43 protein-coding genes and 2 tRNA genes (2 of these 45 running past the window's edge) are annotated in these 57,671 nt (G+C 70.1%); 15 read left to right on the forward strand and 30 right to left on the reverse strand.

From position 1 onward, the window contains the following. Together ACFZAM_RS19600 and galE are read right to left on the reverse strand one after the other, a co-directional pair. Positions 1 to 1,327: the 5' portion of a PIG-L family deacetylase gene (locus ACFZAM_RS19600; RefSeq protein WP_391047566.1), read on the reverse strand. 836 nt of this gene lie to the left of the window's left edge; the window shows 1,327 of its 2,163 coding nt (coding positions 1–1,327); the start codon lies at positions 1,325 to 1,327; its stop codon lies beyond the left edge, outside the window. 313 nt (positions 1,328 to 1,640) lie between these two features. Continuing rightward, a complete protein-coding gene (galE, locus tag ACFZAM_RS19605; RefSeq protein ID WP_391047568.1) occupies positions 1,641 to 2,612 on the reverse strand; it encodes a UDP-glucose 4-epimerase GalE in 972 nt (323 codons plus the stop codon). A gap of 334 nt (positions 2,613 to 2,946) precedes the next feature. Here galE and ACFZAM_RS19610 point away from each other — a divergent pair, with 334 nt between their 5' ends. Beyond that, positions 2,947 to 3,939 carry a hypothetical protein gene (locus ACFZAM_RS19610; protein ID WP_391047569.1) on the forward strand — a complete coding sequence of 331 codons (993 nt, stop codon included), beginning with the start codon at positions 2,947 to 2,949 and terminating at the stop codon, positions 3,937 to 3,939. Continuing rightward, entirely contained in the window at positions 3,936 to 6,758 is a 2,823-nt protein-coding gene (locus ACFZAM_RS19615) for a stealth conserved region 3 domain-containing protein (protein ID WP_391047571.1), read from the forward strand. The genes ACFZAM_RS19610 and ACFZAM_RS19615 overlap by 4 nt, the downstream gene beginning before the upstream one ends. 38 nt (positions 6,759 to 6,796) lie before the next feature. On the opposite strand, the gene ACFZAM_RS19620 is transcribed toward ACFZAM_RS19615, so the two are convergent. Further along, on the reverse strand, positions 6,797 to 8,542 hold the full coding sequence (locus ACFZAM_RS19620; protein WP_355348962.1) for a stealth family protein: 1,746 nt from the start codon (positions 8,540 to 8,542) through the stop codon (positions 6,797 to 6,799). A gap of 449 nt (positions 8,543 to 8,991) precedes the next feature. On the opposite strand from ACFZAM_RS19620, the gene ACFZAM_RS19625 reads away from it, so the two are divergent. Both ACFZAM_RS19625 and ACFZAM_RS19630 read left to right on the forward strand, forming a co-directional pair. Beyond that, positions 8,992 to 9,987: a glycosyltransferase family 2 protein gene (locus ACFZAM_RS19625; RefSeq protein ID WP_355348965.1), complete on the forward strand. Its 996-nt coding sequence runs from the start codon at positions 8,992 to 8,994 to the stop codon at positions 9,985 to 9,987. Then, positions 9,984 to 10,427 (forward strand): GtrA family protein, encoded by a 444-nt coding sequence (locus ACFZAM_RS19630; RefSeq protein WP_391047575.1) that lies wholly within the window; start codon positions 9,984 to 9,986, stop codon positions 10,425 to 10,427. The genes ACFZAM_RS19625 and ACFZAM_RS19630 overlap by 4 nt, the downstream gene beginning before the upstream one ends. Before the next feature lie 42 nt (positions 10,428 to 10,469). Here ACFZAM_RS19630 and obgE read toward each other — a convergent pair whose 3' ends face one another. The 6 genes from obgE to ACFZAM_RS19660 all read right to left on the reverse strand — a co-directional run bounded on the left by obgE (position 10,470) and on the right by ACFZAM_RS19660 (position 19,621). Continuing rightward, the gene (gene obgE, locus ACFZAM_RS19635; RefSeq protein WP_355348971.1) at positions 10,470 to 11,912 is read right to left on the reverse strand and encodes a GTPase ObgE; all 1,443 of its coding nucleotides are present in this window, start codon (positions 11,910 to 11,912) and stop codon (positions 10,470 to 10,472) included. A gap of 168 nt (positions 11,913 to 12,080) precedes the next feature. Further along, the gene (gene rpmA, locus ACFZAM_RS19640) at positions 12,081 to 12,335 is read right to left on the reverse strand and encodes a 50S ribosomal protein L27 (protein WP_031514533.1); all 255 of its coding nucleotides are present in this window, start codon (positions 12,333 to 12,335) and stop codon (positions 12,081 to 12,083) included. A gap of 14 nt (positions 12,336 to 12,349) precedes the next feature. Then, the gene (gene rplU / locus ACFZAM_RS19645; protein WP_355348975.1) at positions 12,350 to 12,670 is read right to left on the reverse strand and encodes a 50S ribosomal protein L21; all 321 of its coding nucleotides are present in this window, start codon (positions 12,668 to 12,670) and stop codon (positions 12,350 to 12,352) included. Between the two features lie 270 nt (positions 12,671 to 12,940). Further along, complete coding sequence (locus ACFZAM_RS19650; protein WP_391047580.1) at positions 12,941 to 17,134, reverse strand: Rne/Rng family ribonuclease; 4,194 nt, start codon at positions 17,132 to 17,134, stop codon at positions 12,941 to 12,943. Between the two features lie 216 nt (positions 17,135 to 17,350). Then, a complete protein-coding gene (locus ACFZAM_RS19655) occupies positions 17,351 to 18,133 on the reverse strand; it encodes a TIGR03936 family radical SAM-associated protein (RefSeq protein ID WP_355349564.1) in 783 nt (260 codons plus the stop codon). A gap of 216 nt (positions 18,134 to 18,349) precedes the next feature. Continuing rightward, on the reverse strand, positions 18,350 to 19,621 hold the full coding sequence (locus tag ACFZAM_RS19660; protein ID WP_391047583.1) for a hypothetical protein: 1,272 nt from the start codon (positions 19,619 to 19,621) through the stop codon (positions 18,350 to 18,352). A 531-nt stretch (positions 19,622 to 20,152) separates the two neighbouring features. Here ACFZAM_RS19660 and ACFZAM_RS19665 point away from each other — a divergent pair. Beyond that, a complete protein-coding gene (locus tag ACFZAM_RS19665; RefSeq protein WP_391047585.1) occupies positions 20,153 to 23,560 on the forward strand; it encodes a CARDB domain-containing protein in 3,408 nt (1,135 codons plus the stop codon). Positions 23,561 to 23,767: 207 nt separating this feature from the next. Next, entirely contained in the window at positions 23,768 to 25,387 is a 1,620-nt protein-coding gene (locus ACFZAM_RS19670) for a recombinase family protein (protein WP_391047588.1), read from the forward strand. 130 nt (positions 25,388 to 25,517) lie between these two features. On the opposite strand, the gene ACFZAM_RS19675 is transcribed toward ACFZAM_RS19670, so the two are convergent. Then, positions 25,518 to 26,873 (reverse strand): hypothetical protein, encoded by a 1,356-nt coding sequence (locus tag ACFZAM_RS19675; protein WP_391047590.1) that lies wholly within the window; start codon positions 26,871 to 26,873, stop codon positions 25,518 to 25,520. A gap of 163 nt (positions 26,874 to 27,036) precedes the next feature. On the opposite strand from ACFZAM_RS19675, the gene ACFZAM_RS19680 reads away from it, so the two are divergent. The 5 genes from ACFZAM_RS19680 to ACFZAM_RS19700 all read left to right on the forward strand — a co-directional run bounded on the left by ACFZAM_RS19680 (position 27,037) and on the right by ACFZAM_RS19700 (position 30,294). Continuing rightward, the gene (locus ACFZAM_RS19680; RefSeq protein ID WP_391047593.1) at positions 27,037 to 27,576 is read left to right on the forward strand and encodes an ATP-binding protein; all 540 of its coding nucleotides are present in this window, start codon (positions 27,037 to 27,039) and stop codon (positions 27,574 to 27,576) included. A gap of 65 nt (positions 27,577 to 27,641) precedes the next feature. Continuing rightward, positions 27,642 to 28,028, forward strand: a complete 387-nt coding sequence (locus ACFZAM_RS19685) for a hypothetical protein (RefSeq protein ID WP_391047595.1) — start codon at positions 27,642 to 27,644, stop codon at positions 28,026 to 28,028. Between the two features lie 15 nt (positions 28,029 to 28,043). Continuing rightward, a complete protein-coding gene (locus ACFZAM_RS19690; protein WP_391047598.1) occupies positions 28,044 to 29,174 on the forward strand; it encodes a radical SAM protein in 1,131 nt (376 codons plus the stop codon). Then, complete coding sequence (locus ACFZAM_RS19695; RefSeq protein WP_391047600.1) at positions 29,171 to 29,335, forward strand: hypothetical protein; 165 nt, start codon at positions 29,171 to 29,173, stop codon at positions 29,333 to 29,335. The genes ACFZAM_RS19690 and ACFZAM_RS19695 overlap by 4 nt, the downstream gene beginning before the upstream one ends. Before the next feature lie 83 nt (positions 29,336 to 29,418). After that, positions 29,419 to 30,294, forward strand: a complete 876-nt coding sequence (locus tag ACFZAM_RS19700) for a GNAT family N-acetyltransferase (RefSeq protein WP_391047602.1) — start codon at positions 29,419 to 29,421, stop codon at positions 30,292 to 30,294. 283 nt (positions 30,295 to 30,577) lie between these two features. On the opposite strand, the gene ACFZAM_RS19705 is transcribed toward ACFZAM_RS19700, so the two are convergent. From ACFZAM_RS19705 to ACFZAM_RS19755, 11 genes are all read right to left on the reverse strand, one after another. Then, on the reverse strand, positions 30,578 to 32,539 hold the full coding sequence (locus tag ACFZAM_RS19705; protein WP_391047603.1) for a TIGR03960 family B12-binding radical SAM protein: 1,962 nt from the start codon (positions 32,537 to 32,539) through the stop codon (positions 30,578 to 30,580). Positions 32,540 to 32,736: 197 nt separating this feature from the next. Next, entirely contained in the window at positions 32,737 to 34,335 is a 1,599-nt protein-coding gene (locus ACFZAM_RS19710) for a CHAD domain-containing protein (protein WP_391047605.1), read from the reverse strand. Between the two features lie 93 nt (positions 34,336 to 34,428). Beyond that, complete coding sequence (rodA, locus tag ACFZAM_RS19715; RefSeq protein WP_355349549.1) at positions 34,429 to 35,628, reverse strand: rod shape-determining protein RodA; 1,200 nt, start codon at positions 35,626 to 35,628, stop codon at positions 34,429 to 34,431. Then, positions 35,625 to 37,835 carry a penicillin-binding protein 2 gene (gene mrdA / locus ACFZAM_RS19720; protein ID WP_355349546.1) on the reverse strand — a complete coding sequence of 737 codons (2,211 nt, stop codon included), beginning with the start codon at positions 37,833 to 37,835 and terminating at the stop codon, positions 35,625 to 35,627. The genes rodA and mrdA overlap by 4 nt, the downstream gene beginning before the upstream one ends. Continuing rightward, positions 37,832 to 38,488, reverse strand: a complete 657-nt coding sequence (mreD, locus tag ACFZAM_RS19725) for a rod shape-determining protein MreD (protein WP_391047608.1) — start codon at positions 38,486 to 38,488, stop codon at positions 37,832 to 37,834. The genes mrdA and mreD overlap by 4 nt, the downstream gene beginning before the upstream one ends. A gap of 6 nt (positions 38,489 to 38,494) precedes the next feature. Then, positions 38,495 to 39,481, reverse strand: a complete 987-nt coding sequence (mreC, locus tag ACFZAM_RS19730) for a rod shape-determining protein MreC (RefSeq protein ID WP_355349540.1) — start codon at positions 39,479 to 39,481, stop codon at positions 38,495 to 38,497. A 124-nt stretch (positions 39,482 to 39,605) separates the two neighbouring features. After that, complete coding sequence (locus ACFZAM_RS19735; protein ID WP_355349577.1) at positions 39,606 to 40,628, reverse strand: rod shape-determining protein; 1,023 nt, start codon at positions 40,626 to 40,628, stop codon at positions 39,606 to 39,608. Positions 40,629 to 40,892: 264 nt separating this feature from the next. Continuing rightward, positions 40,893 to 41,306: a nucleoside-diphosphate kinase gene (ndk, locus tag ACFZAM_RS19740; protein WP_188282321.1), complete on the reverse strand. Its 414-nt coding sequence runs from the start codon at positions 41,304 to 41,306 to the stop codon at positions 40,893 to 40,895. 193 nt (positions 41,307 to 41,499) lie between these two features. Further along, positions 41,500 to 41,871, reverse strand: coding sequence for a DUF4233 domain-containing protein (locus ACFZAM_RS19745; protein ID WP_355349537.1), 372 nt, complete (start codon positions 41,869 to 41,871; stop codon positions 41,500 to 41,502). Between the two features lie 13 nt (positions 41,872 to 41,884). Further along, on the reverse strand, positions 41,885 to 43,447 hold the full coding sequence (locus ACFZAM_RS19750) for a glutamate ligase domain-containing protein (protein WP_391047612.1): 1,563 nt from the start codon (positions 43,445 to 43,447) through the stop codon (positions 41,885 to 41,887). A 114-nt stretch (positions 43,448 to 43,561) separates the two neighbouring features. Continuing rightward, a complete protein-coding gene (locus tag ACFZAM_RS19755; RefSeq protein WP_391047614.1) occupies positions 43,562 to 46,195 on the reverse strand; it encodes a valine--tRNA ligase in 2,634 nt (877 codons plus the stop codon). A 118-nt stretch (positions 46,196 to 46,313) separates the two neighbouring features. On the opposite strand from ACFZAM_RS19755, the gene ACFZAM_RS19760 reads away from it, so the two are divergent. After that, positions 46,314 to 47,312, forward strand: a complete 999-nt coding sequence (locus tag ACFZAM_RS19760; RefSeq protein ID WP_391047615.1) for a hypothetical protein — start codon at positions 46,314 to 46,316, stop codon at positions 47,310 to 47,312. Positions 47,313 to 47,439: 127 nt separating this feature from the next. On the opposite strand, the gene clpX is transcribed toward ACFZAM_RS19760, so the two are convergent. The 5 genes from clpX to ACFZAM_RS19785 all read right to left on the reverse strand — a co-directional run bounded on the left by clpX (position 47,440) and on the right by ACFZAM_RS19785 (position 52,315). Next, positions 47,440 to 48,723 (reverse strand): ATP-dependent Clp protease ATP-binding subunit ClpX, encoded by a 1,284-nt coding sequence (gene clpX / locus ACFZAM_RS19765; RefSeq protein WP_188282316.1) that lies wholly within the window; start codon positions 48,721 to 48,723, stop codon positions 47,440 to 47,442. A gap of 165 nt (positions 48,724 to 48,888) precedes the next feature. After that, positions 48,889 to 49,563 (reverse strand): ATP-dependent Clp protease proteolytic subunit, encoded by a 675-nt coding sequence (locus tag ACFZAM_RS19770; protein WP_223187111.1) that lies wholly within the window; start codon positions 49,561 to 49,563, stop codon positions 48,889 to 48,891. Positions 49,564 to 49,632: 69 nt separating this feature from the next. Beyond that, positions 49,633 to 50,235 carry an ATP-dependent Clp protease proteolytic subunit gene (locus ACFZAM_RS19775; protein ID WP_355349570.1) on the reverse strand — a complete coding sequence of 201 codons (603 nt, stop codon included), beginning with the start codon at positions 50,233 to 50,235 and terminating at the stop codon, positions 49,633 to 49,635. A 400-nt stretch (positions 50,236 to 50,635) separates the two neighbouring features. Then, complete coding sequence (tig, locus tag ACFZAM_RS19780; protein WP_391047618.1) at positions 50,636 to 52,030, reverse strand: trigger factor; 1,395 nt, start codon at positions 52,028 to 52,030, stop codon at positions 50,636 to 50,638. A gap of 208 nt (positions 52,031 to 52,238) precedes the next feature. Then, positions 52,239 to 52,315 (reverse strand) — tRNA-Pro (locus tag ACFZAM_RS19785). A gap of 120 nt (positions 52,316 to 52,435) precedes the next feature. Between ACFZAM_RS19785 and ACFZAM_RS19790 the strand changes: the two genes are divergently transcribed. After that, positions 52,436 to 52,509: transfer RNA gene (locus ACFZAM_RS19790), tRNA-Gly, on the forward strand. A 129-nt stretch (positions 52,510 to 52,638) separates the two neighbouring features. On the opposite strand, the gene ACFZAM_RS19795 is transcribed toward ACFZAM_RS19790, so the two are convergent. Continuing rightward, on the reverse strand, positions 52,639 to 53,091 hold the full coding sequence (locus ACFZAM_RS19795; RefSeq protein ID WP_355349524.1) for an Lrp/AsnC family transcriptional regulator: 453 nt from the start codon (positions 53,089 to 53,091) through the stop codon (positions 52,639 to 52,641). A 193-nt stretch (positions 53,092 to 53,284) separates the two neighbouring features. On the opposite strand from ACFZAM_RS19795, the gene ACFZAM_RS19800 reads away from it, so the two are divergent. Continuing rightward, positions 53,285 to 54,367 (forward strand): asparaginase, encoded by a 1,083-nt coding sequence (locus ACFZAM_RS19800; RefSeq protein WP_355349521.1) that lies wholly within the window; start codon positions 53,285 to 53,287, stop codon positions 54,365 to 54,367. On the opposite strand, the gene ACFZAM_RS19805 is transcribed toward ACFZAM_RS19800, so the two are convergent. Both ACFZAM_RS19805 and ACFZAM_RS19810 read right to left on the reverse strand, forming a co-directional pair. Continuing rightward, entirely contained in the window at positions 54,332 to 54,526 is a 195-nt protein-coding gene (locus ACFZAM_RS19805) for a hypothetical protein (protein ID WP_093715861.1), read from the reverse strand. The two genes, ACFZAM_RS19800 and ACFZAM_RS19805, sit on opposite strands and share 36 nt — an antisense overlap. 134 nt (positions 54,527 to 54,660) lie before the next feature. Next, on the reverse strand, positions 54,661 to 55,806 hold the full coding sequence (locus tag ACFZAM_RS19810) for a PP2C family protein-serine/threonine phosphatase (protein WP_355349518.1): 1,146 nt from the start codon (positions 55,804 to 55,806) through the stop codon (positions 54,661 to 54,663). A 117-nt stretch (positions 55,807 to 55,923) separates the two neighbouring features. On the opposite strand from ACFZAM_RS19810, the gene ACFZAM_RS19815 reads away from it, so the two are divergent. Further along, on the forward strand, positions 55,924 to 57,153 hold the full coding sequence (locus ACFZAM_RS19815) for a GNAT family N-acetyltransferase (protein WP_391047622.1): 1,230 nt from the start codon (positions 55,924 to 55,926) through the stop codon (positions 57,151 to 57,153). 6 nt (positions 57,154 to 57,159) lie between these two features. On the opposite strand, the gene ACFZAM_RS19820 is transcribed toward ACFZAM_RS19815, so the two are convergent. After that, positions 57,160 to 57,671: the 3' portion of a DNA-formamidopyrimidine glycosylase family protein gene (locus tag ACFZAM_RS19820; protein ID WP_391047624.1), read on the reverse strand. Its footprint extends 313 nt past the window's final position; the window shows 512 of its 825 coding nt (coding positions 314–825); its start codon lies off the right edge, out of view; it ends in the stop codon at positions 57,160 to 57,162.

Raw genomic sequence — 57,671 nt, forward strand, 5'->3', positions numbered from 1 at the left:
CCCGGGTGTTGTCGCCCGGCGCGGCCGACAGACCGGAGAAGCGCAGGCCGAACAGCAGATGGTGGCCGTGCTTGTCGGTGACGACGCTGAGCGCGGGGGTCAGCGGGCCCCCGCCGAGGTCCTCAGGCGCATTCCAGTGTCCGCTTGCCGGCGCGGTCTCGGTCCAGCGGGCGGCCCGGGTGCCGAGCACGCCGTACACGGTGAGCCTGCCGTCCTTGGCGGCCACCGCCTGCGGACCAGAGGTCGGGTAGCGGTAGTGGGTGCTGCGGACCCAGCCGCGCGGGGACTTCAGCGCGTCGCCCTGGCCGACGCTGTAGTCACCGCAACCGCCGGTGTCGCCGCACTTCCAGCCCGGAGCGCCGCCGTACACATCGAGCACGTCCGCCTTGAAGCGGACGGTGGCCTGCGGGAGATTGTGCGGCCAGCGCTGGTTGTAGTAGCCGCGGTAGGCCTCGGTGAGGAAGGTCGGGACCGGGCCGCCGCTCGCCGCGGCCTTCTCGGTCCACTGCGCCATGGCCCGCCAGGTGAACAGCGCGGTGGCGGTGTGGTCACGGTGGTCGGAGTAGCCGACCTGGTCGCTGTCGCGCGGGTACCGCGCGTTGTGGACCTGGATGTCCGGGTCGGGGTCCATGGTGCGGATCAGCGTCGGCCGGAAGGTGGCGAAGAGGAAGGCGAGCGCGTCGATCAGCGTCTGCCGGTCGAAGGTGTGGGCGGCGCGTACCGGGCCGTCGGGCAGCGGTACGGTCCGTACCGTCCCGTCCACGGCCCAGAGCTTGTCGATGCCGAAGGTGCCGCCGCCGCGCACCGGAGTGTGCATGTCGATCCGCAGGAAGACCAACTCGGCCCGCCTGCCGTCGTGTTCGAGGGTGTTGACCTCGGCGGCGCCGCCGTGAGGCAGGGCGAGCGCGGTACGCGTCCACGGCGTGAAGATCTCCGCGCCGAGCATCCGCGCGTACGCCTGCCGCAGCCCCTGCTGCCGCGCGGAGACGTACGCGGGTACGTTCGGCAGCGGGCGCGGGTGGCCGGGGGCGCGGTTCACGCCGAAGGAGTCGCCGCTGGTCACGTAGACCGTGACGACCGGCACATGACGGTCGAGGGTGGCGGCGGTGTCCGGATTCATGAAGTACAGGTCGTCGTCGGGGTGCGCGACCACTTGCATCACGATCGGCGCGGCGGGGGCGCCGAAGGTGACCCGCGCGGAGGCGGGCAGTACACCGCCGGTCGGGGGCGGCCCGAAGACGACCGGCGCTCCCGTCATCCTCGGCTTGGCCGCGGTGCTCCGACCCGTACAACCCGCGACCGTGGCCGCCGCGAGTGCGCCCGCCATCGAACCCACCACGACCCGGCGTCCGGGACCCCTGCTTCCTTGTTCCAGCATTCGGTCCAACGTTCCGGCTCCGTTCACCTCTCGTGTGATCATTTCGACCACCCGCTGCACAAGAGGGACAATTTCGAGCCGGGGTTTCTTCGCTTTGATGTGACCGTCATCACATGTCCGGGTCAGGCAAGTACCGGAAGCAAAAGCCGAAAAGGCCGGAATGCATTGACCTGCGGAACCGGCTGGTCAGCCAGATGAAAAAGGGGGAGCCGGACTCACCGTGAGTGAGTCCGGCTCCCCGAATCGGAATGGCGCGCCCCGGTTACTCCGGGTGTCGCAACTGCCAGCCCGCCCAGGCCGAGGCCACCATCTCGCGCACGTCGTAGACGGCCTTCCAGCCCAGCTCCCTGCCGATCGCGTCGGCGGACGCCACGACCCTGGCCGGGTCGCCGGGCCGACGCGCGGTGACCTCCGGGGCGATCCCGGTGTGACCCGAGATCTCCTGGATGATGCCGACCATCTCCGCCACGGAGACGCCCTCGCCCCGGCCGATGTTCAGCACCAGGGCCGCCTTCGAGTCCTCGGTGAGCCGGCGGGCGGCGGCGACGTGCGCGGACGCGATGTCCTCGACGTGGATGTAGTCGCGGATGCAGGTGCCGTCCGGCGTCGGGTAGTCGTCGCCGAAGATCAGCGGAGTCCGGCCGCGGGAGAGCCGGTCGAAGACCATCGGCACCAGGTTGAAGATCCCCGGGTCACCCAGCTCGGGCGCGGCCGCGCCCGCGACGTTGAAGTAGCGCAACGACGCGGTGGCCATCCCGTGCGCCCGCCCGACCGCGGTGACCAGCCACTCGCCGGCCAACTTGGTCTCGCCGTACGGGCTCATCGGCTCGCACGGGGTCTGCTCGGTGACCAGGTCCACGTCGGGCATTCCGTATACGGCCGCGGAAGACGACAGGACGAACCGCTGCACCCGCGCCTCGACGGCGGCCTCGAGTACGGTCCGCAGACCCTCGACGTTCTCCCGGTAGTACCACAGCGGGCGCTCGACGGACTCTCCGACCTGCTTCTTCGCCGCGATGTGCACGATGCCCCGGACGTCGTGTTCGCTCAGCGTCCGGTCGAGCAGCGCCCGGTCCAGGACGGTGCCGCGCACCAACGGCACACCGGCCGGCAGGCGTTCGGGATCTCCGGTGCTCAGATCGTCGACGACGACCACCTGCTGTCCATCGGCAACGAGCGCCCTGACAACGTGCGAACCGATATAACCAGCGCCGCCGGTAATCATCCAGGTCATGGCCGAACCCTACCAACGGCGACCACGGGGAAGACCTGCCGGACCGAGCCGCCGCTCAGGGCGCGCACGGCAAGCGGGGCCGCACGGACGACTCCGGGAATCGACTCGGCGTTCCCGCCGCGTTCACCCGCTGTGCGATCATTTCCACCGCCTCGACTCACAGCGGGTGGCAGTGACACGGCTCCGGCGGAACCAGTGATCCACTTCACACATTCGATTGGCCCGCAGGTGAACAGCCATGGTCAGGAATTGCAACATTCGGCCAACTTGCTGATGTTTGGCATCCTTGACAGGATGCGTTGGCTGACCAATGAGAATGGGAGACACGTGCGCCGTGAGTGATTCGCTCCTGCCCTACGCGGTGGGCGCGGTAAAGCGCGCCCGCACCCTGGCGGTACGAGCCCGCCGCAAGGTCGAGCGGATGAACACTGTGCCCGCGCTCGGTACAGGCATCAGACCGCGACCGATGATCACCCCGGTCCACCTCTCAGTGCTCGGCGGCCGCACGCTGAACCTCGCGGTGCCCTTCTCCCGGCACACCGCCGACCCCTCCGCGGCCCGCCTCGAACTGATCCACGGCAACCATCGGGTCAGTGTCGACCTCGCCCTGGAGCCGGAGTCCGACACGTCCCTGCTGCTCACCGCGACGGTACCGCTGCGGTACACCGAAGGTGAGAACGACACGGGGCGCGGGCTGCTGCTCAGTGCGGGGCTCTGGCGGTTCTGTGTCGTCGTCACGGACGAGGGCGGTCGTGAGACCAGATCCGACCTGACCGCCCTGGCGTTCGCCGCGGTGCACGGCCCGATGCTCCCGACCTCGCCGTCCGAGTCCAGCGGCGCGGTCTTCCGGCCGGTGCGCTCGGTGGACGGCCGCGCCATGCTCAAGGTCACAGCCCCCGCCCACCAGGCCGAACTCGTCAGATTCGACCTGCTCTGGGACCGGGTGACCGTACACGGCCGACTGCTGGCCGCACGGCACCCGGTGACCGAGTACACCGCCGAGGTCGTACGCCGGGGAGCCAACAAATCCGTCTCGGCGGCGCTCGATTGGGACGGCGACAACTTCACCTTCGACCTGCCGTTGCGAGCCATGACCGACGGTCCGGGCGTCCAGCGCACCTGGGACGTCCAACTGCGCGGGGGGCGCGCCAAGCTGAAGGTCGCCAAGCGGCTCACCCAGGTGCGTCATCCCAAGCAGGTCTTCCGGACTCCCTTTCGCATCATCGCCCTGGACGACGGTTCCTTGACCCGTGCGCACGTCTATCTCACGCCTGCCGGTGCCCTTGCGGTGGCCTGCGCGGCCATCGGAACCAACGAGGACGCATGAAGATCACATTTCTGCTCACCTGGGGCGACGAGATGGGCGGCACGGAAATGGCCGCCTACACCCAGGCGATCCATCTCTCCGCCCGGCACGAAGTCGAAGTGCTGAGTGTCTTCAAGACCCGCCTGGAGCCGTTCTTCGCGGAGGCGAAGCAGATCAAGCGGCGCTACCTGGTGGACAGGACCGGCGCCTACGGGCGTCCGGTACGCCGCAGCACGCTGGACGAGGAAGCGTGCAGGACGCTGCAGTCGCTGCCCAGCGAACTGATCAAGCCGGTCTGGGAGAACACCTTCGACCAGCTCTCCGACATCGAGATGACCGCCGCGCTGCCCGCGCTCGACTGCGATGTGCTGATCACCACCTCCCCGGCCCTGATGGCCGCCGCCGCGGAACTGGCTCCGGCCCGTGTGGTGACCGTGCACGAAGAGCACCGCGCTTCCCAACTGCGCGGCGTAGCCGGTGAACCGCTGCTGGTGTACGGCCCGCGGATCGACGCCCTGGTGTCGCTGACCGAGCGCACGAACGACTGGTTCGCCGACTCGCTCGGCGACGCGGCGCCCGAGCTCGTCACCATTCCCAACGCGGTGTCCGACGGCTACCGCCCGCGCTCCGACCTCCAGAACAAGGTCATCGTGCTGGCCGCCCGCATGACCCCGGAGAAACAGCTCAACCACGCCATCCAGGCGTTCCACCAGATCTCTGGCGACTTCCCCGACTGGAAGCTCCGGATATTCGGCGACGGCCCCCAGGAAGTGCGGCTGCGCCAGCTCGTCGAAGGATTCGGCCTGCAACTGCGGGTCGAACTGGTGGGCCGCTCGCAGCAGATGGACGAGGAGTGGGCCAAGGCCGGGCTCTGTGTCCTGCCCTCGCGCAACGAAGCCTTCCCGCTGGTGCTGCTGGAGATGTTCGCCGCCGGTGTGCCGGTAGTGGCCTACGACATCGTCACCGGCCCGGCCGAGATCATCAGGCACGACGTGGACGGGCTGCTGGTGCCGCCCGGTGAGATCGACCTGCTGGCCGAGGCGATGGCCCGGCTGATCGGTGACGAGCAGACTCGGCACGCCTTCGGCAAGGCGGCGCGCGAGGGCGTCTACGAGCGCTTCAGCGGTGAGGACATCACCGCCCGCTGGGAGGAGTTGTTCACCCGGCTGGTGGCCGAGCGCGACAACCCGCAGCGCCTGGGACGACGTGCCGACCGGGCGGCGCTGCGGGTGGTGGCGGGCGGCACGCGCAACTTCACCGTGGCCGCGCCCGTCTCGCCGCTGGCGAATTCCACCGACGAGCAGAAGGCCCGGGAGGTGATGATCCAGGCGCAGGACCGCAAGCTGGTGCGCTCCGCGGGGCGGCTCGCCGAGGTCCGCGACGACGTCAACGGGCCCCAAATGCTCGCGACCAACCTGGAGATCAGCGCCACCGTCCTTGAGGACGTCGGCATTCCGTACGTCCTGCTGCGGGCCGACGGCGTCCAGCACCGGCTCGCGGTACCGGTCGAGGAACGGCCCCGGGTGCTTGAGGCGCTGGCCACCGCCCTGCACGGCAAGGCGGTCTACGCCGAGCTGATCTCCCCGCGTGGCGCCGCGCCCGGAGCGGTGCTGGCGGAACGGCTGCGGGACGTCGGCGAGGTGGCCGGGCTGCGGATCTTCAAGCCGGTGGTCACCGGCAGCCGTACCCTGCGCTACGGGCCCGCGTACGGCTGCAGCGTGGAGTTCTGGTCCGTCGACGAGGAAGACGGCTGGCGTTCCACCCCCCGGGCCACGACGCTGCTTGGGCGCCGGTTGCCGTCCCTCGAACCCACCGCGAAGCTGCGGGTGGGCGAGCGGGACTACCCGACGCTCTCGCAGTTCACCAAGCAGTTGATGTGGGATGTCGACCAGCCCATCGACGTCGTCTACACCTGGGTGGACGGCGACGACACCGCATGGCAGGACCGCCGCAACGAGGCGCGCCGCCGACGCGGACTGCCGGTCTCGGAGAACACGGATGTCGACAACGGCGACGTGAGGTTCCGCAACCGCGACGAACTGCGCTACTCACTGCGGTCGCTGGAGATGTACGCGCCCTGGGTGCGCAACATCTATCTGGTGACCGACGACCAGGTGCCGCCCTGGCTCGACACGTCGTGCCCCGATGTGAAGGTGGTGAGCCACCGGGACATCTTCGCCGACCCGAGTTGCCTGCCCACCTTCAACTCGCACGCCATCGAGAGCCAGATCCACCGGATCGACGGCCTGTCCGAGCACTTCCTTTATCTCAACGACGACGTCTTCATGGGCCGCCCGGTCACACCCGAGCTGTTCTTCCTCAGCAACGGCATGGCGAATTTCTTCCGGTCGCCGACCGCCGTACCGCCGACCGAGCCGTCGGACGAGGACGAGGGCTACTTCGCAGCGGCCAAGAACAACCGCAAGCTGCTGGAGGACGCCTTCGGACGGACCGCCACGCAGAGCTTCCTGCACACGCCGCACGCGCTGCGCCGCAGCGTGCTCGCGGAGATCGGCGAGAGGTTCCCGGAGGAGGTGGCCAGGACCGCGGCCAACCCCTTCCGCGGCAACAGCGACCTGTCGATCACGTCGTCGCTGCACCACCACTACGGCTACCTGACCGGCCGCTGCGCGCCCGGCAGGATCTCGTGCAGCTACGTCAACGTCGGCAACTACGACCACCACTCGGTGCTCGGCCGACTGCTGGCGTCCCGAAACTACGATGTCTTCTGCATCGGCGAGTCGCCCGACGCCGAGGTGCCCGCCGAGGAGCAGGCGCGCGTGATGTACGCCTTCCTCAACGCCTACTACCCCGTGAAGTCCCGCTTCGAGCGGGACTGAACGGGGCAGGCGCCGGCGACAGCCCGCCCGGTGTCGGGCTACTCCTTCTCGAAGGGGCTCGGCACCGGGAAGTACGCGTCGAGGAACGGGGTGATCAGGTCCTTCTGGCCGGTCGCGTCGTTCTCCGTGGAGACCGTGTCGTTGATGCAGAAGACGGTCTTGTCGCGGTTGGCGAGCAGCCGGCCGAGCCGGGTCTCGGTCCAGGGGTGGGTCAGGTCCAGGTAGGTGTACGGCAGGTCGTTGGACGGGATCGCGCGCCTGGTGTGGAAGGCGTAGTAGTGGTGCAGCGACGAGGCGACGGAGATGTCGTCCATGCTGCGGAAGTGGCTGGACTCGGTGTGCCGGTACTCGGCGGCGAACTCGTCCTCGATCTCGTCCAGGACGCTGCGCCGCAGGGCGTGCGGCATGTGCTTCATCTTCTGCACGAGGACGGCGCCGTAGCGCTCCTCGATCAGCCGCCGGTTGTTCTTCCCGGCCGCCGCGACCGGCGGGTCGGCCTCCGTCTTCTCGCCCAGCGGCACCAGCGCGGGTGAGGGGAAGAACTTCGTCAGGCCGTTGGCGAGGAAGAAGTCCTGCGGCGTCACCTCGTTGCCGAGCAGCACGTCGTCGTTGAAGTACAGGAAGTGCTCCGACAGGCCCTCGATGTGGTGCAGTTGGCTCTCGATGGCGTGCGAGTTGAAGGTCGGCAGCGAGCCGGGCGAGCGGAAGATCTGCCGGTGGCTGACCACCTCGATGCCGGGGTGCTCGGTCTTCAGCCAGGACGGCGTCTGGTCGTCGGTGACCAGGAAGATCTTCCGGACCCACGGCGCGTACATGTGCAACGAGCGCAGTGAGTACCGCAGTTCGTCACGGCTGAGGTAGCGCGCCGCGTTGGCCGCCTCGTCGTGGTACGCCGCGCCGGTGAAGTCCGCGCGGCGGCGCAGCCACGCCGGGTCCGCGCCGTCCACCCAGGTGTAGACGACGTCGACCGGGAAGCGGATCTCGTCGGTGGTGTGGATCGCGAAGTGCTCGCGGGTACGGACCTCGAAGCGCGGGCCCGCGCCGGTGTCGCGCGGCGCGAGGTCGGTGAAGAACGCCTCGGGCGCCTGCACGGTCTTGGCGTCGGCGGGGACGGCCTCGGCGAATTTGCCGGGGCGCGGCGCCACGAGCGCGCCGTCCTCCTCGCGCCAGAACTCGATGTCGCAGCCGTAGCGGGTGCCGAGCGCCAGGCCCTTGCTCTCGTCGGTGCGGTACCAGGTGAGGCGGAAGACCCCGGCGCCCGCCAGACGGCGCCAGGACGGCTGCTCGTAGCCCGGCAGCGACTCCTCGGGCACCGGGGAGTTCCCCTTGACCGCGGTCACGTAGCCGGGCTCCTCGGCGCACAGCGCGGTCAGCGCGGCGAGCACCGCCTCCCGGTCGCTCTCGTGGACGGCCACGGCCGAGGCGGTGTGCGAGCGGCCCCGTACGCAGAAGTGGTCGAGACCGGCGGCGGACAGGCAGCCGAGGACCGCGTCGAGGTTGGCCCTGCGGGCCGCCAGCGGGGTCACGCCGGGGACGATCAGCGCGACCTTCGCCTCGCGGTTGACCGTGATCACCGTGCGGTCCGGACGGTCCACCAGCGCCTGGTGGCGCTTGCCGACCCTGGCCGCCCTGGCCCGCTCGGCGGCGGCGGTCGCGCCCGCGATGCGCAGCTTCACCTGCTTGCGCAAGTCCGAGTCGACGCGGGAGGCGATCTTCCGTCGGGCGCTCTCCGGTACTGCTCGTCGGTAGACCCCCAGCAGTCGGGGTGCCTCGGGATTACGCACGGCGGGCGGCTCCTCATCGATTGCGGGGCCCGCCGCGACGCGGGCCGTTGACGTACGACGACGGCCCGTACGGTGGTCCGGGCCGATACCTCAAGTATGCCTTGCGTTCTCCAAGGGGCCGCGTGCGGTATACCTGTCCGGAACTCCGGCCGCGCGCGACGTTACACGTAATGCGGAATCAGGAATTCGGTTGCCCATCGTTGGGTGAATTCTTCATTGAGCCGCAAGGGCGCTTCGCGTAACTTTCCCCGACGCCTTGTTCGGCGCCCAAAGCAGGGCCACGGGCCGTCCTACGCTGACGCAGAGCGTGCGGGATCACGTGCGGATCCGTCCGCCGGGACCGCACTCGCCCAGCACTCACTCAGCACTCACTCAGCACTTACCCAGCACTCGCCCTGAATCCGCACCGCATCCGCCCTGCATCCGCGTACGGCGCCGAAAGTGATCTCATGCGACTGTCGATCGTAGTTCCCTGCTACAACGAAGAAGCCGTGATCGAGCTCTTCGACGTACGCATCCGGGAGACCCTCACGGCGCTCTCCGTCGATTACGAGCTGTGCTACGTCGACGACGGCAGCTCCGACCGCACCCTGGAGCGGCTGCGGGCCCTGGCCGAGAACCGCGAGGCGAGCACGCGATACGTGTCCTTCAGCCGGAACTTCGGCAAGGAGGCGGGCATCCTGGCCGGGCTCAAGGAGACGACCGGGGACGCGGTGGTCGTGATGGACGCCGACCTCCAGCACCCGCCGGAGCTGATCGCGCGCATGCTGGAGCTGCACCGCGCCGGGCACGACCAGGTGATCGCGCGGCGCACCCGCGAGGGCGACAAGAAGCTGCGCACGGCCGCCAGTCGGCTCTACTACCGGATGATCAACAAGTGGGTGGACGTCGAACTGACCGACGGCGTCGGGGACTTCCGGCTGCTGTCGCGGCGCGCGGTCGACGCGCTGCTCGCGATGCCGGAGTACAACCGCTTCTCCAAGGGCCTTTTCTCCTGGATCGGCTTCGACACCGTCACCTTCGACTACCGCAATGCCGCGCGGGAGGCGGGCGAGACGAAGTGGCACTTCGGCGCGCTCATCAATTACGGCATGGACGGGCTGATCTCGTTCAACAACCGGCCGCTGCGGCTGGCCATCTATCTGGGAATGGCGCTCAGTGCCGTCGCGGCGGCGTATGCCGTGGTCGTCACCGTCATGGCGATGATCAAGGGGCCCGACGCGCCCGGTTATGTGACGCTGCTCGTCGCCGTCGTGGGTCTGGGCGGGCTCCAGATGCTGATGCTGGGGTTGATAGGCGAGTACATTGGGCGCATCTACTACGAGACCAAGCGACGGCCGCACTTCCTGGTCAAGGAGACGAACGCGCCGCGGGCCTTCGGGGTGGCACGGCAGGCCGGCGCCGCACCGACGAGCGCGTCGCTGCCCCGGATGGAGATCCGTTGAGCGTGGCCGGCATCCGCTCACCGCAACTGCTCCAGATCGTGCGGTTCGCCCTCGTGGGCGGGGTCAACACCGCCACCTTCTACGGCTTCTACCTGGCCCTGCACCCGTGGATGCCGTACTTCGCCGCGTACACCCTGGCGTTCGTGCTCAGCATGATCGGGTCGTTCTTCCTGAACACGTACTTCACGTACCGGACGCGGCCCACCTGGCGGAAGTTCCTGCTCTTCCCGCTGACCAACCTGACCAATTACGTGGTCACGAGCGTCGGCGTCTACGCCCTCGTGGAGTGGGCGGGCATGAACGACAAGATCGCCCCGCTGGCCGCCGCGGCAGCCGCCATCCCCTTCACCTACCTGCTGAGCCGCCGCATCCTCACCCCGCCGTCCGCGCTCGCCGAGCCCGACCCGAACCGCCCCTCCCCGGCCCACGCGGACGCCTGACCCACTCCGACCGGCCCCCTTCCCAGGGGGCCGGTCGCGCGTTTACTTGAACGGGTCGAAGCCGTGGTACTCCTCTTCGGCGTCGTCGCGCTCGGCCTGCTTGTCGCGGCGGCGGGTGACGGCGGCGCGGGGGGCGTCGAAACGGTGGTCCTCGCCGCGGCGGCCGAGCATTTCGGCGCCTGCGGCCATGCTGGGCTCCCAGTCGAAGACGACGGCGTCCTCGTCGGGGCCGATGGCGACGGCGTCGCCGGCGTTGGCGCCGGCCTTGAGGAGGGCGTCCTCGACGCCGAGGCGGTTGAGGCGGTCGGCGAGGTAGCCGACGGCCTCGTCGTTGGAGAAGTCGGTCTGGCGGACCCAGCGTTCGGGCTTCTCGCCGTGCACGCGGTACAGGCTCTCGCCGTCGTGGGTGACGGTGAACCCGGCGTCGTCGACGGCCTGCGGGCGGATGACGACGCGGGTGGACTCCTCCACCGGCTTGGCGGCCCGCGTCTCGGCGACGATCTTCGCCAGGGCGAACGACAGCTCGCGCAGCCCCTCGTGGGAGACGGCCGACACCTCGAAGACCTGGTAGCCGCGGCTCTCCAGCTCCGGCCTGATGATCTCGGCGAGGTCGCGCCCGTCGGGCACGTCGATCTTGTTGAGCACGATCAGCCGCGGCCGGTCCTCCAACCCGCCGCCGTACGCCCGCAGTTCCTCCTCGATGATGTCGAGGTCGCTGGCGGGGTCGCGGTCGGACTCCAGCGTCGCGGTGTCCAGCACGTGCACGAGCACCGAGCAGCGCTCGACGTGCCGCAGGAACTCCAGGCCGAGGCCCTTGCCCTGGCTGGCGCCGGGGATCAGCCCCGGTACGTCCGCGATCGTGTAGACGGTCGAACCGGCCGTCACCACACCGAGGTTGGGCACCAGCGTGGTGAACGGGTAGTCGGCGATCTTCGGCTTGGCGGCCGACAGCACCGAGATCAGCGAGGACTTGCCCGCGCTCGGGTAGCCGACCAGCGCCACGTCCGCGACCGTCTTCAGTTCAAGGACGATGTCCCGCGCCACACCGGGCTCGCCGAGCAGCGCGAAGCCGGGCGCCTTGCGGCGGGCCGAGGCCAGCGCCGCGTTGCCGAGGCCGCCGCGACCGCCCTGGCCCGCGATGAAGGTGGTGCCCTGGCCGACGAGGTCGGCCAGCACATTGCCGTCCTTGTCCTGCACCACCGTGCCGTCGGGCACCGGCAGCACCAGGTCCGTACCCTCCTTGCCCGACCGGTTGCCGCCCTCGCCGGGCTTGCCGTTGGTCGCCTTGCGGTGCGGGCTGTGGTGGTAGTCGAGCAGCGTCGTGACGTCCTGGTCGACGACGAGGATCACGTCGCCGCCCCGGCCGCCGTTCCCGCCGTCGGGGCCGCCCAGCGGCTTGAACTTCTCCCGGTGAACGGAGGCGCAGCCGTGGCCTCCGTTACCCGCGGCGACATGCAGCTCGACGCGGTCCACGAAGGTGGTCATGGCATTCCTCCAGATACGTACGGGGTGGTGCGGATGTGCACGGGGTGGTGCGGTACGCGCGCTTTCACGCGTTCCAAGACGTAACACGCCGAGGGCGGCCCCGCTTCCCTGGTCGGGAAGCGAGGTCCGCCCTCGGAGGTGAAACTGTGTCGCTCTACGGTGCCTGGATCAGGCGGCCGGAACGATGTTCACTACACGACGCCCACGCTTGGTGCCGAACTCGACCGCACCGGCGGAGAGGGCGAACAGCGTGTCGTCCTTGCCGATGCCGACGCCGGAGCCGGGGTGGAAGTGCGTGCCGCGCTGGCGGACGATGATCTCACCGGCGTTGACGACCTGGCCGCCGAAGCGCTTGACGCCGAGCCGCTGAGCGTTGGAGTCGCGACCGTTCCGAGTGGACGATGCGCCCTTCTTGTGTGCCATCTCTCCTCAGTCCCTTACTTCGCAGCCGTGGGGATGCCGGTGATCTTCAGCGCCGTGTACTGCTGGCGGTGACCCTGGCGACGGCGGTAGCCGGTCTTGTTCTTGTAGCGCAGGATGTCGATCTTCTGGCCCTTGTGGTGGTCCACGATTTCGGCCTCGACCTTGACACCGGCCAGCACCCACGGGTCGCTGGTGACGGCGTCGCCGTCGACGACGAGCAGCGTCGAGAGCTCGATCGCGTCGCCCACCTTGCCCGTGGGAATCTTGTCAACCTCAACGATGTCGCCGACAGCCACCTTGTGCTGACGACCACCGCTACGCACGATTGCGTACACGCGGATCTCACTCTCTCGCTCTTGAAATCGGACCCCTGATGCCAGCCGTCCCGATGGTGCGCGGGGGGCCTCTCCCGGCGGACCGGGAGGGATTTGCTCAGAAGTGGGCGCACAAACGCCGAAGGTCAAGACTACGGAGGGCCTCCGGCCCGGTCAAATCCGCTACGGTGCCCCGCCGCGAGACCTGTGCCCCGAAAGGGCGCGGCCCACCCGCAGGGTGGACGCGCGTGGCCCGCGCCCGGGGCAGGGCGCGGGCCACGCGGGGCCGGACTACTCGGAGGGCGCGGCCGACTTCTTGGCGGCAGCCTTCTTCGTGGTCGTCTTCTTGGCCGCGACCTTCTTCGTCGCCGTCTTCTTGGCGGCAGCCTTCTTCGTGGCGGCCTTGCGCGGCGCCCGCTTCTTGGGCTCCGCGTCAGCGGCATCGGCGGCCGGCGCCTCGGCCGGGACGACCACGACGGCCGCGTCGTCGGCGCCCGAAGGCGACCCGGCGGGAGCCGTCACCTTGCGCGTGGCACGACGACGGGCGCGCGCCGGGGGCTCCGTGGAGACCTCGGGCTCGGGCGCGGCCTCGACCGGGGCCGTCGGGGCCTCGGCGGGGACGACCACGACGGCGGCGTCCTCGGAGACCGCGGGGGACCCGGCGGGAGCCGTCACCTTGCGGGTGGCGCGACGACGGGCGCGGGCCGGGGGCTCCGTGGAGACCTCGGGCTCGGCGGCCGGCGCCTGCTCGATGGCGGGCTCGCTGACCGGGACGACCACGACGGCCGGTTCCGGCTCGTGGTCGGCCGCGGGCGGCGCGCCCGCGGGCGAGGTGGCCTTACGGGCGCCGCGCCGCCGGGAGCGGCCACGGCTGCCGTGGGCGGCGGCCTCGGCCTCGGCCGCGGTGCCGAACCACTCCTCCTCGGGGTCGCCGACGGTCGGCACCAACTCGGCCTCGCCGACCTCGATCGGCTCCAGCTCGGGCAGTTCGTCGGCCGAGTCGACCGAGTCGGCGTCGTCCGCGTCCGCCTCCAGCACGTGCTCGTTCTCGTGCTCGTGGTCGTGACCGTCGCCCGCCGCGCCGCCGTTGCCGGACTTGCCGCGCCGCTTGCGCTTGCCGCCGCCACCGCCGGTGGTGGTCGCCTGGTCCATGTGGACGATGACGCCGCGCCCGTTGCAGTGCACGCAGGTCTCGGAGAAGGACTCCAGCAGGCCCTGGCCGACCCGCTTGCGGGTCATCTGCACCAGGCCGAGCGAGGTGACCTCGGCCACCTGGTGCTTGGTCCGGTCCCGGCCCAGGCACTCCAGCAGCCGCCGCATGACCAGGTCGCGGTTGGACTCCAGGACCATGTCGATGAAGTCGATGACGACGATGCCGCCGAGGTCCCGCAGCCTGAGCTGGCGGACGATCTCCTCGGCCGCCTCCAGGTTGTTGCGGGTGACGGTCTCCTCAAGGTTGCCGCCCTGCCCGGTGAACTTGCCGGTGTTGACGTCGACCACGACCATCGCCTCGGTCTTGTCGATCACCAGCGAACCGCCGGACGGCAGCCACACCTTGCGGTCCAGCGCCTTCAGAAGCTGCTCGTCGATGCGGTACGTCGCGAAGACGTCGATCTCCGAGGTCCAGCGCGACAGCCGGTCCGCCAGGTCGGGCGCGACGTGGGTGACGTACTCGTGGATCGTGCTCCACGCCTCGTCACCGCTGACGATGACCTTCGAGAAGTCCTCGTTGAAGATGTCGCGGACGACGCGGACGGTCATGTCCGGCTCGCCGTAGAGCAGCGTCGGCGCGTTGCCGCTCTTGGCCTTCTTCTGGATGTCCTCCCACTGCGCCTGGAGGCGTTCGACGTCGCGGCGCAGCTCGTCCTCGCTGGCGCCCTCCGCGGCGGTGCGGACGATGACGCCCGCGTCCTCGGGGACGATCTTCTTGAGGATGGTCTTCAGCCGGGCCCGCTCGGTGTCGGGGAGCTTGCGGCTGATGCCGGTCATCGAGCCCTCGGGCACGTACACCAGGTAGCGGCCGGGCAGCGAGACCTGGCTGGTCAGGCGGGCGCCCTTGTGGCCGATCGGGTCCTTCGTCACCTGGACGAGGACCGGCTGGCCGGACTTGAGCGCGGACTCGATACGGCGCGGGCCGTTGCCCATGCCGAGTGCCTCGAAGTTGACCTCGCCCGCGTACAGGACGGCGTTGCGGCCCTTGCCGATGTCGACGAACGCGGCCTCCATGGACGGCAGCACGTTCTGCACCTTGCCCAGGTAGACGTTGCCGACGTAGCTGGTGGCCTGCTCCTTGTTGACGTAGTGCTCGACGAGGACGTTGTCCTCCAGCACGCCGATCTGGGTGCGCTCGCCGTTCTGCCGGACCACCATGACGCGCTCGACGGCCTCGCGGCGCGCCAGGAACTCCGCCTCGGTGATGATCGGCACGCGGCGGCGGCCCTGCTCGCGGCCCTCGCGGCGGCGCTGCTTCTTGGCCTCCAGGCGCGTGGAGCCCTTGATGGACTGCACCTCGTCGGCGCCGGTGCCGCCACCGGACTCCGACTTCTGGCGCGGCTCGCGGACCTTGACGACCGTGCGCTCCGGGTCGTCGCCGCCGTTGGCGGAGTCGTCGGCGCCGGAGTCGGAACCGCGACGGCGACGGCGCCTGCGGCGACGGCTGGTGCTGGAACCCGAGCCGTGGTCGTCGTCGTGCGCCGACTCGTCGGCGGAGTCCTCCTCGTCGTCGCCCTCGGACGACTCGTCCTCGTCGTCGGAGGACGCGGTGTCCTCGTGCTCGCTGGACTCGCCCCGGCGACGGCGGCGACCGCCGCGGCGGCGACGGCGGGACGGGCGGTCATCGCCGTCGTGCTCGCCGTCGGCGTCCGCGTCGTTGTCCTGCTCGTCGTCCGCGTCGGTGTCGGCCTCGTCCACGTCCACGGCGGTGGCCGCCTCGGCGGTCACCGGCTCCGCGGCGGAGCCGCCACGGCGACGGCGGCGGCGGCGCGGGCCGCTGTCCCGCTCCTCGGTCTCGTCCTCGTCGGCGACGGCGGGCTCCTCCGCGACGGCGCCGGCCGCCACGGGCTCGGCCGTGGGCGCCTGGAAGACCGGCGGCTGGAAGACGGCCGTCGGCGGACGCGACGCCCTGCGGCGTCCGCGCGCCGGGCGCTCCTCGGTCCTGACCTCAAGGGTGATGGACGCGACGGGGATGCCGAACGCCTCGGCGAGGGCGGCCACCGCGTTGGCGTTCGCCTCCTCGACCGTCTGGCCGTAGCCGCGGATCTCGTACGCGTCGTCGACCTCGACGTTCCACTCGTCGCCGTCCTGGAGCGCCTTCCCGGTGTACTCGAAGCGCTCTTCCGGCGTGTCGTGCGCACTGGCGGTGACGGTGTCGCTCTCGGCCTCGGCCTCGTCCCGCGGTGCCAGCGCGCCCGGCTTCAGCCGCCGGGAGCCGTCGCCCGCGGAGAACGTCGCCGCAGGGGCTCCGGCCGTGCGCTTGCGCGACCGCCGGGCGCGCGGCTCCGGCTCGGCGGCCGGGGCGGGCGGCGCCACGGGCGCCGCGGGTGCGGGGGCCTCGGCGATCTCGCCCGCGGTGCCGTCGGCGGCGGGCGCCTCGGCGGGCGCGGCCACCTTGCGGGTGGCCCGGCGGCGGGCGCGCGGCGGGGCCGCGTCCCCAGCGGGGGCCTCGGCGGCGGCGGGGGCCTCGGCGGCGGGCTCGGCGGTCACCGCGTCGGGCGTACCGCCGTCAGGGGCATCGCCCGCAGCGGTCTCGTCGGCGGTGGAGGCGGCCGGGGCCGCCACCTTGCGCGTGGCGCGACGGCGGGCACGCGGCGGGGCCGCGTCCCCGGCAGGGGCCTCGGCGGCGGCGGGCTCGGCGGTCGCCGGGGCGGCCGTACCGCCGTCAGGGGCATCGTTCGAGGCGGGCTCGTCCGCCGTCGAGGCGGCCGGGGCCGCCACCTTGCGGGTGGCACGGCGGCGAGCACGCGGCGGCGCGGCGGGGGCCTCGTCGGAGGCGGCGGTGTCGTCAGCGGCGGAGCCGGACGCCGCAGCGGTGTCCGTACCGCCGTCAGGGGCATCGCCCGCAGCGGTCTCGTCGGCGGTGGAGGCGGCCGGGGCCGCGACCTTGCGGGTGGCGCGACGGCGAGCGCGCGGCGGGGCGGCTGCCTCGGACGCGGAGGCGTCGTCGGAGGCCGGAGCCAGGCTCTCGGCGGTCTCGGAGCTCATGGGGGCGGCCGTGGCGCCGTCGGAGGCGGCCTCGTCACCGGCGGTCACGGCCGGAGCGGCGACCTTGCGGGTGGCGCGACGGCGGGCGCGCGGCGGGGCGGCTGCCTCGGACGCGGAGGCGTCATCGGAGGCCGGAGCCGGGGCCTGGGCCGCGGGCTCGGCGGTGGCGGAGCTGCCGGCGGCGTCGGTCGGGGGGCCCGCGGGGCGGGAGGCGGCCCGGCGGCGGCGCGGCGGCGCGGCCTCGGATGTGGGGGTGGGTTCGTTGGAGTCGGTCTGGTCGTGCATTCGGGCAATGCTCCCGTCGAGCTCCCGGGCGCCGCGTCCATGTCCGGTGCGGCGGGCCGCTTGGTCGCGGTGCCGCTGTCCGGGGGCGCGGGCGCCGCACGGGAGCTGCTGTGTCGCTCGTCGGCACCGCGTCGGCGGGTCGACGAAAGTCTCATGTGGTCTGCGGCGCCGGACCCGGGTGGCTCCCTGGTGCGTCGGCGACGCGTGACGACGTGGCTACGCGGACCCGGCAGGTACCGTCACAGCGTCGCGATCATGCGCGAGCGGGTCGGTGACCGTGCCGGACTCCTCGTCGAGCGGCCCCTGCGCCAGCCTGGTCACCGCTGCGGGGACCGGCGGCGCGAGGTCGGCCGTCGCATGGAGGCCGGACAGTACGTCGTCGGGCCGTACGGCAGGTGTCAGGTGCCGTACAACCAGCCGCAGTATCGCACAGGCGCGGTCCTGCGGCCTATCGGCACCCTGTTCGGACATGTCCGCGTCGTGCCCGGCGCCGTTGTCCGGCGTGTCGTCCACGACTTCCAGGCGCGTGACGGCGCCGCGGGTGTCGAACGTGCGGATGCCGTTCTTCGTCTTGCGCTGTACTTCCACGGTCTCCGCGGCGAGGAACGCCGCGACGGCCTGTCGTGCCTCGGCCGGGTCGACACCGTCGAGCCTGACCTGCCAGACGGACGCCTCGAGGCGTTCGGCGAGTCCCGAGGTCCGGGCCTCGACCGCCTCGATGACGTCGAGTCCCGCGGGCAGCGACTCGTCGAGCAGCAGCCGCAGCTTCTCCGGGTCGACGCTGCGCGCGAGGGCGATCTCCAGATACTCCGCCTCGCTGCCGACGCCGGTGGGTGCGGCGTTGGCGTACGACACCTTGGGGTGCGGGGTGAAGCCCGCCGAGTACGCCATCGGCACCTCGGCGCGGCGCAGGGCCCGCTCGAAGGCGCGCTGGAAGTCGCGGTGGCTGGTGAACCGGAGGCGGCCACGCTTGGTGTAGCGCAGTCGAATGCGCTGCACCGCCGGTGCGGGCGGCGGACCTTCGGGCTGTCGCTTGCCCAGTGTCGTTCAGTCCCTCGTGCGTACTCGTGTCCCGGGAGCCCGTCACCGGGCCCGCTTGTCTTTCACAAGGTTACGCCGCGTCGCGCGTTGCTGTTGACGGGTGACCCCCGCCCTGTGGACAACCCGGGGTCGACAGTCTCGGGGGAACGCCCTGAACCGGTGCCGGTCCCCCGCTCAGCGGTGGGTCGGCGGACGCCGCTTGGCGAGGTCGGGGCCGGGCTGCTTACGGTGGCGGGCCGCCGGCCGGGGCAGCGCTTGCGTGGCGTGCGCGCTCGCCACCAGCGCGTCGGCCGGATCGGGCGCCTCTGATACGTCGGCCGCGTCCGTCGCCGGTGCCGGACCGAACGCCCCCGGCTCGTAACCGGCCCGCCGCGGCGGCAGCCGCCGCTCGGCGGCGCCGACCGGATCGCCGAAGAGCGCCCTGCGGGTCTCGGCGCGCAACTCGCGCAGCGAGCGGCGGGCGTCGGCGACCGCGTCCTTGACCGGCTGCCAGACCGCGCGCCGGTACCAGCGGCCCGCGGCCCGTACCGCGCGCAGTACGGGAGCGCCGGTCCGGCTCCAGACCCAGGCGGCGGGGACCGCGATCAGCACGCGAGCCAGCCACACGATGCCGCGGCCGACGGCGCGCGAGACATAGCCGGTCACCCGCCAGGCATGGCCGAGCGCCGCGCCGATCTCGCGTGCGACGGGGACGACGACGCGCCGCCACACGAAGCCGACCGGCAGCACGACCAAGGTTCTGACCAGCCAGAGCAGGCCGAGCCACGTCATCCGCAGCGTCCACGCGAGGCCGCGGCCGACCGGCGTGAGCACGTACCGCCACAGCGCGGCCAGCGGCCACACCAGCGCGTACCGCACGAAGAAGACGACGGCCGCGGCGAGTGCGAGGGCGACGGGCACCAGCAGGGAGTGCCAGAGCCAGCGGGCGGGCACGGCGAGGAGGTAGTGGCCGAGCCAGGAGGCGCCCGCGCCCAGGCCCGCGCCGAGGGTCAGCAGCGTCCAGCGGGCGGCGCGGCCGACGGGCGCGAGGACGTACGTGTAGAGGGCGGTCAGGGGGACGACGAGCAGCCAGTGCGCGAGCAGTCCCGTGCCGGCGCCGAGCATGCGCAGTGTCCAGGCGGCGGCGTGGCCGAGCGGCACGAGCACGTACCGCCACAGGGCGACGAGCGGGACGACGACCAGGTAGCGGGTCAGGAAGACGGCCGGGATCACCACCAGGGTGCGCACCGCCCAGGCGAGCGCGGCGCCGAGGACCCGCAGCGGCGGGAGCAGCAGGCGGCGCCATGTCCAGCGCAGTCCGGCCGAGGTCGCGCGCCCGGCCGTCGCGAGCGCGTCCCAGAGCAGGCGCAGCGGCAGCACGACGGCGAAGGCGACGAGACGGACCGGCATACGTATGGCGACGGTCAGGCAGCCGTCGCCGCTCCCCCGCGGGTGTTCCAGAGCCATGCGGTGAACCTACCCGCAGGGCTTGGCGGGTTGGCGTACCGCGCGGTGTCCGCAGCCGGATCGGCACCCGGCGGATACCGCCCGGAGACGTCGCGCGGCGGCGGCCGGGCGCATGACACGGCCGCGTGGCACGGCCGCGCACACGGGCCGGGGCGCGGCTCGACGTACTCCGGCGAGCACTCCTGCGAGTACGGCTCCACGCACGCCTCGAAGCGCGGCTCGCGGCACCGCGCGAAAACGCTCCGCCACGGCGCGGGCCAGGGGCCTTGCGCAGGTCCCGCCCCGTCAAGTCGCCGGCGGCGCGCATGTGTTGGGGATGCGCGGGTCTTGTCAACAAATCGAATGACGTGCGTAAACCGTTGACAAGCCGGTGACACGATCGCAACATGTGACTCGCAAAAAGCTGGTCAATGCTCTCTCAATTCTTCACATCTGTATGCAACTTCACGGCAGGAGCCGCCTCGCGTCCTGCGAACCCCGCGCGTCCCGCGCGTCGTCCGCGCTCTCTCGTTCCGACTGAACAGAGGACACATGAAACGGAAACAGCTCAGCCGTCGGCTGATCACCGGCCTGGTCACCGCCGGTCTGATCGCCATCGGGCTCCTGCCACTGTCCGGGGCCGCCGCCGCGGCCGACCGGCCCAACCTCGCCTCGGGGAAGGCCGCTTCGTCGAGCGGCGCGGTGGGCGGATACCCCGCCTCCGCGGTCACCGACGGCAACCAGGGCACGTACTGGGAAGGACCGAACAACACCTTCCCGCAGTGGGTGCAGATCGACCTCGGCGGCAGCGGTGCCGCCGTCGACCAGGTGGTGCTCAAGCTGCCGGCCGGCTGGGAGGCGCGCACCGAGACCATCGCGGTGCAGGGCAGCACCGACGGCGCCGCCTTCAGCACGCTGTCCGCCGCGCAGGGCCGCACCTTCAACCCCGCTTCCGCCAACACCGTGACGGTCGACTTCAGCGCCGCGACGGTCCGCTACGTACGGCTGAACATCACCGCCAACACCGCGTGGCCGGCCGCGCAGATATCCGAGCTGGAGATCCACGGCACGACGGTCACCGACCCCGGCGGCCCCGGCCCCGGCGATCCCGGCCCCGGTGACGGCACGGGCAAGGACCTGGCGCGCGGCAAGCCGATCGAGGCGTCCTCGACGGCCCAGTCCTTCGTCGCGTCCAACGCCAACGACGGCCAGGTCGGCAGCTACTGGGAGTCCAACGGCTTCCCGTCGACGCTGACGGTCAAGCTCGGCTCCGACGCCGACATCACCTCCGTCGTCGTCAAGCTCAACCCCGACGCCGCGTGGGGTCCGCGCACGCAGAACATCCAGGTGCTCGGGCGCGGCCAGAGCGCGACCGGCTTCACCTCGCTGAAGGCCAGGGCCGACTACGCGTTCAGCCCGTCGAGCAACCAGAACACCGTGACCATCCCGGTCACCGGCCGGGCCGCCGACCTCCAGCTCGGGTTCTTCTCCAACTCCGGCGCCCCGGGCGGCCAGGTCGCCGAGGTGCAGGTCATCGGCGTACCCGCGCCCAACCCCGACCTGACCGTCACCGCGCTGTCGTGGACCCCGACCGCCCCGGTCGAGACCGACACCGTGAACGTCAGCGCCACCGTGAAGAACATCGGCAGCGCCGCGTCGCCCGCGACCACCGTCAATGTCAGCGTCGGCGGTGTCGTCGCGGGCAGCGCCCCGGTGGCCGCCCTCGCCGCCGGTGCGTCCGCCACCGTCCAGGTCGCCGTCGGCAAGCGGGCGGTGGGCAGCTACACCGTCTCGGCCGTGGTCGACCCCAATGGCACCGTCATCGAGCAGAGCAAGGACAACAACAGCCTCGCCTCACCGACGAAGCTGGTCGTCGCGCAGGCGCCGGGCCCCGACCTCGAAGTGCTCGGCATCACCTCCAACCCGGCCAGCCCCGCGGTCGGCGCGGCCGTCTCCTTCACCGTCTCGGTGCACAACCGCGGCACCACCTCGACGGGCGTCGCCACCGTCACCCGCCTCACCGTGGGCGGCACCACGCTCGACACCAGCACCCCGGCGATCGCCGCGGGCGCGACCGTCACCGTGAACGTCACCGGCACCTGGACCGCGACCAGCGGCGGCGCCACCCTCGTCGCGACCGCGGACGCCACCAACGTCGTCGCCGAGACCAACGAGACCAACAACACCTTCTCCCGCTCGATCGTGGTCGGGCGCGGCGCCGCCGTCCCGTACACCGAGTACGAGGCCGAGGCCGCCACCTACCAGGGCACGCTCCTGGAGACCGACCCGCTGCGCACCTTCGGCCACACCAACTTCGCGACCGAGTCCTCGGGCCGCAAGTCGGTACGGCTGAACACCACCGGTCAGTTCGTGGAGTTCACCTCCACCAACCCGACCAACTCGATCGTGGTGCGCAACTCGATCCCCGACGCCGCGAACGGCGGCGGCATCGAGGCCACGATCAGCCTCTACATCAACAACACGTTCAACCGGAAGATCACCCTGTCCTCGAAGCACAGTTGGCTGTACGGCAACACCGACGGCCCCGAGGCACTGACCAACTCGCCGCAGGCGGACGCCCGTCGGCTGTTCGACGAGTCCAACGCGCTGCTGTCGACGACGTATCCGGTGGGCACCAAATTCCGCCTCCAGCGGGACGCGACCGACACGGCGTCGTTCTACGTCATCGACCTGATCGACCTGGAGCAGGTGGCGCCGCCGAAGGCCAAGCCCGCCGAGTGCACGTCGATCACCGAGTACGGCGCGATCCCGGACGACGGGATCGAGGACACCGCCGCGATCCAGCGGGCCGTGACCGCCAACCAGAACGGCCTCATCAACTGCGTGTGGATCCCGGCGGGCCAGTGGCGCCAGGAGAAGAAGATCCTCACCGAGGACCCGCTGCACCGCGGCCAGTACAACCAGGTCGGCATCAGCAACGTCACGATCCGCGGCGCGGGCATGTGGTACTCGCAGCTCTACTCGCTGATCCAGCCGCAGGACGCCGTGGGCAGCATCAACCACCCGCACGAGGGCAACTTCGGCTTCGACATCGACAACAACACGCAGATCTCCGACATCGCGATCTTCGGCTCCGGCCGGATCCGCGGCGGTGACGGCAACGCCGAGGGCGGCGTGGGCCTCAACGGCCGGTTCGGCAAGAACACCAAGATCAGCAACGTGTGGATCGAGCACGCCAACGTCGGTGTCTGGGTCGGCCGCGACTACGACAACATCCCCGCCCTGTGGGGACCGGCGGACGGCCTCGAATTCAGCGGGATGCGCATCCGCGACACCTACGCCGACGGCATCAACTTCACCAACGGCACCCGCAATTCGAAGGTCTTCAACTCCTCCTTCCGCACCACGGGCGACGACTCGCTCGCGGTCTGGGCCAACAAGTACGTCAAGGACCAGTCCGTCGACATCGCGCACGACAACCACTTCGTGAACAACACCATCCAGTTGCCCTGGCGCGCCAACGGCCTGGCGATCTACGGCGGTTACGGCAACACCATCGAGAACAACCTCGTCTACGACACGATGAACTACCCGGCGATCATGCTGGCCACCGACCACGACCCGCTGCCGTTCTCCGGCCAGACGCTGATCGCCAACAACGGCATCCAGCGCGGCGGCGGCGTCTTCTGGGGCGAGGCGCAGAAGTTCGGGGCCATCACCCTGTTCGCCTCCACCAGTGACATCACCGGCGTCACCATCCGGGACACCGACATCGCCGACTCCACCTACGACGGGATCCAGTTCAAGAACGGCGGCGGCGCCATGCCGGGCGTCACCATCAGCAACGTCACCATCGACAAGTCCAACAACGGCGCCGGGATCCGCGCCCAGGGCGGCGCGCGGGGCAGCGCCAATCTGTCCCACGTCACCATCACCAACTCCGCCAACGGCAGCGTCCTCATCGAGCCCGGATCGCAGTACGTGATCAACGGCTCGTAACCGAAGGCTCTCGCCCCCGAAAAAACCCGTGGCCCCGCACGCGTCCTGCGTGCGGGGCCACGGGCCGTGTCGCGCTACCTCGCGGCGGCGCCGACCGTCACTTCACGACCGACAGCGGCAGCAGCTTCTGCCCCGTCGGGCCGACCTGGATGTGGGTGTCCATCTGCGGGCATATAGATACGGCCACAAAACAAATACCATGCTGGCATGACAGGACGAGACGGCAAGCAGACCGTGGCCGAGCGGAAGCGTTCGCCTAGGGACATCGAATGGTCCGAGGGCGACCTCGCTCTGCTGGAAGAGCTGAAGAAGGCCGAAGCACAGCTCCCCGCAGACGCGCCGCGCGCCTTGTTGTCCGTGCGCCTGTCGGTTCTCACCGAAGAGACGACCTCACCCGTCCGTCAGGAACTCGACCTGCGAATACTCGCCAGGGACATGGGCTGCCGTGTCGTCGGTGTGGCCAGCGATCTCAACGTGAGCGCGACGAAGGTGCCGCCCTGGAAGCGTAAGCACCTCGGCCAGTGGCTCAACGACCGCTCCCCCGAATTCGACGTACTGCTCTTCTGGAAGCTCGACCGGTTCGTCCGCCGCCTCTCGGACCTGGCGGCCATGATCGACTGGTGCCTGAAGTACGGGAAGAATCTCGTCTCCAAGAACGACAGCATCGACCTGACAACCACGGCCGGGAAGATCATGGTGACGATCATTGGCGGCATCGCTGAGATCGAGGCCACCAACACCAGCACGCGTGTCACGAGCCTCTGGGACTACGCCAAGTCCCAGAGTGAATGGTTGGTAGGGAAGCCCGCGTACGGATACGTCACCGCACGGGACGAGAACGGGAAAGCCGTCCTCCGGATCGATGAAGACGCGCACCGCGCGTTGCACTGGTGTCGGCGGGCCGCCATGAGGACGAACGCCGCCTCAGCCCGGCGCATGGTCGCAGTGCTGGTGAGGGCAGGCTTGTGCGGGGCCGGCCTCACGCCCTCAACACTGCTCCGCAGGCTGAGGAATCCCGCGCTCATGGGCTATCGGGTCGAGGAGGACAAGACCGGTGGCAAGCGACGTTCGAAGGCCGTTCTCGGTAAGGACGGCAAGCCGATCCGGGTCGCGGAGGGCATTTTCACCGAGGACGAGTTCGCCTCCTTGCAGAGCGCCCTCGACAAGTACTCGAAAGACCAGCCTGCTCGCCGGCCGGGCGGAGCCACCAAGTTCCTCGGAGTCCTGATCTGCCCCGACTGCGAGACCAACATCACCGTCCAGAAGACGACCAACTCCTACGGCTCCTACAGCTACCTGCGCTGCGGTGGCTGCAAGAGTGGCGGCCTCGGCGCGCCGAACCCCGAAGAGGTCTACGCCCAATTGGCCCATGACGTGCTGTCCGTGATCGGCGACTACCCCGTCGAGACGCGCGAGTACGCCCAGGGCGAGGAAGCGCGGAAGGAGGTCAAGCGACTCGAAGAGTCCGTGGCCTACTACATGCGCGAGCTTGAGCCTGGCGGCCGTTTCATGAAGACACGCTTCACCAGGGAGCAGGCGGAAGCGACTCTCGACAAGCTGATCTCCGATCTGGAAGCGATCGACCCCGAGACCACCAAGGACCGCTGGGTCACCGTCCACAACGGCAAGACCTACCGCGAGCAGTGGGAGAGCGGCGGCATGGAAGCCATGGCCGAGGACCTCCTCCGCGTGGGCATCAAGTGCGAGGTCACCCGCACCAAGATCCCCCACGTCCGCGCCCCCGAGGTCCACCTCCGCCTCCTCATCCCCAAGGACGTACGTGCCCGTCTCGTCCGCAAGGAAGACGACTTCGCCGCAAAGTTCTGAACGGCGCTCGGACTGACAAGGCGGCCCGCTACGCGGACCCCCGGCGGCTGGCCCAACACTCACCGACCGCCTGTTTTAGGTTCACGCGGCAGTTGAGCAGGGCTTCATGCCCGGATAGCGACAGGCGCGGCTATGCGGCCTTCTGCCGGGCAAGTTCCTGTGCCCGCTCGTAGACCTCGCGTGCGTGCTGGTTCTTCAGGTGAGGACGGAGACGACGACGGAGAGCGCCGAAATGCTCATCAGCGCGTGAGGATGAAAGGCGCTCGTAATCGTCGAGGAAGTTGGACCAGGTGGCGCAGGAAGCCTCCAGGTGGCCGACTTCGAGCTGACGCTGTGCGAGCAAGCCGTTGGCGTGCGCCCGCCCCTGCTTCTCAATAGGAGGACGGACGCGGTTGGAATCTTGCATGGCCGCGATGGAGCCGGGCACATCGCCGAGAGCGTAGAGCACGCTGGACACATGAAAGAAATAGGCCGCCTGGTCGTAACCGCCGATCGCATCCCGCCGGTTGTCGGCTTTCGAAAGTGCTGACTGAGTCTCCGCGAGGCGGGAAAAGGCGAGGCGTTTGTCTTTGACGAGGGCCGCGCCTTGCGCCTGCTGTCCGGACAGGAACGCTTGCAGACGCGGTCCTGCTTTCGGCGCCGCCTCCGCCGCGGAGTCTGCGAGTTCCAGCGACCGCTTCCCGTGCTTGAGGTTGGCAGCCTGAAGGGCCATGCCACGAAGAGTACGGCAGTAAGTCACGTGATCCTCGGCGTCGGCGGCCAAGTGGAGGGCTTGTACGTAGTAGCGCTGGCCGAGTCCGTGCGCCTTCTCGTACATGGCCATCCAGCCCGTGAGGTACACGAGGTCGGACGCGGCGGCGAGCATGTCCTTGCGGACGGTCTCGGAGGCATCGGCCCGCAGATACGGCGCGACCGTGTTCACGAGGAACGCCGCCGCCATCGGGCGGGCGTGTCCCCCGCCCAGCTCATCAAGAATGTCCGCGATGCGGTCGGTCATCGTCCGGACCGTGGCAACCTCGCCCGCTCCGATCCGCGTTGCACGGCCAGTCGCGTGAGCCTCGGAACGGCCCGCCAGGTCGATGTAGGCCGGGATCGGCAGCGCGGCTGCATAGAGCGTCGTCGTGAAGAACTTCCGCCGAGAGGGGTCCATGTCTTCTCTCCCGATAGTGACCAGTCCCTCCACAGTGTCCCCGGGCATGGTCAGCGCCGCGAGAGTCGCTGTTTCGGCCACCGAAGGCGGTAAGCCAGCTTCGGCATGGGTGACTGGCCGGCCCAACCGACGGGAGAACGCCTCCAAGATCAACGGGCGCCATTTCGCCTGTGGGCGCGTACCTGAGAGCCACTTGTTGACATTGCTCTTGTCACAGCTCACCGGAACGCCCACTTCGGAGGCAGCCCGATTCACTGCGGCGGCCAGCTCGACCTGGGACCACCGGGCCTCGCTCAGAAGGGCTCTCAGACCTTGGTTCGGCTCGTGCTCAGCCATGCAGCCACTCTCCGCGGGTGGACGAACTTTCCACGCTTTCCACTTCGCACGCCGCCCCAACGGTACCGCTCTCCGTACGCAGACGGTTGCGTAGTGCGTGCAACCAGTCAGGGCGCGAGCGGCAGTTCGACTCGCGGCACGGGAGAGCGCACGGAGGACAGTGATGGCAAGCGACTACGCCAACCGGACCAGGTTGGACCTGGCCTGCGAGCCATCTGCCCCCGGTCTCGCCAGGCGTCACGCACAAGAGGTCCTTGAAAGCTGGGGCCTCCCCGACGAGGTCGTACAGGACGCCCTCACCGTCGTCTCGGAATTGACGGCCAACGCGGTTCGCCATGCGGGCGAGCCGACCGAGCCGAAGTCCGCAGGGCGCCCTCGATCCGTGGTCCGCACGTGTCCCCTGACCTTGTGGATCAGCACAGGCCGCCTGTACGTCGCGGTCCAGGACCAGAGCGACGAACCACCCGAACTGCGGCCCACCTCCCTGGACGCCGAGAGCGGACGCGGACTTCAGATCGTCGCCGGCCTCACCGAAGGCGCGTGGGGATTCGAGAGGGCTGCGCCCGTTGGCAAGACCGTCTGGGCAAGCCTGCGACTTGCCGCCCCGTTGCGAGCGGACAAACAGCGGTCCAGGACGCCCTGGCGGGAGACGCTGCCTGCCTCGCTTTGCGTGACAGCCGGGCATACGGGCGCTCACGCATGACACCTGACCCGGACCCGCTCAGGCCTTGTGCCGAACCGCGCCCATCCACTTCAGAGGAACGTGCCATGACCATTTCCACCCCCAGCATCAACTCCATCGCTCCGCCCAGGCACCGGTCCATCTGCTCGGCCCTGACCGTCCTGCCCGACCCACTCGCCCACACGGCCCTGGCATGGTCCGGACACCGCCACGACATGACCGCTGACATCCGGGACCTGCGCTGCACCCTCGAACGTCACACCAGCGGCGACCACTACGCGATGGTCCTCGACATCGCCGACAACACCGCCGTCTGGAGCCGGTGGCCTCTGAACAGCACCCCGGCCATTCTGCTGATCCTCCCGGACTGCCCGGCCACCCATCCCACGCATGGCGGCTGTAGCGAATACGAGGGCCACCCCGACGGCCACACATGGCAGATCCACAATCCCTGGAACCCCATCACCGGCTGACCGGAGGAATGAACGATGCTTCATGACCTGATCGTGAGCCCGTTCCTTGACGGCTATCTGGCCTTACGGCCTGGCAGCGCGGCAGGGGCACGTCTGCCCGAAGCCGGCTACGAGGAACTACGCGCCCTCGTCCGCAACGACTCCCCCGTCCCAACGTGGTTTGCCGAGACGGTCGCGCAGGTATGGGGTCTGGACTTGGTCGGCAAGCCTGTATCGAAGGCCGTGCTAGTCCGCGAGCGCTCGTCCTATGGCTTCTCCAAGGCGAGCTGGGAGATCAACCTCGGCTGCAACTTCGCCTGCACGCACTGCTACTTGGGCCTGAAGGAGTTCTCCGGCCTCACATGGGAGGAGAAGGTCAGGCTCCTCGACATCATGCGGGACGCGGGCGTGGTCTGGCTCCAGATCACCGGCGGCGAACCCACCATCGACAAGCACTTCCAGGACGCCTACCGGTACGCCTACTCGCTGGGGATGATGCTCACCGTTTCCACGAACGCGTCCCGGTTGTGGGAGAAATCGCTGCTGGCGATGTTCGAGGAGTGCCCCGCCTACCGCCTTGTTGTCAGCGTGTACGGGGCGACCGAGGAGAGCTTCGACCGGCTCACGCAACGGCGCGGCGCGTGGAAGTCGTTCAAACGCGGAATGGACGCCGCACGTGGAGCTGACCTGCCGGTGCGGCTCAACATCATCGTCACCAACGACAACGCCCACGAGACGGACGCCATGGTGGCCCTCGCCGAGGAATGGGGCCTGAAGCACCACATCTTCAGCAACATGACGCCCACCATCTACGGCGGTCCGGAAAGCCTGCTGGCCCAGTCCAGCAGCCACCTGCGCGAACGCAGCGCCTTCACCGGATGCAACGCCGGAGTGACGTTCTTCCACGCCGACCCGCACGCCAAGGTGAGCATCTGCAAGGTGGGCCGGGACGACCAGATCGACCTCATGGCCGAGGGCCTTGAGGGCCTGCGTCGGCTGCCCGCAATCTCCGACGCCCTGATGCTTCGCACCGGGGGCTGCGAGGGCTGCCAGCTCTCCGGCACATGCAAGGTGTGCCGGCCGCTGGCCAAGCAGTTCCAGGAGGCGAAGGCTCCACTGATCAACTACTGCCAGCACGGAATGCCCAAGGAGATGGTGCACGCATGACCGCAGTCGCCGTAGAGATCCGGCCCAGGCCGCCCGTGATCCGCCCCGAGGAGTCCACCGCCACGGTCGCAACACCCGTGGTGATCACCGTCGCCGACATGGACGACGTGATGGACTCCGTGAAGTGCTCCTGCAACGCGGGCGACGACAACCCCCACTGATCACCCACAGATCACCGCCAGGCCCCGGCAGATCATGCCGGGGCCTGAGCCGTACATCCCTCGCCGCAAGTAAGGTGCGACCCATGCGCTTCCGTTGGGACTGGCTCCGCCCAGTGGTAACGGCCCCCTACGTCCCCACCATCGGCCCAGTGCACCCGTCCGTCCTCACCGACGACCTCTTCGCCGACACGCTCAGGGCCGCAGGAAGCAGGCGCTTCCTTCCGTACGACAAGGACCTCCGGTGGTCAGACACCAAGGACGAGAGCGTGCTGACCGACGCCGTCGTACACGGCCGCGGCGAGACACTGATCCCCACCCACCTGGCACGTGGCGCAGGAACGATCAAGGTCTACGCCTACGGAGTCGAGCCCGGTAGCCACATCGCCGCCGCCGACCTTGCCCAGAAACTCGCCGCGGACCACGGAGCGAACAGGGCACGAGTCGTACGCTTCCTCGGCCCCGAATACGCCACCCGCTTCGCCCAGGGCACCAGGATTCAGCTCAAGGACTTCTCCACCGGAGCCTGCCCGCCCCCTGGACACCCCCTCACCACCTTCACCGACCTGCCCGCCGAACTGCGCCAGGACTTCACCGGCTTCGCAGAGGAGATGGCGAACGACGGATTCGCTTTCCTCCACTCAAGGATGCAAGCAGGCGCGGTAGGGCCCGTACTCGTGGCCGTGACGGGCGGCCGGGTCGCAGGAGCCATCGGCCCCATGGAGATCAGGCCCGACGCGATCGGCCAGCCCCAGCTCATGCCCCAGTACTTCGGAGTCCGCTCCGAGCACCGGGGGTACGGGTTCGGGCGCGCACTCTGGCGCGCCGCCATGCGGTGGGGTCAAGAGAACGGAGCCGAGTACCAGCTGCTTCAAACCGAAGTCGGCGGCGTGTCAGACACTCTCTGCCAAGCCGAAGGTCTGAAGTCCCTCGGCTTCGTCGTCACCACGCCAGCCCGTTGAAACACGCTTCCGGCCACTCCCTGACGGCGAAGACGGCGCACAGAGACCGCGTCGATCGCCCTCTCCGGAAGCGCGTGACTGCTGGAGTCACACCCACTCGATACTGCTCTTGACTCGACCGGCCTTGCCCTCCGGGCCCGGACCAGGCAGAGGTGTCGTGAGCGTAGACCGCGGTTCTGCCTTCACTGAGGTCGAGACGCCGAAGCAAGACCAAACCTCGGTCGCCTCGGCGTCCGTCATGTCGCCGAGTAAGTCGGCGATCTTACTCGGGGCGTCACTCATCTCAGTGCGTATGACCGTGCTCCGCAGGCGCCGGACCTGCGTTCTTGACCGCCAGGGGCAGCAGCTTCTGGCCGGTCGGGCCTACTTGTACCCATGTATCCATCTGCGGGCAGACACCGCAGTCGAAGCACGGCGTCCAGCGGCAGTCGTCGACCTCGGTCTCGTCCAGGGCGTCCTGCCAGTCCTCCCACAGCCAGTCCTTGTCGAGACCGGAGTCCAGGTGGTCCCAGGGCAGGACCTCCTCGGCGGTGCGCTCGCGGGTGGTGTACCAGGACAGGTCGACGCCCAAGGCGGGCAGCTCGGCCTCGGCGGCGCGCAGCCAGCGGTCGTAGCTGAAGTGCTCGCGCCAGCCGTCGAACCGGCCGCCGTCCTCGTAGACGGCCCGGATGACGGCCGATACCCGGCGGTCGCCGCGGGAGAGCAGGCCCTCGATGATGCCGGGCTTGCCGTCGTGGTAGCGGAAGCCGATGTTGCGGCCGTACTTCTTGTCGCCGCGGATCGCGTCGCGCAGCTTCTCCAGCCGGGCGTCGGTCTCCTCCACGCCGAGCTGCGGGGCCCACTGGAAGGGGGTGTGCGGCTTGGGCACGAACCCGCCGATGGAGACCGTGCAGCGGATGTCGTTCTGCCCGGTGACCTCGCGGCCCTTGGCGATGACCTTCTTCGCCATGTCGGCGATCTGGAGGACGTCCTCGTCGGTCTCGGTGGGCAGCCCGCACATGAAGTAGAGCTTCACCTGCCGCCAGCCGTTGCCGTACGCGGTGGCCACGGTACGGATCAGGTCCTCTTCCGAGACCATCTTGTTGATGACCTTGCGGATCCGCTCGGAGCCGCCCTCGGGGGCGAAGGTCAGACCGGAGCGGCGGCCGTTGCGGGTCAGCTCGTTGGCCAGGTCGATGTTGAAGGCGTCGACGCGGGTGGACGGCAGGGACAGGCCGATCTTGTCGTCCTCGTACCGGTCGGCGAGGCCCTTGGCGACCTCGGCGATCTCGGTGTGGTCGGCGGAGGACAGCGAGAGCAGGCCGACCTCCTCGAAGCCGGTGGCCTTCAGGCCCTTCTCGACCATCTCGCCGATCCCGGTGATGGACCGCTCGCGCACCGGGCGGGTGATCATGCCCGCCTGGCAGAAGCGGCAGCCGCGGGTGCAGCCGCGGAAGATCTCCACCGACATCCGCTCGTGCACGGTCTCGGCCAGCGGCACCAGCGGCTGCTTGGGGTACGGCCACTCGTCGAGGTCCATCACGGTGTGCTTGGACACCCGCCACGGCACGCCGCTGCGGTTGGGCACGACGCGGGAGATCCGGCCGTCGGCCAGATACTCCACGTCGTAGAAGCGCGGCACGTACACCCCGCCGGTCCTCGCCAGCCGCAGCAGCACCTCGTCCCGGCCGCCGGGGCGGCCCTCGGCCTTCCACGCGCGGATGACCTCGGTCATCTCCAGGACGGCCTGCTCGCCGTCGCCGATGACGGCCGCGTCGATGAAGTCGGCGATCGGCTCGGGGTTGAACGCGGCGTGGCCGCCCGCCAGCACGATCGGGTCGTCCAGCGTGCGGTCGGCGGCGAGCAGCGGGATGCCCGACAGGTCGAGCGCGGTGAGCATGTTGGTGTAGCCCAGCTCCGTGGAGAAGCTGAGGCCGAACACGTCGAAGGCGCGGACCGGGCGGTGCGCGTCGACCGTGAACTGCGGCACATCGTGCTCGCGCATCAGCGCTTCGAGGTCGGGCCACACGCTGTACGTGCGCTCGGCCAGGACGCCCTCGCGCTCGTTGAGCACCTCGTAGAGGATCATGACGCCCTGGTTGGGCAGGCCCACCTCGTACGCGTCCGGGTACATCAACACCCAGCGGACGTCGGTGCTGTCCCACTCCTTGACGGTGGAGTTCAGCTCGCCGCCGACGTACTGGATCGGCTTCTGGACGTGCGGGAGAAGTGCTTCCAAGCGCGGGAAGACCGACTCGACAGGCATCTCGGCGACTCTCATCAGACGGCTGGGACTCCCCCGGCCGGCGGCGTGGGGGCTGGGTGACCCTCAAGGGTACCCGTGTCTCGCGGCGGCCCGGTCCCGCTCATCCGTCACGGCCCCACCGCGCCCGGGCCCCGGCCACATGCAACGCCCCCCCATCGCGCCTCTGTACGGCGGTCCCGCAGCGCCGCGGCCCCGGCTCAGATGTCGCGGTCCGCCGACCGCCAGACATCCGGCAGTTCCGCCTCCACGGCCGCCGCTCTGGCCCGCTCGGCCGCGATCAGCGCCGTGTACGCCTCGGTGGGCTCCCCCGCCTCCCGTGCCTCCCGCGCGGTACGGCCGAGCGCCGCCCGGCACATCACGCTGTCCTGGTGCTCGCCGAGGAGCTGCTGGACGGACTTCATCCGGCCGGTGTGGGCGGCGGCCCGCTTGCCGAGCACCGGCTGCGCGGCCTCGCCGCAGTAGCGGGCGCGCTTGGCGGATTTGCGGGCCTCGTGCAGCGCGATGTCGCGGTCGTCGCCTGGCGGCAGCGCCAGCGCGGCCTGGATCTGCCGCCGCAGCCGCAGGTGGTCGCGGCCCACGGCGGCGGTGGCGGCCTCGTGGGCGGGCGCGGCGGCCGACACCAGGAACGGCGGCAGCACGAGCAGCGCCTCCAGGCGGTCGAGCAGCGCGAAGTAGCGGGTCCCGGTCAGCACCCGGACCAGGGCCGCGTGGGAGCGCGCGTGGCTGTCGGCGGCCAGGCCCCGCAGCCGGTCGCGTACGGCCGCGGTGACCAGCGCGGGGTCGGCCTCGGCGAGCAGCCCGTCCACGCGGTCCGCGAGCACCTCGCGGTCGCGTTCGGTGCCGAGGACGGCGGCCAGCCACTTCAGCTCCGCGCCGAGCGGGTCGGTGGCACCGCGGTCCAGTTCCCTGCGGAAGCTCTTGAGGGCGCTGCGGGCCCTGCGGGTGGCGACCCGCATCCGGTGCACGGCGTCCTCCTGGTCGCGCCGCACCAGCGGGTCGAGCGCGAGGATCGCGGTGAGCTGTTCGCGCAGGTACCCGGTGGCGACCTCGCCCGCGGTGGCGGGGGTGCCGGGCGGCGCGGGCGGTTCGGCGAGCCGGTCGCCGAGCGCGCGGGCCAGTTTGGAGCGGGAGGCCGAGCGGCGCAGTCCCGCCGCCGTCAGCCGCTCCTCGACGGCGTCCAGCAGGGCGGGCGGGCCGCGCATCAGCTCGACCTCGGTCTCGGTCCAGCTCGGGCCGTCCGCCCCCGCGTCGGCGCCGGTCTCGTAAGCACCGGTCTCGTACGCACCGGTCTCGTCGGCACCGGTCTCGTACGCGCCGGTCTCGTACGCGGCTGCCGCGTACACGTACGCCGCGACCTCGTCGTGGGCGATCTCGGCGAGCGCGCCGCCCTCCGCGTCCAGCAGCAGGGTCCGGTGCCGGGTGGTGCGCAGCCGGACCACCGGGTTCAGCGGGCGGCCCCTGAGCAGCGCGGCGACCTCGGTGCGCAGCTCCTCGGGCGGGGCGTCGTCGGCGGCGCCCAGCGGGACACGGACCTCGGTGCGGGTGTCGGGCTCGCCGGTGGGCAGTTTCAGGTGCCAGCCCGCGTCCTCGCCCCCGGTACGGCGGCGGAGCGTGGTGCGGTGGGCGGCCAGCGCGAGGCCGGCGGTGTCGTAGTAGACGGCGTCGAGGAGGACGGGGTCCAGGCGCCGGATTCCGGCGACGGACGGCAGTCCTTCGAGGTCGGGAGGCGTCAGGGGGCGGCCGGGGCCGTCACCGGCCTCGTACTTGCGTTCGGTCTCGCGCACTCGCTGACCCATGCTCGACGGTAACCGGGCACCCCGCCCGCGAGCAATGGCGCGGCCGGCCGGGACGGGATCCGCGGACCCCTTCCGACCGGCCGGGCCCGCGCGTCACGCCGACATCGGCCGCTGCATCCGTACGGACTGCAACAGACCTATGGCCACACAGTTGGCGAACATCGATGATCCGCCGTACGACACAAAGGGCAAGGGGATACCCGCGACCGGCATGATGCCCAGCGTCATGCCGATGTTCTCGAAGGACTGGAAGGCGAACCAGGCGACGATTCCGGCGGCGACGATCGTGCCGTACAGGTCGGTGGCATTGCGGGCGATGGCGCAGGCCCGCCACAGGATGAGGCCGATCAGCGCGATGATCAGGGCGGCGCCGAGGAAGCCCAGTTCCTCGCCCGCGACCGAGAAGACGAAGTCCGTCTGCTGCTCGGGCACGAACTGCCCGGTGGTCTGGCTGCCGTGGAACAGGCCCTTGCCGAGCAGGCCGCCGGAGCCGATGGCGATCCGCGCCTGGCTGGTGTTGTAGCCGACGCCCGCCGGGTCCAGGGCGGGGTTGGCGAAGGCCGCGAAGCGGTCGATCTGGTACTTGTCCAGGATGCCGAGCTGCCAGACGGCGAGGGCGCCGCCGATCCCGGCGGCGATCAGGCCGAACACCCAGCGGTTGGACGCGCCGGAGGAGAGCAGCACCCCGAGCACGATCGCCGCCATCACCATCACCGAGCCGAGGTCCGGCATCATCATGATGATCAGGATCGGCAGCGCGGCCAGGCCCAGCGACTGGAGCACGGTCCGGTGGTCCGGATGCTCGCGGTCGCCCGCGTCCACCCGCGCGGACAGCACCATCGCCATGCCGAGGATGATCGCGACCTTCACGAATTCCGACGGCTGGAGCGAGAAGCCGCCGCCGATCACGATCCACGAGTGCGCGCCGTTGACGGTCGAGCCGAGCGGGCTGAGCACCGCGAGGATGCCGAGGATCGCCAGCACGTAGTAGAACGGCACGATGCCGCGCATCCTGCGGTGCCCTATGACGACGACACCGATCGCGAGACCCGCGCCGATCCCGGCGTTCATCAGGTGCCGCATCAGGAAGTAGTACTGGTCGCCGTGGGTGAGATTGGTGCGGTTGCGGGTCGCGGAGTACACCAGCATCGTGCCGATGGCGGTCAGCGCGAGGGACGCGAAGAGCAGCACCCAGTCCATCCGGCGCGCTATCGAGTCGCGGGCGAAGAGCTTGCCCAGCGTGGACCGCTCGGGGGTGAAGCGGCGGATCGAGTAGCTGTTGGTGGCACTCATGACCAGGATTTCCTGCCCTGCAGCAGCTTCTCGGTGCGGGTCGGGGTGAGGGCCGCGAGCACCGGGCCCGGGTCGCCCGGCGTGCCGTGCTGCGACGGCGTCAAGGTGGTGTCGGAGGCGGGCACGACGACGCCGTCACCGGAGATCTTCGGCAGCGCGGCGACCGGCTTGGGCATGATGCCCTTGCTCGCGTCGATCTTCGGGCCGTCCTTCTCGATGCCGTACATCGCCTCGTAGATCCGGCGGACCGCGGTGCCCGAGGCGCCGGAGCCGGTACCGGCCTGCGAGATCGTCATCACGATCGTGTAGTCCTTGGTGTACGTGGTCAGCCACGAGGTCGTCTGCTTGCCGGAGACCTCGGCGGTACCGGTCTTGGCGTGCAGCGTGATCTTGTCCTGCGGCCAGCCGGCGAACTTCCAGTTGGCCGTACCGTCCGTGACGACGCCCGCGGTGGCCTTGTTGATGTACTTCAGCGTCGACTTGGAGTCGGGCAGCTTGCCCGCCACCTTCGGCTTGATCGGCGTGACGGTCTTGCCGTCCGCGCTGACCACGGCCTTCCCTATGGTCGGCTGGTACAGCGTGCCGCCGTTGGCGAGCGCCGCGTAGATCCGGGCCATCTGGATCGGCGTGACGAGCGTGTCGCCCTGGCCGATCGCGTAGTTGACGGAGTCACCGGCGCGCAGCACGTAACCGTCGGTGCAGTTCTCCCGCGCGATGGCGGTGGCCAGGTCGTTCTTCTTACTGGTCTTCTTGAGCTTGCACCAGTAGTCCTTCATCGCGTCGTAGTAGCTCTGCTTCCACTGACGGTCGGGGACGCGGCCGGTGACCTCGCCCGGCAGGTCGATGCCGGTCTTGGCGCCGAGGCCGAACTGGTGGGCGGTCTTGTAGAACCAGTCCTTGGGGTGCTTGGGGTCGGTGCCGCCGTCCTTCTGCCACTGGTCGTACGCGATGCCGTAGAACACGGTGTCGCAGGAGACCTCCAGGGCGCGGCCGAGCGAGATGTCGCCGAAGCTCTCGTTCTCGAAGTTCTTGAAGACCTGGTTGCCGATGGTCATCGACGAGGTGCAGGGGTAGCCGCCGTTGATGTCGTAACCGGCGTTGACGGCCGCCGAGGTGGACACCACCTTGAAGGTGGAGCCGGGCGCCGACTGGCCCTGCGTGGCGCGGTTGAGCAGCGGGTAGTTGGACTCGGTCTCGTTGAGCGCCTTGTAGTCCTTGGCGGAGATCCCGCCGACCCACTCGTTGGGGTCGTAGGTGGGGGCGCTGGCCATGGCGATGACCTGGCCGGTGTTGTTGTCCAGGACGACGGCCGCGCCGGAGTCGGCCTTGTAGTTCTGGTGGGTGATGCTGTCGTACGTCTTGCGCGCGTCGGCCATGGCCTGCGCGAGTTCCTTCTCGGTGAGCGCCTGGACCTTGGAGTCGATGCTGGTCACCAGGTTCGCGCCGGGCTGCGCCGGGGTGTCGCCCGCCTTGCCGATCACCCGGCCGAGGTTGTCGACCTCGTAGCGGGTCACGCCCGCCTTGCCGCGCAACTGCGCATCGTAGACGCTCTCCAGGCCGGAGCGGCCGATCTGGTCGGAGCGCTGGAGCGGCGCCTCGGTCTTCTCCGAGGCGGTCAGCTCCGCGTCGGTGACCGGCGACAGATAGCCGAGGACCTGCGCGGTGTTCGCCTTGGAAGGACTGGGGTAGCGGCGTACGGCGGTGGGCTCGGCGGTGACGCCGGGAAAGTCCTCGCGCCGCTCCATGATCTGGAGCGCCTGCTGGGTGGTGGCCTCGTCGGTGATCGGGATCGGCTGGTACGGCGACCCGTTCCAGCACGGCTTGGGCGTCTTCGCGTCGCACAGCCGCACCTTGTCGGTGACTTCCTTGGGGGTCAGCCCGAGGACACCGGCGAGCCGGGTCAGTACGGCCAGGCCGTCGTCGCGCTGCTTGAGCAGGTCGGTACGGGAGGCGGAGACCACCAGGCGCGTCTGGTTGTCGGCGAGCGGCACACCGCGGTCGTCGAGGATCGAGCCGCGGACGGCCGGGGTGACGACCTGCTGGATGTGGTTGTTCGCGGCCTTCTGGTCGTACTCCTGGCCGTTGCGGATCTGGAGGTACCACAGGCGTCCGCCGAGGGTGAGCAGCAGGGACACCACGAGGATCTGGAGGATCACCAGGCGGATCGTGACCCGGGAGGTGCGCCCGGTCTCCGGGATGTTGCTCACCTTCTGGCCCCCCTGGGCATCGAGGCCATCGTCTTGGCCCGGCCGAACAGGCCGCGCTGCGGGCTGATCCCGGAACCGGTCCTGGTACGGGTGGGCCGGGTGCGCAGCGCGCTGCCGCCGAAGCCGCCGGTCGGGTCCTCGGTGAGCGGATCGTGGTCGAAGCGTCTGGCCAGGGCCATCACGAGCGGCACCACGAAGGGCGCGAGCAGCAGGTCGTAGACGGTCGCGGTGAACACCAGCTTGGGCAGGCCCACATGGGCGCCCGCGGTGTCGCCGACGAGGCTGCCGACGCCCGCGTACAGCAGCGTGGTGCCGACGGCCGCGCCGATCACGACGAGCATGGGTCCGGCGGCCGTGCGCAGTTGGCCGCTCTCGGGCTTGGCGAGTCCCGCCAGGTAGCCGATGACGCACAGCACGAGCGCGTAGCGGCCGACCGCGTGGTCGGCCGGTGGCGCGAGGTCGGCGAGCAGTCCCGCGCCGAAGCCGACCAGGCAGCCGCCGACGTGGCCGTAGGCGATGGCCAGGCCGAGCACGGTCAGCAGCAGCAGGTCGGGGACCGCGCCGGGCAGGTGCAGCCGGGCCAGCACGCTGACCTGGGCGACCATGGCGATCACCACGAGGACGGTGGAGAGCACGATCCGGTTGAGGCGCACGGTGTCTCAGCCCCTCTTGCCGTTGCTTGTCGTATTTTCCGTGGTGCCGGCCGTGGTGCCGGGGGTGGTGCCGCCGGTCGGGGTCGAGCCGGGCTTGGGCGTGGATGTGGGCTTCGGCTTGGGCGACGGGGTCGGCTTCGGCGGCAGCACGCTGTCGCGCGGGTCGGCACGCGGGCCCTGGACGACGACACCGACGATGTCCAGCCGGGTGAAGCCGACGAACGGCTGCACCTGGACGGTCTTGGTGAGGTTGCCGCCCGAGGGGTCGACGCCGACGACCTTGCCGACCGGCACGCCCGGCACGAACGGCTTGCCCGCCTCGGAGCCGAAGGTGACCAGCCGGTCGCCGTTGTGCACCGTGGCCTTGCCGTTGAGGAGCTGCACGCGCATCGGCTGGTTGCCCTGGCCGGTGGCGAAGCCCAGCTCCATGGAGCCCTCCATGCGGGTGCCCACGGTGAAGTCCGGGTCGTTGGCGAGCAGCACCGTGGAGGTGGAGGGGCCGACGGTGGTGACCCGGCCGACCAGGCCGTCACCGTCGATGACCGTCATGTCGCGGGTGACGCCGTCCTTGCTGCCCGCGTCGATGGTGACCGTCCAGGAGAATCCCTGCGCGGCTCCTATCGCGATGACCTGCGCGCCCTTGATGGCGTACTGCCCGGCGCCCGCGGTCTTCAGCAGCTTGTCCAGCTCCGCCGCCCGGTTACGGGTGACGTCCTTGCTGCCGAGCTGCTGCTTGAGCGCCTCGTTCTCGCGTTGCAGGCGGCTGATGGTGCTGTTGCGTCCGCCGGAGTCGCGGACCGCGTCTATGGCGTTGCCCACCGGGTCGACAACGCCTGACACGGAGTTCTCGACGGGGCCGAAGACGGACTGCGCCGCCTGCCGTGGCCGGTCGAGCGGTGAGTCCTCACCGCCCCTGATGTCCACGGTGATCAGCGCGAACGCGATCACCACCAGCAGCACCAGCAGAAGCCGGCTCTCTCGTGTGTCCCTCACGGGCGCCAGTCCGTGCCTTCCTCATCGGACCTGCCGCCGCTGTGCACCGCGGCCGGTCAGAGCTTGTGGGGCGGGTTCCCGCCGTCGCTGCGGGCGACCGGTGAGCCCGTGTGCTGCCCGTGCCTCATCTGCGTGGCGAGGAGTCGAGCACCTGCTGGAGTGCCTCGAATTCCTCGACGCACTTGCCCGCGCCCAGCGCCACGCAGTCCAGCGGCGACTCGGCGATGTGAATGGGCATTCCCGTCTCGTGCCGCAGCCGCTCGTCCAGGCCGCGCAGCAGCGCGCCGCCGCCGGCCAGCACGATCCCGCGGTCCATGATGTCGCCGGACAGCTCGGGCGGGCACTTGTCCAGGGTGGTCTTCACCGCGTCGACGATCGCGTTGACCGGCTCCTCGATGGCCTTGCGCACCTCGGCCGCGGAGATCACCACGGTCTTGGGCAGGCCGCTGACCAGGTCACGGCCGCGGATCTCGGTGTGCTCGTCGTCGTCCTTGGAGGCGAAGGCGGAGCCGATGGTGAGCTTGATCTGCTCCGCGGTCCGCTCACCGAGCAGGAGGCTGTACTCCTTCTTGATGTGCTGGATGATCGCGTTGTCCAGCTCGTCACCCGCGACGCGGATGGACTGGGCGGTGACGATGCCGCCGAGGCTGATCACCGCGACCTCGGTGGTGCCGCCGCCGATGTCCACCACCATGTTGCCGGTGGCCTCGTGCACCGGGAGCCCGGCGCCGATCGCCGCCGCCATCGGCTCCTCGATGATGTGCACGGTACGGGCGCCGGCCTGCGTGGTCGCCTCGATGACGGCGCGTCGCTCGACTCCGGTGATGCCGGAGGGCACGCAGACGACCACCCGCGGGCGGGCCAGGTACCGCCGCTTGTGGATCTTGAGGATGAAGTAGCGCAGCATGCGCTCGGTGATCTCGAAGTCGGCGATGACGCCGTCCTTCAGGGGGCGCACCGCGACGATGTTGCCGGGGGTGCGGCCGATCATCTTCTTGGCCTCGGAACCGACCGCGAGGATGCCGCCGGTGTTGGTGTTGACGGCCACGACCGACGGCTCGTTCAGGACGATCCCGCGGCCCCTGACGTACACCAGCGTGTTGGCCGTCCCGAGGTCGACTGCCATGTCACGGCCGATGAACGACATGTTGTTCGCCATGTGGATACGTCTGGCCTTCCCGAGCTTGAGCGGAGATTCCATCGTAGTCGCGCCCGGCGGGGCACGGGGTCGGGGTTCCGACGTCATTGTCATCAGAACACACAGCGGACCTCTGTAATGGTGACGCCGTGTCGGGGTGTTTGGTTCCCGATCGCCGACGGCATATGCCCGGGGCGGCGGGATTCCCCCGGGCGCCTGGTCCGACGGGGCGTCAGCAACGGTACTCCGTACCCGAACAGCCAGGTCCCGGGATTAGGCCAGACCGGGGAAGAAGATCTTGATCTCGCGCTCGGCGGACTCCTCGGAGTCCGAGGCGTGGATCAGATTCTCCCGGACAATCGTCCCGAAGTCCCCCCGAATGGAGCCCGGCGCGGCGGCGATCGGGTCGGTCGGACCGGCCAGCGCGCGGACGCCCTCGATGACCCGCTCGCCCTCGACGACCATCGCGACCGCGGGGCCCGACGCCATGAAGTCCATCAGCGGCTCGTAGAAGGGGCGGCCGACGTGCTCGGCGTAGTGCTGCTCCAGCGTGCCGCGGTCCAGGGTGCGCAGTTCGAGCGCGGCGACGGTCCAGCCCGCCTTGCGTTCGATGCGGCCGACGACCTCGCCGATCAGGCCGCGGCGGACGGTGTCCGGCTTGAGAAGGACAAGGGTGCGCTGCGACACGGGACGGCTCCTGCTGTGTGCGGTCTACGGGTTCTCTGTACGGGTGCGGCGTGCGGCCGGCGGGGTGCGGCCGCGGGGGGCGCGGCCGTATGGGCTCCGGCCGGCGGGGTGCGAAGTATGACGAGCCTACAAGGGCGGGCGGTGCCCGGCGGACACCGGGCCGGGACGGACGGGACGGACGGTGCGGCTGGGGTCACGCTTCCTGGGCCCGCGCACGGTCTTGTGCCCGCGCCTCGGCCTGCGCCGCGTGCCGGGCCTTCAGGACGTCCACCTTGCGCCCGTAGTGGATCGCCGCCCACCACAGACCGGCGAAGATCACGCCGAGGAAGAACATCGTGCCGACCCAGTACCCGCTGACCACCAGCGCGGCCTGGAGCACCCAGCCGACGGTCAGCGCGCCCGGCCGGGTGAGCATCCCGCACAGCAGCACGCACAGCGCCATGGCGATCCCGCACACCGTCCAGACGGTGCCCATCGACAGGTCGGGATGCTTCATCGCGACCAGACCGGCGAAGCCGATGACGAAGAACTCGCCGATCAGCGTGCTCGCGCACAGCGTCCGCATCGTCCCGCCCCCTTCACTTGCGGCCCAGCAGCAGCCGGGCCTCTCCGACGGTGATGACGGAACCGGTGACCAGCACTCCGGCCCCGGAGAACTCGCCCTCGTCCTCGGCGAGCGTGATCGCCGCCTCCAGCGCGTCGTCCAGCCGCGGCTCGACCTGCACCCGGTCGTCCCCGAACACCTCGACGGCCAGCGCCGCCAATTCGTCCACGTCCATCGCGCGGTGCGTCGAGTTACGGGTGACGACGACCTCGGAGAAGACCGGCTCGAACGCCTCCAGCAGCCCGCGTACGTCCTTGTCGCCGCTCGGCCCGACCACACCGACCAGGTGCGTGAAGCCGAACGCCTCACCGACCGCCGCCGCCGCGGCGGCGGCGCCCGCCGGATTGTGCGCCGCGTCCAGCACCACGGTGGGGCTGCGGCGCACCACCTCCAGGCGGCCGGGCGAGGTGACCGAGGCGAACGCGGCCCGCACGGTGTCCATGTCGAGGGTGCGCGACTGGGTGCTGCCGATGCCGAAGAACGCCTCGACGGCGGCCAGCGCGACCGCCGCGTTGTGCGCCTGGTGCTCGCCGTGCAGCGGCAGGAAGACCTGTTCGTACTCGCCGCCCAGGCCGCGCAGCGTCAGCAGTTGCCCGCCGACGGCGACCTCGCGGTGCACGACGCCGAACTCCATGCCCTCGCGGGCGACCGTCGCGTCCGCCTCCACGGCCCGCTTGAGCAGCGTCTGCGCCGCGTCGGCGGGCTGCTGGGCCAGGACGGCGGTGGCGTTCTTCTTGATGATGCCGCTCTTCTCCACCGCGATCTCGCCGGGCGTGGAGCCCAGCCGGTCGGTGTGGTCGAGCGCGATCGGGGTGACCACGGCGACCTGGCCGTCCACCACGTTGGTGGCGTCCCAGCCGCCGCCCATGCCGACCTCGACCACCGCGACGTCGACCGGCGCGTCCGCGAAGGCCGCGTACGCCATCCCGGTGAGCACCTCGAAGAACGACAGCCGGTGCGGCTGCGCGTCGTCCACCATGCCGACGAAGGGCTGGATGTCGCGGTAGGTCTCGATGAACCGCTCGGCGGAGATCGGCGCGCCGTCCAGGCTGATCCGCTCGGTGACAGACTGCACGTGCGGGCTGGTGTAGCGGCCGGTGCGCAGGTCGAAGGAGAGCAGCAGCCGCTCGATCATCCGGGCGGTGCTGGTCTTGCCGTTGGTGCCGGTGATGTGGATCGCCGGGTAGGCGCGCTGCGGGTCGCCGAGGACGTCCATCAGCGCCGTGATCCGGTCGAGCGAGGGCTCCAGCTTCGTCTCGGGCCAGCGGCCGAGCAGTTCCTCCTCGACCGTGCGCAGCTCCCGGTCGACGGCGGGGTCCGCGGGCCGCGCCGGTACGTCGTCCTCGGCCGCGACCGGGCTCACACCGGCCCGCAGCGTCCGGCTGCCCGCCTCGATGACGGCCAGGTCGGCCTCGCGGAGGGTACCGTCGGCCGCCCCGGCCGCGTCCTCGACGTCGTCGTCCACGTCGTAGGCGGTGTCCTGGATTTCGTACGCGTCGTCTTCGGGGCCGTCGCCGTTGTGCGGGTGCTCGCTCACAGCGCCCAGTCTACGGAGCCCGCGAGCGGAAACGGCCACGGGCCCGGACCGCGGGTGCGCGGTCCGGGCCCGTGGCACACGGTGGCCCTTCGGGGCGGGCGGCCCTCGGTGCGGTCAGGCCGACGGGAGGGCCGCGATCTGCGCGGTGATCCGGGCGATGTCGGCCTCGGCGGTCGCCAGCCGCGTACGGATCTTGGCCACCACCGGCTCGGGCGCCTTGCCGAGGAACGCCTCGTTGCCCAGCTTCTTCTCGGCGTCGGCCTTCTCCTTCTCGGCCAGGCCGAGATCCTTGGTGAGCCGCTTGCGCTCGGCCGGAACGTCGATCGTGCCGGACAGGTCGAGCGCGACCGTGGCGCCCGCGACCGGCAGCGTCGCGGTGGCGTGGAAGTCCTCGCCCGCGGGCTGGAGCCGGAGCACCTGGCGGATGGCGTCCTCGTGCGGCGCGAGCAGCGTCCCGTCCAGGGTCAGCAGCGCCGGGACCTTCTGGCCGGGCTGGAGCCCCTGGTCGGAGCGGAAGCGGCGGACCTCGGTGACCACCCGCTGGACCTCGGCGATCTCCGCCTCGGCCGCCGCGTCCCGGAAGCCGCTGTCGCTCGGCCAGTCCGCGACGACCAGCGACTCGCCGCCGGTCAGCGTCGTCCACAGCGTCTCGGTGACGAAGGGGACGATCGGGTGCAGCAGCCGCAGCATCACGTCCAGGACCTCGCCCAGGACCCGCCCGGAGACCCGGGCGCCGTCGCCGCCCGCGAAGAAGACGGTCTTGGACAGCTCCACGTACCAGTCGAAGACCTCGTCCCACGCGAAGTGGTAGAGGCTGTCGCTGAGCTTCGCGAACTGGTAGTCGTCGTACAGGCCGTTGACCTCGGCGACGACCGTGTTCAGCCGGGACAGGATCCACCGGTCGGTGGCCGACAGCTCCTCGGGCGCGGGCAGCGGGCCCTGGACCGTGGCGCCGTTCATCAGCGCGAAGCGCGTGGCGTTCCAGATCTTGTTGGCGAAGTTGCGGGACGCCTGGACCCAGTCCTCGCCGATCGGCACGTCCGCGCCGGGGTTGGCGCCGCGGGCCAGGGTGAAGCGGACGGCGTCCGAGCCGTACTTGTCCATCCAGTCCAGCGGGTCCACCGAGTTGGGGTTGGACTTGGACATCTTCTTGCCGAACTCGTCGCGGACCAGGCCAGTCAGCGCGATGGTGTGGAACGGCGGGGTGCCGTCCATCGCGTACAGGCCGAACATCATCATCCGGGCGACCCAGAAGAAGATGATGTCGTGCCCGGTGAGCAGGACGTCGGTCGGATAGAACTTCTCCAGATCCGGCGTCTGTTCGGGCCAGCCCAGCGTGGAGAACGGCCACAGGGCGGACGAGAACCACGTGTCCAGGACGTCGGAGTCCTGCGTCCAGCCCTCGCCGGACGGCACCTCGTCGTCCGGTCCGACGCAGATCTGCTGGCCGTTCGGCCCGTACCAGACGGGGATGCGGTGGCCCCACCACAACTGGCGCGAGATGCACCAGTCGTGCATGTTGTCGACCCAGTCGAAGTACCGCTTGTTCAGCTCCGGCGGGTGGATCCTGACCCGGCCGTCGCGGACCGCGTCGCCGGACGCCTTCGCCAGCGGCTCGACCCTGACCCACCACTGGAGGGACAGCCGCGGCTCGATGGTGGTCTTGCAGCGCGAGCAGTGGCCGACGGAGTGGACGTAAGGACGCTTCTCCGCGACGATCCGGCCCTGTTCGCGCAGCGCCTCGACGATCGCGGACCGCGCCTCGAAGCGGTCCAGACCCTGGAAGGGGCCGGGCGCGGTGATGACCGCGCGCTCGTCCATGACGGTCAGCGACTCCAGGCCGTGCCGCTGGCCGATCGCGAAGTCGTTCGGGTCGTGCGCGGGCGTCACCTTGACGGCGCCGGTGCCGAACTCCGGGTCGACGTGCGTGTCGGCGACGACCGGGATCGTCCGGTCGGTGAGCGGCAGCTTGATCCGCTTGCCGACCAGGTGCCGGTACCGCTCGTCGTCCGGGTGGACGGCGACGGCGGTGTCGCCGAGCATCGTCTCGACGCGGGTGGTCGCCACGACGACCGTCTCGTCGCCCTCGCCGTACTTCAGCGAGACCAACTCGCCGTCGTCGTCCTGGTAGTCGACCTCGATGTCCGAGATCGCCGTCATACAGCGCGGACACCAGTTGATGATCCGCTCGGCGCGGTAGATCAGCTCGTCGTCGTACAGCTTCTTGAAGATGGTCTGGACGGCCTTGGACAGGCCCTCGTCCATGGTGAAGCGCTCGCGGGACCAGTCCACGCCGTCGCCGAGGCGGCGCATCTGGCCGAGGATCCGGCCGCCGTACTCCTCTTTCCACTGCCAGACGCGGTCGACGAACGCCTCGCGGCCGATGTCGTGCCGGGACTTGCCCTCGTCGGCGAGCTGCTGCTCGACCTTGTTCTGGGTGGCGATGCCCGCGTGGTCCATGCCGGGCAGCCACAGCGACTCGTAACCCTGCATCCGCTTGCGGCGGGTGAGGGCGTCCATCAGCGTGTGCTGGAAGGCGTGACCCAGGTGGAGCGTGCCCGTGACGTTCGGCGGCGGGATGACGATGGTGTACGCGGGCTTGTCGCTCTTCGCGTCCGCCTCGAAGTAGCCGCGTTCTACCCAGCGCTCGTACAGCGCCCCCTCTACCTCGGCCGGCGTGTAGGTCGTCGGCAGTTCGGGGGTGCTGTGCGGCCCGCGGTCGGGGCTCTCCTGAGAGTTGTCGGTCACGGCACGATTCTACGGTGGCGGACCATCCCGTTACGAATCCGTATCGCCCCCGCTGTAAGAACCCGATAAAGGATCGGCGAGGATGGTCCGACGGTCGTAAACGAGGGGACCACCTGACATGAGTGACAACCAGCCGCCGCCGAACCCGTACGGGCACCAGCCCCAGCAGGGCGGATACAGGCAGCCGCAGCAGCAGCCGCAGCAGCCGCAGGGCGGATACGGGCAGCAGCCGCAGCAAGGTGGTTACGGCCAGCCGCCGCAGCAGCCGTACGGCCAGCCCCAGGGGCAGCCCGGTTACGGCTACCCCCAGCAGGGCCCGCCGCAGCAGGCGCCGTACGGGCAGCCGCAGCAGCAGCCGGGCTACGGCTACGGCGGCCAGCCGCCCGTCCCGCCGCAGGGCGGTGGCGGCGGGAAGCGCACCGGGATCATCATCGGCGCCGTGGTGGCGCTGGTCGCGATCGGCGCCGGGGTCTTCTTCCTCACCAAGGGCAGTGACGGCGACAACAGCGCCAACGGCGGCAAGGGCGGCGGCGGCAAGAGCACCGTCAAGAACGACGGCAAGCAGTACAAGCTCATCACGCCCGAGACCGTCGCGGAGACGTACAAGAAGTCGAAGGACGCGGACACCGGCGACGGCTTCGACGCCAAGGACGTCACGCTGCTCAAGACGCTCGGCGTCACCGACCCCCAGCAGGTCAGCTCGGGCTACACCAGCGGGTCCCAACTCACCGGCAAGCTGCTGGAGTTCAGCGGTGTCTACGGCAAGGTCGCGGACCCGCAGAAAGTGGTCGACGGCATGTTCGCCGACCTGAAGAAGCAGGCCGCCGACGACAAGGAATCCGGCGGCGGCAAGACCGAACTAGTCGGCAGCCCGCAGAAGGTGCAGCCCGCGGGCATGGACGACGCCGTCATGTCGTGCCAGAACACCAAGTACACCGAGGGCAGCAAGTCGTTCACCACACCGATCTGCCTGTGGGCCGACTACAGCACCGTCGGCTACACCCTGCCGGTCGACCTGGCGACGGCCACCACCGGTGTCGGCAGCGGCATGCCGATCGACGAGGCGGCGGCGCTCACCGCGAAGGTCCGCAAGGACGTGCGCGTCCCGCTCAACTGACGCCGTACGCCGACGCGTTCGGCGTGAGCGTTCCGCGGTCAGCCGTTCCGCGGAGCCGTTCCGCGCAGACGGAAGGGGGCGCCCGGATCCACCGGGCGCCCCCTTCGCGTGTGCTCGTACTGTGGCGCTACGCGCTCTTCTGCTCGCCCTTGCCGACGATGCGCGGCTCACGCGGCACCAGCGTCGGGTTGACGTTGGAGTGCACGACATCGGCCGTGATGACGACCCGGGCCACGTCCTTGCGGGACGGCACCTCGTACATCACCGACTGGAGGACTTCCTCCATGATGGCCCGCAGACCGCGGGCGCCGGTCTGCCGCAGGATCGCCTGGTCCGCGATGGACTCCAGCGCGCCGTGCTCGAACTCCAGCTCCACACCGTCGAGTTCGAAGAGTTTTTGGTACTGCTTCACCAGCGCGTTGCGCGGCTCGACCAGAATCTGGAGGAGCGCCTCGCGGTCGAGGTTGTGCACGCTGGTGATGACGGGCAGCCGTCCGATGAACTCGGGGATCATGCCGAACTTGACCAGGTCCTCCGGCATGATCTCGGAGAACTGGTCGGCCATGTCCAGCTCGCGCTTGGAGCGGATGGTCGCACCGAAGCCGATGCCCTTGGCGCCCGCGCGGGACTCGATGATCTTCTCCAGACCGGAGAAGGCACCGCCCACGATGAACAGCACGTTCGTGGTGTCGATCTGGATGAACTCCTGGTGCGGGTGCTTGCGCCCGCCCTGCGGCGGCACCGAGGCCGTCGTCCCCTCCAGGATCTTCAGCAACGCCTGCTGCACGCCCTCGCCGGACACATCGCGGGTGATCGACGGATTCTCGCTCTTGCGGGCGACCTTGTCGATCTCGTCGATGTAGATGATCCCGGTCTCGGCCTTCTTGACGTCGTAGTCCGCCGCCTGGATCAGCTTCAGCAGGATGTTCTCGACGTCCTCGCCCACGTAACCGGCCTCGGTGAGGGCGGTCGCGTCCGCGATGGCGAACGGCACGTTGAGCATGCGGGCCAGCGTCTGGGCCAGCAGCGTCTTGCCGGAGCCCGTCGGGCCGAGCAGCAGGATGTTGGACTTCGCCAGCTCGATCGCGTCGTCGTGCCCGCGGCCGGCGTTCTCACCCGCCTGGACCCGCTTGTAGTGGTTGTACACCGCGACCGACAAAGCCTTCTTCGCGGGCGTCTGCCCGACCACGTAGCCCTCGAGGAACTCGTAGATCTCCCGCGGCTTGGGCAGGTCCTCCCAGCGCACCTCGGAGGACTCGGCCAGCTCCTCCTCGATGATCTCGTTGCAGAGATCGATGCACTCGTCGCAGATGTACACACCAGGGCCTGCGATGAGCTTCTTCACCTGCTTCTGGCTCTTTCCGCAGAATGAGCACTTCAGCAGGTCGCCGCCGTCACCGATGCGTGCCACGAGGTGTTTCCCCTTCGCCTGGGATCCGCCGAGATCAACGGAGCCTGGTGCTTCTCTCATCGACGGTACCTTGCCGCGACCCCCGTGTGGGCCCCCCTTGGACGTACTCACTCAGTGGAGTCCAAGGAGGGCCACCCGCGCGACCGGTCCGTTGTCCGACTGTGTTCAGACCGTCACAGAGGTCTTGCGGGTCGAGACGATCTGGTCGACCAGCCCGTAGGCCAGCGACTCCTCGGCGGTAAGGATCTTGTCCCGCTCGATGTCGTCGCGGATCTGCTCGATCGGCGTCGTGGAGTGCTTGGCCAGCATCTCTTCGAGCTGCTGCCGCATCCGGATGATCTCGTTGGCGGCGATCTCCAGGTCGGAGACCTGCCCGCGGCCGGTCTCGCTGTACGGCTGGTGGATCAGCACCCGCGCGTTCGGCAGCGCCATCCGCTTGCCGGGGCTGCCGGCGGCCAGCAGGACCGCGGCGGCGGACGCCGCCTGGCCCATGCAGACCGTCTGGATGTCCGGCTTCACGAACTGCATCGTGTCGTAGATCGCCGTCAGCGCGGTGAAGGAGCCGCCGGGGCTGTTGATGTAGACCGAGATGTCCCGGTCGGGGTCCATGGACTCCAGGCACAGGAGCTGCGCCATGACGTCGTTGGCCGACGCGTCGTCGATCTGCACGCCGAGGAAGATCACGCGCTCCTCGAAGAGCTTCGCGTACGGGTCGTACTCGCGCACGCCCTGCGAGGTGCGCTCGACGAAGCGCGGAATGATGTAGCGGGCCTCGGCACCGAACACACCGGGCCGCTCGGCCTCGGTGCGCTCGTACAGGCCGCTGCCGGGGAAGTTCATGCTGTTCACGTCCACCGTCCTGGTGATGATGCGGAAGCTGGGTGCTGTCGGCTGGGGTTCCTGAACGGATCAGGCGCCGGTGCCGCCACCGCCCGGGACCTCCGTGGCGGACAGCATGACGCCGTCCAGCAGGCCGTACTCCTTGGCCTCCTCGGCGGAGAACCAGCGGTCGCGGTCGGAGTCCTTGGTGATCTGGTCGAAGCTCTGCCCGGAGTGCTGGGCGATCAGCTCGGCCATGCGGCGCTTGGTGTGCAGCAACTGCTCGGCCTGGATCTTGATGTCGGTGGCGGAGCCGCCGAGACCCGCGGAGGGCTGGTGCATCAGGATGCGGGTGTTCGGCAGGGCGAAGCGCTTGCCGGGGGTGCCCGCGGTCAGCAGGAACTGGCCCATCGAGGCGGCCATGCCCATGGCGATCGTCACGACGTCGTTCTTGATGAACTGCATCGTGTCGTAGATCGCCATACCGGCGGTCACGGAGCCGCCGGGGCTGTTGATGTAGAGGAAGATGTCCTTGTCCGGCTCGGCTGCCAGGAGAAGGAGCTGGGCGGTGATCTTGTTGGCGATGTCATCGTCGACCGCCTGGCCGAGGAAGATGATTCGCTCGCCGAGCAGTCGGTTGTAGACCTGGTCGCCGAGGCCACCGAGAGTCGGCTCGCCGGCGGCGGAAGGCATCGGAGTCGTCACGTATCCACCTGCTCGTTGTCGGACGGCCGTGAAGCCGTCACAGGGTCTTCGTCCGGGCCGGGGCCGACCCCTTCTGGTGCCGAGCCCCCGCCCTCCTACTTACGGACCCTAACGCGCAGGTGGGGCCCAGCAATCCCCTACGCGGAACTGTTCGCTGCCAGCGGAGACCAAGACGCCGCGCCGGCACAGGGGGTTGGTGGCCCGGCCCGGACGTGCCTGCGCGTTCACCTCGCGGAGGCGGGTGCTTCGAGGGGCGCGGGGAACCGTCGCGACACGTCCCCACCGGCCGGTGGTCCGAGAACAACCGTGACTGCCCCCTCCGGGGCCGGTGGTGACGTGCAGCCGTCGTCGTGGCTGATCGCGCGGTTCCCCGCGCCCCTGACGGGGCTCAGGCCTGCTCGACAGGCTCCGGCTTCTCGTCGGCGGCCTCGGCGGCCTCGGCGGCCTCAACCGTCTCGCCGTCCTCGTCCTCTTCGTCCTCGAGGTCCACGACCTCACCGTTGGTGTCCGTGACCTTGACGGACTCCACGACGACCGCGAGCGCCTTGCCGCGGGCGACCTCGCCGACGAGCATCGGCACCTGGCCGCCTTCCACGACGGCCTGGGCGAACTGGTCGGGAGACATCCCGGAGGTCGCCGCACGGCGCATGAGGTGCTCGGTCAGCTCCTCCTGGTTGACGGAGAGCTTCTCCTTGTTGACCAGCTCGTCCAGCAGGAACTGCGTCTTGATGCCCTTGACCGCCTGGGCCTCGAGCTCCGCGTCGTACTCCTCGCGCGTCTTGCCCTCGCGCTCCAGGTACGTGTCCCAGTCCAGACCCATCTGCGGGAACTGATGGTGCTCCAGGTTGTGGGTCCTGGTCTCGATCTCGTCCTTGAGCAGCTTCTCCGGGATCGGCACCTCGGACAGCTCGATGAGCGCGTCGAGGACCTTCTCCTGGGCGGCGGTCGCCTGGTCGTACTGCTTCATCCGCTCCAGGCGCTTGCGGCTGTCCGCGCGCAGCTCCTCAAGGGTGTCGAACTCGCTCGCGAGCTGGGCGAAGTCGTCGTCCAAGGCGGGCAGTTCGCGGGCCTGTACGTCGGAGACGTCGACCTTGACCTCGGCGGCGCTGCCGGCGGCGGAGCCGCCCTTCAACTCGGAGGTGAAGGTGGCGGAGCCACCGGCCTCCAGGCCGATGACGGCCTCGTCGATGCCGTCGAGGAGCTGGCCGGAGCCGATGGTGTAGCTGACGCCCTTGGCGACGCCGTCCTCCAGCACCTCGCCGTCGACGGAGGCTTCGAGGTCGACGATCACGACGTCGCCCTCGGCCGCCGCGCGCTCGACCGTGGTGGTCGAGGCGAAGCGGTCACGGAGCTGCTCCAGCGAGGTGTCGACGTCCTCGTCGGTGACCTCGACGGCGTCCACGACGACCTCGATGCCGGAGTAGTCCGGGATCTCGATCGCGGGGCGGATGTCCACCTCGGCGGTGAACTTCAGCTCGTCACCGTCGTTGAACTCGGTGATGTCGACGTCGGGCTGGCCGAGTACGTTCAGCTCACCCTCGTTGACCGCCTCCGTGTAGAACTTCGGCAGCGCGTCGTTGATGGCCTCTTCGAGGACCGCGCCACGGCCGAACCGCTGGTCGATGACGCGCGCAGGGATCTTGCCCTTGCGGAAGCCCGGCACCGTGACCTGCTGGTTGATCTTCTTGTACGCCGCGTCGAGGCTGGGCTTGAGCTCCTCGAAGGGCACCTCGACAGTGAGTCGAACCCGAGTCGGGTTCAGAGTCTCGACGGCGCTCTTCACGGTTGGGTCTCCTTGGGGGCTTTACGTTGATGGGGGCGGCCGGATCATCCGGTGATCTCGCCGGATCGTCCGGTGATCTCGTCCGGCAAGCAGTACACGGCATGCCGCGCGCTCGGTCGCCAGCGGCCCATCCTACCGGTACCACAATGCGCACGGTCCGGGCCTTCGTGCCCCGGCCCCCAGAATCCCCTCGGGATCGCGGAACCGCTGGTCGGGGTGGCCGGATTCGAACCGACGGCCTTCCGCTCCCAAAGCGGACGCGCTACCAAGCTGCGCCACACCCCGCTGGTGCGACACGTAGAGTACATGCCCCCGTACGCGTGGGCAGCCGGTATTCCCCCGCCGGTTCACCGGTTCGACCGGCTACTATCCGATGTGCCACAATCACTGGCGCATCACACTCCCGCGGGCGTAGCTCAATGGTAGAGCCCTAGTCTTCCAAACTAGCTACGCGGGTTCGATTCCCGTCGCCCGCTCCACGGCCTCCGGCCCGGTCGGTATCACTCGACCGGCGTCCGGGGGCTTTCTGTTTCCCCGGGCCGTGACCGGCGCCGCGACCGGCGCTGGGTCGGCCCGGGTCGGCTCGGGTCGGCCCGGGTCGCGGCCTTCTAGTCGACCGGGATGCCCTGGGGGGACTTGATGCGCTTCATGATCATCTGGGAGTTGACGTCGCTGACGCCCGGCAGGTCGATGAGCTGGTCGGTCCAGAAGCGCTCGTAGGCGTCGGAGTCGGCGACGGCGATGCGCAGGAGGCAGCCGGGGGCGCCGTAGAGGCGGTAGGCCTCGACGACGTCGGGGGTGGACTGGACCTCGGCCTCGAAGGCGGCGACGGAGGCGCGGTCGCGGCGTACCTCGACGGAGGCGAAGACCTCGAAGCCGCGGCCGACGGCGGCCGGGGCGACGACCGCGCGGTAGGTCTCGATCACTCCGTCGTCCTCCAGTTGCCGCACCCGGCGCAGGCACGGGGAGGGCGTGAGGCCGACCCGCTGGGCCAGTTCCTGGTTGCTCAGCCGGCCGTCGGCCTGGAGCTCGCGCAAGATTCGTCTGTCGATGGCGTCCATGGTGGCAATACCTACCACTCGGTGGCCGAATACCGGTCGGTACGAGCAATCAAATGTCAGGTCTACGCGCATATCATTGCACCGGGTGCAGAGTGGGTAAGTGTCACCCCGAGGAGTGGGGACATCCGGCGGCGTCCGGAGAGCCCCGCGCGAACGCACCGGACGCGCACAATCAGACGGAGGCGAAGGCATCGTGCGACACGTCGTGGTCATCAGCACCGGGGGCACCATAGCCAGCCGATGGCAGGGCGACGGGTACGCGGCGGAGGCGGCAGGGCAGGAAGTGCTCGCCGCCGGCGCGGTGCCCGAGGGCGTCGAGGTCCGGGTGGTGGACCTGTTCACCGTCAACAGCTCGCGCCTGACCACCGACCACCAGCTGCGGCTGCTGCACGCCGTGCACGAGGTGCTGGCCGATCCGGCGGTGGACGGCGTGGTGGTCACCCACGGCACCGACACCCTGGAGGAGTCCGCCTTCTTCCTCGACCTCTTCCACGGCGACCGCCGCCCGGTGGTCTTCACCGGCGCGCAGAAGCCGCTGGACGCGGAGGACGGCGACGCGGCGGGCAATCTGTACGACGCGCTGCTGACCGCGGCCACCGGCCGCGACATCGGCGCGGTGATCGTCTTCGCGGGCCAGGTCTGGGCCGCCCGCGGCACCGTCAAGCAGCACACCGTGGACGCGCACGCCTTCGGCGCGCCGGACGGACTGCCGCTGGGGCGCGTCGAGTTCGGCCGGGTGACGTGGGGCCGCCGCCGTCCGCGCCCCGAGCCGCTGCCGCTGCCCGCGCCCGGCGCCGTACCGCCGCGGGTGGACGTCCTGATGCACCACAGCGACGGCGACACCGTGCTCTTCGAGGCGGCGCTGGGCGCGGGCGCGCGCGGCGTCGTCGTGGTCGGCACGGGCGCGGGGAACGCGAATCCGCAGGTCGCGGAGGCGGTACGGAAGGCGACGGCGGACGGCGTCCTGGTCGCGGTCAGCACGCGGGTCGCGGCGGGCGCGGTGGCGCCGCTCTACACCGGCGGCGGGGCGGTCGACCTGGTGGCGGCGGGCGGGCTGCTGGCGGGCACTCTGCGTCCCGGCCAGACACGTATCGCGGTGCTGGCGACGCTGCTCTCGCTCACGTCGCCGTCCTCGGACCTCCCCCGCCTGCCCTCGGAGCAGGACGGACGGTCCGGCACGGGCACCGCCACCGCCGCGTTGCGGCGGATTCTGGAGGCGGCCCCGCAGGCGCTGCCCGCGTCAGAGCTTTATCTGGTTGATGGTGTCGGCAAGTGAGGTCAGGAATCGGTTGACCGACGGCGCCATGTTGGTGGAGGCGAGGAAGAAACCGAAGAGGGCCGCCACTATCGCCGGACCCACCTTGATGCTCTTCCCCCGGATCATGACCACCAGGATGATCGCCAGCAACAGCACTACGGACAGGGAGATGGCCACAGCGGTTCACTTCCTCTTCACGGTACGCCTCGCCGGTCCGGGAGCATGGAGCCGCGCCCCCGCCCCGCCCGGTCCCATGGTGCCATCGGGGAACGACAGTTGGACCCGAAGGCCCATAGTCCCATTCCCGTCGGCTAGTCCCTGCACACCACGAGTAGCGCCCGGTCGTCGTTGACATCCTTGGCGACCGCTTCGATCAACCGCCAGGCGGAGCCCCGGAATCCGGTCGCCACGAAGCGGTCCGCCTCGCCGATCAGCCGGTCGATGCCCTCGGAGATGTCCTTGTCCGGCGTCTCCACCAGGCCGTCCGTGAACAGCATGAGGACGTCCCCCGAGCGCAACGTCCCCTTCACGCCGTGGAATTCGGCCCCGTCGTAGACCCCGAGCAGCGGGCCCTCCGCGGCCTTCTCCTCCCACCGGCCGCTGCCCGCGTGCAGTTGCACCCCTGGGAGGTGCCCGGCGGACAGCAGTTCGTAGTCGCCGCTCTCCAGGTCGAGCACCAGGTGCACGGAAGTGGCGAAGCCCTCGTCCCAATTCTGCCGGAGCAGATAGCCGTTGGCGGCGGTGAGGAAGGAGTGCGGCGGCAGCGAGCCGAGCAGGCCGCCGAAGGCGCCGGACAGCAGCAGCGAGCGGGAGGCGGCGTCCATGCCCTTGCCGGAGACGTCGGTGAGCACGGCCTCCAGCGTCCGGCCGCCGACCGAACCGCGGGTGGCCACCACGAAGTCGCCGGAGAAGGACTGGCCGCCCGCCGGGCGCAGCGCCATCTCGGCGTGCCAGCCCGCGGGCAGCCGCGGCAGTCTGCTCTGGACCCTGATCCGCTCCCTGAGGTCGAAGAGCATGGTGTGGCCGCCCCGCCAGGGCACGCCGACCCGCGCCCTGAACTGGGCGATGACCAGGCCGGTGAGCGCCACCGCGGTGACCACCAGGACGGTGCCGGGCGTGACGCGGGCCGGGCCCTCGCGGTACGGGCCGAGCGCCGCGGATTCCGCGACCAGCGCGACGGCGGAGGCCGCGTAGAGGAGCAGCAGGCTGGAGGGGCGCAGCAGCAGGCCGCCGGTGAGGATCGGCAGGACCAGGGAGCTGGGCGGGCACCAGACGGGCAGGCTCACGGTGGTGTACGCCAGCGCGGGGACGGTGAGGATCAGTACGGTGAGGCCGACCCAGTCGGAGGCGCCGCCGCGGAAGTAGTCGACCCCGGCCCTGCGCACACCGAGCCGGGCCCGGTGCAGCCATCTGCTCCACCGCAGCCCGAGCCCCTCGCCCGCGACGCCCTTTGCCATGTCTTGGCGACCCTATCGACCGTTCGCCCCGCCGTGCAGGGCGGATACCCCCCGACCTGTCACGTAGACGGCGGAAATACGTTCGCCCGCGGACGGCGCGGCTGGTAGGCAGGGCCTATGACGACGGAACTGCGGGTGCTGGAGCGGGACGACTGGGAAGAGTTCTACGGCCGCCTGGAGCGGGCTTTCGGCGGGCCGGCCGAGCCCCCGGAGGAGCGGGGGCTGTGGCGTGAACTGACCGAGCTGGAAAGGTCGTTGGCGGTGTGGGACGGCGGGGAGATCGTCGGCACCGCGGGCGCCTTCTCGTTCCGTGTGACGGTGCCCGGCGGGGCGTCGCTGCCCGCCGCGGGCGTGACCATGGTGAGCGTGCAGCCGACGCACCGCCGCCGCGGTGTGCTGACCTCGATGATGCGCAGGCAGCTCGACGACGTGCGCGAGGGACCCGAACCGCTCGCCGTGCTGACCGCGTCGGAACCGGCGATCTACGGCCGGTTCGGCTACGGCACGGGCACGTTGCAGCTCCGCGGCAACGTCGACACGACCAGGACCGCCGTCAGGGCCCTGCCGGGCGTGGACGACGTACGGCTGCGGCTGGTGCCGCTGGAGGCGGCGGGCGAGGCGTGCGAGGCCGTCTACGCGCGAGTGGTGCCGACCCGGCCCGGCATGCTGGCCAGGCGGCCCGGCTGGGAGCGGGTGCCGCTCCTCGACGCCCCGGCGAGCCGGGACGGCGCGGGCGAGCGGCTGTGCGTGGTGGCCGAGGCGGACGGTGAGGTACGCGGTTACGCGCGCTACTCGGTGAAGCTGTCGTGGAGTTCCTTCGGTCCCGACAACATCGTGAAGCTGAGCGACGTCGAGGCGCTGGACCCGGTGGTCTACGCGGCGCTGTGGCGCTATCTGTCCTCCATCGACCTCACCTCGCGGGTGGCGTTCTACAACCGGCCGGTCGACGACCCGCTGCTGCACCTCCTGTCCGACGTACGCCGCGGTGAACTGGCCTTCCGCGACAGCCTGCACGTGCGCCTGGTGAATCTCGGCGAGGCGCTGGAGGCGCGGACGTACACCGCCCCGGTGGATGTGGTGCTGGAGGTGGAGGACGCCTTCTGCCCCTGGAACGCCGGGCGTTGGCGGCTGTCGGGCGACGCGAAGGGCGCGACGTGCGAGCGGACCGCGGACGCGGCCGACCTGGCGCTGTCCGTCAAGGAGTTGGGCGCGGCCTACCTGGGCGGCCCGACGCTGCGCGGGCAGGCGGAGGCGGGGCTGGTACGTGAACTGCGGCCGGGGGCGCTGGCGGAGGCGTCCAGGGCGTTCCGCGGGGACGTCGAGCCGTGGCTGCCGCACGGCTTCTGAGACCGGTCAGCTCACCGGCGGATGCGCGGGCTGGCAGACCGGGCACCAGAAGAGATTGCGGGCCGCGAGCGGCCGGGTGCTGATCCCGGTGCCGCACACCAGGCAGGGCTGGCCGGTGCGCCGGTAGACGTACACCTCGCCGCCGTGGTCGTCCTGGCGCGGCGGGCGGCCCATCGCCTCGGGAGTGTGCTCGGGGCGCACGGTGTCGATCCGGTTGGTCCGTACGCCCTCGCGCATCAGCGTCACCAGATCGGACCACATCACGTCCCACCGCTGACGCGGCAGTTCACGCCCCGGCAGGAACGGGTCGACGCCGTGCCGGAAGAGCACTTCGGCGCGGTAGACGTTGCCGACGCCCGCGATGACCTTCTGGTCCATCAGCAGCGCGGCGACGCTGATCCGGGAGCGGGACAGCCGCTGCCACGCCCGCTCCGGGTCGTCGCCCGGCCGCAGCGGGTCGGGGCCGAGGCGGTCGTGTATCGCCCGCTTCTCCGGCTCGGTGATCAGCTCGCAGGCGG

Origin of the sequence: Streptomyces sp. NPDC008079, assembly GCF_042957385.1 — a bacterium.
In the GTDB taxonomy this organism is placed as follows: Bacteria; Actinomycetota; Actinomycetes; order Streptomycetales; family Streptomycetaceae; genus Actinacidiphila.

Coding starts and splice junctions, on each gene's coding strand:
- galE (WP_391047568.1), bottom strand. CDS start 2,612: ATGACCTGGATGATTACCGGCGGCGCTGGTTATATCGGTTCGCACGTT.
- ACFZAM_RS19615 (WP_391047571.1), top strand. CDS start 3,936: ATGAAGATCACATTTCTGCTCACCTGGGGCGACGAGATGGGCGGCACG.
- ACFZAM_RS19625 (WP_355348965.1), top strand. CDS start 8,992: ATGCGACTGTCGATCGTAGTTCCCTGCTACAACGAAGAAGCCGTGATC.
- obgE (WP_355348971.1), bottom strand. CDS start 11,912: ATGACCACCTTCGTGGACCGCGTCGAGCTGCATGTCGCCGCGGGTAAC.
- rpmA (WP_031514533.1), bottom strand. CDS start 12,335: ATGGCACACAAGAAGGGCGCATCGTCCACTCGGAACGGTCGCGACTCC.
- ACFZAM_RS19650 (WP_391047580.1), bottom strand. CDS start 17,134: ATGCACGACCAGACCGACTCCAACGAACCCACCCCCACATCCGAGGCC.
- ACFZAM_RS19660 (WP_391047583.1), bottom strand. CDS start 19,621: ATGGCTCTGGAACACCCGCGGGGGAGCGGCGACGGCTGCCTGACCGTC.
- ACFZAM_RS19665 (WP_391047585.1), top strand. CDS start 20,153: ATGAAACGGAAACAGCTCAGCCGTCGGCTGATCACCGGCCTGGTCACC.
- ACFZAM_RS19670 (WP_391047588.1), top strand. CDS start 23,768: ATGACAGGACGAGACGGCAAGCAGACCGTGGCCGAGCGGAAGCGTTCG.
- ACFZAM_RS19675 (WP_391047590.1), bottom strand. CDS start 26,873: ATGGCTGAGCACGAGCCGAACCAAGGTCTGAGAGCCCTTCTGAGCGAG.
- ACFZAM_RS19680 (WP_391047593.1), top strand. CDS start 27,037: ATGGCAAGCGACTACGCCAACCGGACCAGGTTGGACCTGGCCTGCGAG.
- ACFZAM_RS19685 (WP_391047595.1), top strand. CDS start 27,642: ATGACCATTTCCACCCCCAGCATCAACTCCATCGCTCCGCCCAGGCAC.
- ACFZAM_RS19690 (WP_391047598.1), top strand. CDS start 28,044: ATGCTTCATGACCTGATCGTGAGCCCGTTCCTTGACGGCTATCTGGCC.
- ACFZAM_RS19695 (WP_391047600.1), top strand. CDS start 29,171: ATGACCGCAGTCGCCGTAGAGATCCGGCCCAGGCCGCCCGTGATCCGC.
- ACFZAM_RS19700 (WP_391047602.1), top strand. CDS start 29,419: ATGCGCTTCCGTTGGGACTGGCTCCGCCCAGTGGTAACGGCCCCCTAC.
- ACFZAM_RS19705 (WP_391047603.1), bottom strand. CDS start 32,539: ATGCCTGTCGAGTCGGTCTTCCCGCGCTTGGAAGCACTTCTCCCGCAC.
- ACFZAM_RS19710 (WP_391047605.1), bottom strand. CDS start 34,335: ATGGGTCAGCGAGTGCGCGAGACCGAACGCAAGTACGAGGCCGGTGAC.
- rodA (WP_355349549.1), bottom strand. CDS start 35,628: ATGAGTGCCACCAACAGCTACTCGATCCGCCGCTTCACCCCCGAGCGG.
- ACFZAM_RS19735 (WP_355349577.1), bottom strand. CDS start 40,628: ATGTCGTTCATCGGCCGTGACATGGCAGTCGACCTCGGGACGGCCAAC.
- ACFZAM_RS19745 (WP_355349537.1), bottom strand. CDS start 41,871: ATGCGGACGCTGTGCGCGAGCACGCTGATCGGCGAGTTCTTCGTCATC.
- ACFZAM_RS19760 (WP_391047615.1), top strand. CDS start 46,314: ATGAGTGACAACCAGCCGCCGCCGAACCCGTACGGGCACCAGCCCCAG.
- ACFZAM_RS19770 (WP_223187111.1), bottom strand. CDS start 49,563: ATGAACTTCCCCGGCAGCGGCCTGTACGAGCGCACCGAGGCCGAGCGG.
- ACFZAM_RS19775 (WP_355349570.1), bottom strand. CDS start 50,235: ATGCCTTCCGCCGCCGGCGAGCCGACTCTCGGTGGCCTCGGCGACCAG.
- ACFZAM_RS19795 (WP_355349524.1), bottom strand. CDS start 53,091: ATGGACGCCATCGACAGACGAATCTTGCGCGAGCTCCAGGCCGACGGC.
- ACFZAM_RS19810 (WP_355349518.1), bottom strand. CDS start 55,806: ATGGCAAAGGGCGTCGCGGGCGAGGGGCTCGGGCTGCGGTGGAGCAGA.
- ACFZAM_RS19815 (WP_391047622.1), top strand. CDS start 55,924: ATGACGACGGAACTGCGGGTGCTGGAGCGGGACGACTGGGAAGAGTTC.